General features: G+C 49.8%; 52 protein-coding genes (1 of these 52 running past the window's edge). 16 read left to right on the top strand and 36 right to left on the bottom strand.

The features are described 5' to 3' along the window. Positions 1 to 413: 413 nt before the first annotated feature. The 7 genes from RB298_RS15150 to RB298_RS15180 form a co-directional block, all read right to left on the bottom strand. Complete coding sequence (locus tag RB298_RS15150; protein ID WP_486047488.1) at positions 414 to 2,003, bottom strand: response regulator transcription factor; 1,590 nt, start codon at positions 2,001 to 2,003, stop codon at positions 414 to 416. Next, positions 2,000 to 3,724, bottom strand: coding sequence for a cache domain-containing sensor histidine kinase (locus RB298_RS15155; RefSeq protein ID WP_486047489.1), 1,725 nt, complete (start codon positions 3,722 to 3,724; stop codon positions 2,000 to 2,002). The genes RB298_RS15150 and RB298_RS15155 overlap by 4 nt, the downstream gene beginning before the upstream one ends. Positions 3,725 to 3,791: 67 nt before the next feature. After that, the gene (locus RB298_RS15160; protein WP_486047490.1) at positions 3,792 to 5,960 is read right to left on the bottom strand and encodes an alginate lyase family protein; all 2,169 of its coding nucleotides are present in this window, start codon (positions 5,958 to 5,960) and stop codon (positions 3,792 to 3,794) included. After that, positions 5,950 to 7,071 (bottom strand): glycoside hydrolase family 88 protein, encoded by a 1,122-nt coding sequence (locus tag RB298_RS15165; protein WP_486047491.1) that lies wholly within the window; start codon positions 7,069 to 7,071, stop codon positions 5,950 to 5,952. The genes RB298_RS15160 and RB298_RS15165 overlap by 11 nt, the downstream gene beginning before the upstream one ends. Positions 7,072 to 7,293: 222 nt before the next feature. Continuing rightward, positions 7,294 to 7,803 carry a ClbS/DfsB family four-helix bundle protein gene (locus RB298_RS15170; protein ID WP_486047492.1) on the bottom strand — a complete coding sequence of 170 codons (510 nt, stop codon included), beginning with the start codon at positions 7,801 to 7,803 and terminating at the stop codon, positions 7,294 to 7,296. Positions 7,804 to 7,935: 132 nt separating this feature from the next. Next, entirely contained in the window at positions 7,936 to 9,846 is a 1,911-nt protein-coding gene (thrS, locus tag RB298_RS15175) for a threonine--tRNA ligase (protein WP_486047493.1), read from the bottom strand. 450 nt (positions 9,847 to 10,296) lie between these two features. Beyond that, positions 10,297 to 10,443: a hypothetical protein gene (locus tag RB298_RS15180; protein WP_375119600.1), complete on the bottom strand. Its 147-nt coding sequence runs from the start codon at positions 10,441 to 10,443 to the stop codon at positions 10,297 to 10,299. Positions 10,444 to 10,751: 308 nt separating this feature from the next. Between RB298_RS15180 and RB298_RS15185 the strand changes: the two genes are divergently transcribed. Then, the gene (locus tag RB298_RS15185; protein WP_096775512.1) at positions 10,752 to 11,444 is read left to right on the top strand and encodes a DUF421 domain-containing protein; all 693 of its coding nucleotides are present in this window, start codon (positions 10,752 to 10,754) and stop codon (positions 11,442 to 11,444) included. 128 nt (positions 11,445 to 11,572) lie between these two features. On the opposite strand, the gene RB298_RS15190 is transcribed toward RB298_RS15185, so the two are convergent. Further along, entirely contained in the window at positions 11,573 to 12,745 is a 1,173-nt protein-coding gene (locus RB298_RS15190; RefSeq protein WP_486047494.1) for a GNAT family N-acetyltransferase, read from the bottom strand. Positions 12,746 to 13,054: 309 nt separating this feature from the next. On the opposite strand from RB298_RS15190, the gene RB298_RS15195 reads away from it, so the two are divergent. After that, entirely contained in the window at positions 13,055 to 13,594 is a 540-nt protein-coding gene (locus RB298_RS15195) for an NADPH-dependent FMN reductase (RefSeq protein ID WP_009593544.1), read from the top strand. A 97-nt stretch (positions 13,595 to 13,691) separates the two neighbouring features. Here the strand turns inward: RB298_RS15195 and RB298_RS15200 are convergent, their stop codons facing one another. Next, positions 13,692 to 14,381 carry an ArsR/SmtB family transcription factor gene (locus tag RB298_RS15200; protein ID WP_096775510.1) on the bottom strand — a complete coding sequence of 230 codons (690 nt, stop codon included), beginning with the start codon at positions 14,379 to 14,381 and terminating at the stop codon, positions 13,692 to 13,694. Between the two features lie 97 nt (positions 14,382 to 14,478). On the opposite strand from RB298_RS15200, the gene RB298_RS15205 reads away from it, so the two are divergent. Next, positions 14,479 to 15,099 (top strand): flavin reductase family protein, encoded by a 621-nt coding sequence (locus RB298_RS15205; protein WP_096775509.1) that lies wholly within the window; start codon positions 14,479 to 14,481, stop codon positions 15,097 to 15,099. A 203-nt stretch (positions 15,100 to 15,302) separates the two neighbouring features. On the opposite strand, the gene RB298_RS15210 is transcribed toward RB298_RS15205, so the two are convergent. From RB298_RS15210 to RB298_RS15220, 3 genes are all read right to left on the bottom strand, one after another. Continuing rightward, positions 15,303 to 16,502, bottom strand: a complete 1,200-nt coding sequence (locus tag RB298_RS15210) for a DUF4179 domain-containing protein (protein ID WP_096775508.1) — start codon at positions 16,500 to 16,502, stop codon at positions 15,303 to 15,305. Then, entirely contained in the window at positions 16,468 to 17,061 is a 594-nt protein-coding gene (locus RB298_RS15215) for an RNA polymerase sigma factor (protein WP_486047495.1), read from the bottom strand. Before RB298_RS15215 ends, RB298_RS15210 begins: the two co-directional genes overlap by 35 nt. A 158-nt stretch (positions 17,062 to 17,219) precedes the next feature. Beyond that, the gene (locus tag RB298_RS15220) at positions 17,220 to 18,089 is read right to left on the bottom strand and encodes a LysR family transcriptional regulator (protein WP_486047496.1); all 870 of its coding nucleotides are present in this window, start codon (positions 18,087 to 18,089) and stop codon (positions 17,220 to 17,222) included. 127 nt (positions 18,090 to 18,216) lie between these two features. Here RB298_RS15220 and RB298_RS15225 point away from each other — a divergent pair, with 127 nt between their 5' ends. Further along, positions 18,217 to 19,131, top strand: a complete 915-nt coding sequence (locus RB298_RS15225) for a DMT family transporter (RefSeq protein ID WP_486047497.1) — start codon at positions 18,217 to 18,219, stop codon at positions 19,129 to 19,131. Between the two features lie 275 nt (positions 19,132 to 19,406). Beyond that, positions 19,407 to 20,231, top strand: coding sequence for a TerC family protein (locus tag RB298_RS15230; RefSeq protein WP_096775504.1), 825 nt, complete (start codon positions 19,407 to 19,409; stop codon positions 20,229 to 20,231). 120 nt (positions 20,232 to 20,351) lie between these two features. Here RB298_RS15230 and RB298_RS15235 read toward each other — a convergent pair whose 3' ends face one another. Further along, complete coding sequence (locus RB298_RS15235) at positions 20,352 to 22,088, bottom strand: ABC transporter ATP-binding protein (protein ID WP_486047498.1); 1,737 nt, start codon at positions 22,086 to 22,088, stop codon at positions 20,352 to 20,354. A gap of 237 nt (positions 22,089 to 22,325) precedes the next feature. Continuing rightward, positions 22,326 to 23,237 (bottom strand): NAD(P)/FAD-dependent oxidoreductase, encoded by a 912-nt coding sequence (locus RB298_RS15240; RefSeq protein WP_096775503.1) that lies wholly within the window; start codon positions 23,235 to 23,237, stop codon positions 22,326 to 22,328. A gap of 277 nt (positions 23,238 to 23,514) precedes the next feature. On the opposite strand from RB298_RS15240, the gene RB298_RS15245 reads away from it, so the two are divergent. Together RB298_RS15245 and RB298_RS15250 are read left to right on the top strand one after the other, a co-directional pair. Further along, positions 23,515 to 24,255, top strand: coding sequence for a glycosyltransferase family 2 protein (locus tag RB298_RS15245; RefSeq protein WP_375119596.1), 741 nt, complete (start codon positions 23,515 to 23,517; stop codon positions 24,253 to 24,255). After that, positions 24,252 to 24,971, top strand: coding sequence for a glycosyltransferase family 2 protein (locus tag RB298_RS15250; protein WP_213578133.1), 720 nt, complete (start codon positions 24,252 to 24,254; stop codon positions 24,969 to 24,971). Before RB298_RS15245 ends, RB298_RS15250 begins: the two co-directional genes overlap by 4 nt. Positions 24,972 to 25,097: 126 nt before the next feature. On the opposite strand, the gene RB298_RS15255 is transcribed toward RB298_RS15250, so the two are convergent. Further along, a complete protein-coding gene (locus tag RB298_RS15255) occupies positions 25,098 to 25,604 on the bottom strand; it encodes an AraC family transcriptional regulator (RefSeq protein WP_096775500.1) in 507 nt (168 codons plus the stop codon). A gap of 258 nt (positions 25,605 to 25,862) precedes the next feature. On the opposite strand from RB298_RS15255, the gene cypC reads away from it, so the two are divergent. Both cypC and RB298_RS15265 read left to right on the top strand, forming a co-directional pair. Continuing rightward, a complete protein-coding gene (cypC, locus tag RB298_RS15260; protein ID WP_277748720.1) occupies positions 25,863 to 27,122 on the top strand; it encodes a CYP152 family fatty-acid peroxygenase CypC in 1,260 nt (419 codons plus the stop codon). A 234-nt stretch (positions 27,123 to 27,356) separates the two neighbouring features. After that, positions 27,357 to 28,274 (top strand): aldo/keto reductase, encoded by a 918-nt coding sequence (locus RB298_RS15265; RefSeq protein ID WP_404565017.1) that lies wholly within the window; start codon positions 27,357 to 27,359, stop codon positions 28,272 to 28,274. 127 nt (positions 28,275 to 28,401) lie between these two features. Here RB298_RS15265 and RB298_RS15270 read toward each other — a convergent pair whose 3' ends face one another. From RB298_RS15270 to nirB, 5 genes are all read right to left on the bottom strand, one after another. Further along, on the bottom strand, positions 28,402 to 30,051 hold the full coding sequence (locus RB298_RS15270; RefSeq protein WP_486047499.1) for an FAD-binding dehydrogenase: 1,650 nt from the start codon (positions 30,049 to 30,051) through the stop codon (positions 28,402 to 28,404). A gap of 306 nt (positions 30,052 to 30,357) precedes the next feature. Beyond that, positions 30,358 to 31,113 carry a uroporphyrinogen-III C-methyltransferase gene (gene cobA, locus RB298_RS15275; RefSeq protein ID WP_277748718.1) on the bottom strand — a complete coding sequence of 252 codons (756 nt, stop codon included), beginning with the start codon at positions 31,111 to 31,113 and terminating at the stop codon, positions 30,358 to 30,360. Between the two features lie 8 nt (positions 31,114 to 31,121). Continuing rightward, complete coding sequence (locus RB298_RS15280) at positions 31,122 to 31,589, bottom strand: formate/nitrite transporter family protein (protein ID WP_486047500.1); 468 nt, start codon at positions 31,587 to 31,589, stop codon at positions 31,122 to 31,124. 83 nt (positions 31,590 to 31,672) lie between these two features. After that, positions 31,673 to 31,993: a nitrite reductase small subunit NirD gene (nirD, locus tag RB298_RS15285; RefSeq protein ID WP_096775494.1), complete on the bottom strand. Its 321-nt coding sequence runs from the start codon at positions 31,991 to 31,993 to the stop codon at positions 31,673 to 31,675. A 13-nt stretch (positions 31,994 to 32,006) separates the two neighbouring features. Then, the gene (gene nirB / locus RB298_RS15290) at positions 32,007 to 34,439 is read right to left on the bottom strand and encodes a nitrite reductase large subunit NirB (RefSeq protein ID WP_486047501.1); all 2,433 of its coding nucleotides are present in this window, start codon (positions 34,437 to 34,439) and stop codon (positions 32,007 to 32,009) included. A 351-nt stretch (positions 34,440 to 34,790) separates the two neighbouring features. Between nirB and RB298_RS15295 the strand changes: the two genes are divergently transcribed. Together RB298_RS15295 and RB298_RS15300 are read left to right on the top strand one after the other, a co-directional pair. Then, positions 34,791 to 35,414, top strand: a complete 624-nt coding sequence (locus tag RB298_RS15295) for an ANTAR domain-containing response regulator (RefSeq protein ID WP_015734881.1) — start codon at positions 34,791 to 34,793, stop codon at positions 35,412 to 35,414. Beyond that, a complete protein-coding gene (locus RB298_RS15300; protein ID WP_096775492.1) occupies positions 35,411 to 36,469 on the top strand; it encodes an anthranilate phosphoribosyltransferase in 1,059 nt (352 codons plus the stop codon). Before RB298_RS15295 ends, RB298_RS15300 begins: the two co-directional genes overlap by 4 nt. 50 nt (positions 36,470 to 36,519) lie before the next feature. Here RB298_RS15300 and RB298_RS15305 read toward each other — a convergent pair whose 3' ends face one another. From RB298_RS15305 to RB298_RS15335, 7 genes are all read right to left on the bottom strand, one after another. After that, positions 36,520 to 36,636: a hypothetical protein gene (locus RB298_RS15305; protein ID WP_009593567.1), complete on the bottom strand. Its 117-nt coding sequence runs from the start codon at positions 36,634 to 36,636 to the stop codon at positions 36,520 to 36,522. Positions 36,637 to 36,758: 122 nt separating this feature from the next. Beyond that, entirely contained in the window at positions 36,759 to 37,541 is a 783-nt protein-coding gene (locus RB298_RS15310) for a hypothetical protein (protein WP_486047502.1), read from the bottom strand. Positions 37,542 to 37,649: 108 nt separating this feature from the next. After that, the gene (locus tag RB298_RS15315; RefSeq protein WP_255250594.1) at positions 37,650 to 38,612 is read right to left on the bottom strand and encodes a hypothetical protein; all 963 of its coding nucleotides are present in this window, start codon (positions 38,610 to 38,612) and stop codon (positions 37,650 to 37,652) included. Further along, positions 38,573 to 39,133 carry an RNA polymerase sigma factor gene (locus RB298_RS15320; RefSeq protein WP_486047503.1) on the bottom strand — a complete coding sequence of 187 codons (561 nt, stop codon included), beginning with the start codon at positions 39,131 to 39,133 and terminating at the stop codon, positions 38,573 to 38,575. The genes RB298_RS15315 and RB298_RS15320 overlap by 40 nt, the downstream gene beginning before the upstream one ends. A gap of 194 nt (positions 39,134 to 39,327) precedes the next feature. After that, positions 39,328 to 39,864, bottom strand: coding sequence for a GNAT family N-acetyltransferase (locus RB298_RS15325; protein ID WP_486047504.1), 537 nt, complete (start codon positions 39,862 to 39,864; stop codon positions 39,328 to 39,330). 15 nt (positions 39,865 to 39,879) lie between these two features. Then, the gene (locus RB298_RS15330; RefSeq protein WP_096775488.1) at positions 39,880 to 40,863 is read right to left on the bottom strand and encodes a phosphotransferase; all 984 of its coding nucleotides are present in this window, start codon (positions 40,861 to 40,863) and stop codon (positions 39,880 to 39,882) included. A gap of 217 nt (positions 40,864 to 41,080) precedes the next feature. Beyond that, a complete protein-coding gene (locus tag RB298_RS15335) occupies positions 41,081 to 41,935 on the bottom strand; it encodes a manganese catalase family protein (protein WP_096775487.1) in 855 nt (284 codons plus the stop codon). Positions 41,936 to 42,130: 195 nt separating this feature from the next. Here RB298_RS15335 and RB298_RS15340 point away from each other — a divergent pair, with 195 nt between their 5' ends. After that, positions 42,131 to 42,637 carry a DUF3231 family protein gene (locus tag RB298_RS15340; RefSeq protein WP_375119586.1) on the top strand — a complete coding sequence of 169 codons (507 nt, stop codon included), beginning with the start codon at positions 42,131 to 42,133 and terminating at the stop codon, positions 42,635 to 42,637. 94 nt (positions 42,638 to 42,731) lie between these two features. Here the strand turns inward: RB298_RS15340 and RB298_RS15345 are convergent, their stop codons facing one another. Further along, positions 42,732 to 43,082 (bottom strand): DUF2512 family protein, encoded by a 351-nt coding sequence (locus tag RB298_RS15345; RefSeq protein WP_486047505.1) that lies wholly within the window; start codon positions 43,080 to 43,082, stop codon positions 42,732 to 42,734. Positions 43,083 to 43,293: 211 nt separating this feature from the next. After that, positions 43,294 to 44,271, bottom strand: a complete 978-nt coding sequence (locus RB298_RS15350; RefSeq protein ID WP_486047506.1) for a DMT family transporter — start codon at positions 44,269 to 44,271, stop codon at positions 43,294 to 43,296. Positions 44,272 to 44,399: 128 nt separating this feature from the next. On the opposite strand from RB298_RS15350, the gene pdxR reads away from it, so the two are divergent. Beyond that, positions 44,400 to 45,794 (top strand): MocR-like pyridoxine biosynthesis transcription factor PdxR, encoded by a 1,395-nt coding sequence (pdxR, locus tag RB298_RS15355; protein ID WP_486047507.1) that lies wholly within the window; start codon positions 44,400 to 44,402, stop codon positions 45,792 to 45,794. Between the two features lie 39 nt (positions 45,795 to 45,833). Here the strand turns inward: pdxR and RB298_RS15360 are convergent, their stop codons facing one another. Then, positions 45,834 to 46,514: an FMN-dependent NADH-azoreductase gene (locus RB298_RS15360; protein WP_096775482.1), complete on the bottom strand. Its 681-nt coding sequence runs from the start codon at positions 46,512 to 46,514 to the stop codon at positions 45,834 to 45,836. A 149-nt stretch (positions 46,515 to 46,663) separates the two neighbouring features. Between RB298_RS15360 and RB298_RS15365 the strand changes: the two genes are divergently transcribed. The 3 genes from RB298_RS15365 to RB298_RS15375 are packed head-to-tail and all read left to right on the top strand — an operon-like array spanning position 46,664 to position 50,169. Continuing rightward, entirely contained in the window at positions 46,664 to 47,998 is a 1,335-nt protein-coding gene (locus RB298_RS15365; protein WP_255250591.1) for a spore germination protein, read from the top strand. Beyond that, a complete protein-coding gene (locus tag RB298_RS15370; RefSeq protein WP_486047508.1) occupies positions 47,991 to 49,085 on the top strand; it encodes a GerAB/ArcD/ProY family transporter in 1,095 nt (364 codons plus the stop codon). The genes RB298_RS15365 and RB298_RS15370 overlap by 8 nt, the downstream gene beginning before the upstream one ends. Position 49,086: 1 nt before the next feature. After that, positions 49,087 to 50,169, top strand: coding sequence for a Ger(x)C family spore germination protein (locus RB298_RS15375; protein ID WP_096775479.1), 1,083 nt, complete (start codon positions 49,087 to 49,089; stop codon positions 50,167 to 50,169). 139 nt (positions 50,170 to 50,308) lie between these two features. Here RB298_RS15375 and hisC read toward each other — a convergent pair whose 3' ends face one another. From hisC to RB298_RS15405, 6 genes are all read right to left on the bottom strand, one after another. Further along, positions 50,309 to 51,436 (bottom strand): histidinol-phosphate transaminase, encoded by a 1,128-nt coding sequence (gene hisC, locus RB298_RS15380; protein ID WP_486047509.1) that lies wholly within the window; start codon positions 51,434 to 51,436, stop codon positions 50,309 to 50,311. Between the two features lie 50 nt (positions 51,437 to 51,486). After that, positions 51,487 to 51,792, bottom strand: a complete 306-nt coding sequence (locus tag RB298_RS15385) for a Dabb family protein (protein WP_096775477.1) — start codon at positions 51,790 to 51,792, stop codon at positions 51,487 to 51,489. A 143-nt stretch (positions 51,793 to 51,935) separates the two neighbouring features. Further along, positions 51,936 to 53,540, bottom strand: coding sequence for an alkaline phosphatase family protein (locus tag RB298_RS15390; protein WP_096775476.1), 1,605 nt, complete (start codon positions 53,538 to 53,540; stop codon positions 51,936 to 51,938). A 131-nt stretch (positions 53,541 to 53,671) separates the two neighbouring features. Next, the gene (locus tag RB298_RS15395; protein WP_096775475.1) at positions 53,672 to 54,883 is read right to left on the bottom strand and encodes a Bcr/CflA family efflux MFS transporter; all 1,212 of its coding nucleotides are present in this window, start codon (positions 54,881 to 54,883) and stop codon (positions 53,672 to 53,674) included. 130 nt (positions 54,884 to 55,013) lie between these two features. Next, positions 55,014 to 56,234 (bottom strand): MFS transporter, encoded by a 1,221-nt coding sequence (locus tag RB298_RS15400; RefSeq protein WP_452519238.1) that lies wholly within the window; start codon positions 56,232 to 56,234, stop codon positions 55,014 to 55,016. 119 nt (positions 56,235 to 56,353) lie between these two features. Next, positions 56,354 to 57,671, bottom strand: partial view of a WG repeat-containing protein gene (locus RB298_RS15405; protein WP_486047510.1) — the 3' portion only. Its footprint extends 1,190 nt past the window's final position; 1,318 of the gene's 2,508 nt are visible here — the last part of the coding sequence; its start codon lies off the right edge, out of view; it ends in the stop codon at positions 56,354 to 56,356.

The raw sequence follows: 57,671 nt of genomic DNA on the forward strand, positions 1-57,671 counted from the left end.
TGACCAGCCATGTGCAAGATTTTGACCTAAAAAATCCCCACAAAGTGGAGCCTATGCTTCGATGCTTATTCCAAATACTTTGTGGGGACCCCAGTACAGAAAGCCCCACAAAGTGGAGCCTATGCTTCGTTGCTTATTCCAAGTACTTTGCGGGGACCTCAAAACAAAATGCCCCACAAAGTGGAGCCTATGCTTCGTTGCTTATTCCAAATACTTTGCGGGGACCTCAAAACAAAATGCCCCACAAAGTGAAGCCAGAGCTTCGATGCTATTCCAAGTACTTTGCGGGACCCCAAAACAAAATGCCCCACAAAGTGGAGCCTATGCTTCGTTGCGCTTTGCTGAAAACTTTAAAAAGCCGCCCTTGCCGGGCGGCATGCTTCTGTATAAGTAATGGAATGCTATCGGTCCTCTTATTTACGCGCGGTGTACTTCGCTTTGTATTCGCTCGGCGTGGTTCCCACGTATTTTTTAAACACTTTTGAAAAATACGTCCTGTCCGAATAACCTAAACCCATGGCCAACGTCTCCAGATTTTGTCCGGACATTCTGAGCATTTTGGTGGCCATCTTCATTTTGTACTGATGCACGTAATCCGTGAAGGTCAGTCCCGTCATCCGTTTGAAATATCGCGAAAAATAGCTCGGATTCAAAAACAGATAGCGTGCCATGTCGATCGACGTGATGTTATCGTCAAGATGCTGATCGATATACTGCTGGATCACCTGCAGCTTCGGCTCATGAGCGTGGTTTCCCGCCCCCGATTGCCGGGTTCCCGTCATTTGGGTCAGCTTTCTCTCCACCAGTTCCATCATATCCTCCAAGGTGCGGACTGCAGCAAGATAGGCGAATAGATCCTCATCGAATTTGAGACTGGACATCATCAATTCGATGCCGCGAAGCATGGAAGACAAATCCCTGGCAAAGTCTCCTGGATCAATGGACAGTTCTTTTGCTGTACCGGCGATCTTCTGAAGCGTGCAACGTATACCGTCTAGATCCTGCTTGATGAGATTTCGTTCCAGCTCGGATGCGTAGCCGTCAAGAAACCCTTGCGGCGCGGATTGGAACCACCTTGATCGGATTTGAGAAACCTCGGTTATCGTATAATCGGTATTTTCGTAAAATTCGCACCTGCCGTGCACAATTTCCTGATAGATGGAGCCGATCGAGATTAATTCCATTTTGTCCGTGACCGCGATAACGTTCGGTTGAATTTTGAGAAAGTGGACGCATTGATATCGCAGCTGCCGCAAATAATTGTGCAGATGCAAACTGGCATTCTGTGCGAGATTCACCCTGAAGTTATGCAGAATCACAATGTTCCCCTGTTCCATGAACGGCGTAATGCCTTCAAACGATTCCGACAATTCCATCGCGATATTATAGACTGCGTATAAAATCAGCGGCAGCTCCGTTTTTCTGAAACGCTGGTCAAAGCTGGAGAGCCGAATGCTGACCAGTGCCAGCATAAACCACGGATACGTCCAGGAGATGCCGATCTGTCCCGCATAAGCCAAAGTGGACTCGGAAGGCGAGCCGTTGATTACCCTTTGCAGCAAATCCTGCCGAAAGAGCTGGCTGTTGTAACTCGCCGCCTCGCGATGAATCAGACCGGCCCGCGTTTTTAATAAGTGCATGGATTTGCCAAGGCTCTCTTCCAGCTGCTCGGCCGTCAGCTGATCTTTGATCAAATAGTCGTCTGCTTGCAGTTTTACGGCTTGCTGGGCATAATGAAAATCTTCATGACAGGTCAGGAAGATAATCCGAACCTCCGGCTTCATGCGAATAAAATGTTCTGCCAGCTCCATGCCGTTTTTTTGCGGCAGCCCGATATCCGTAATGACGATATCCGGCCTCACTTCCTCAAACATAAGCAGCGCTTTCGCGCTGGAATACGTACTGCCGGCAATCTGCAGATTGTTTGCTTCCCAGTCAATCATCTGCTGCAATACCTTGAGCATGGGAACGTCATCGTCGATAAGCATTACTCTATACATCATTCTTCCTCTCCCTCCGGCAAAAACCCATGATGATGACTTAAGGGCAAGTACAGCGTAACTGACATTCCGCCATGCGGAAGGTTGGCGAGCGTCAAACTCGCTTCCGGTCCGAAGGTCAATCGGAGTCTTTGGACCACGTTCATCAGACCGACTCTCTCGTAGGCTCCGTCCTGCTCTTCGCTTGGTTTCCCCAGCCTGCGGTTAAGGCATTGGAGCAGCTCTTCATCGGCCCCTGTACCGTTGTTTGTAATCTCAATCTTGATCCCGTCCAGGCTGCTTCGGGAATGGATCTCAATGCGTGGAGTCTGATGGTCGACAAGTCCGTGGACGATGGCATTCTCAACGATAGGCTGCAAAATGAGTTTCGGCAAAATAAGCCCCTCGGTTTCCGGTTCCAGGTCGACCTCTAAACGAAGCGGGATTTCGTTGCGGATTTTCATAATGTCGACATAATGGCCCAGCAGCTTGCATTCCTCGCGTAAAGTGGCCGGCTCATTAACCTTGAGATAAGCCCGGAGCAAACTCATCAGGGAATCGATAATGCCGCTGTGAAGCGTATCCTTCGTCAAGATCAGGCTGCATTTGATCGAATTCAGCGTGTTGATCAAAAAATGGGGGCGGATTTGCATAAACAAGGCTTCGAGCTCCATCACCCGCTTCTGTTCCTGCTCCTGTTCGATATCGTGAATCAACCGCTGCAATTGATCGAGCATCGTATTCAGCGTCTGCCCCAATTCGGCGATATCATCTTTGCCCTTGACCTCCAGTCTGACATCCAGGTTTCCCATCCCGAACTGGCGTACCACGCGCTGCAGCTTGTGAATCGGACTGTGGAGCCTCTTGGCCATCAGGATGGACATCCCGGAGAACACCAGAAACAGCAGAAGAACACCGGCAAGACCGGTATAAAAAGTCCGGGAGATCTGCCCCGACCACTCTTTCTCCGAGGCCTCGTAAGCCAGCTTCCAGTTCGATTTCAATATGGTTCTGTCCGTTCGGACGCTGCCCTTGGTTTCCGTATGATGCGGAATCAGCCCGGTATGGCCTGCGATGTATTCGCCGTTAGCGTCAAAGAGCGCCACCTTGCCAAAGTCGATCGTACCCAGCAGCTTGTTGAAGTACGTATCGGAAATGGCGCTGAGCAATACGGACACTTGCCTCTTCTCGCGGCTGTCATAGATGACCCTGGCTATATAATAGCTTTTTCCGTTTCCTGCCGAGTCGCCGCCGGCCATCCCAAGCCATTGCAGGGTTTCAGGTTTACTGAGATCGACGCGCTCCATCAGCTTGTCAAGGCTTCCGTTGATTACGGTCAAATCCTCCGTGCCGGAAGAGATGACGAAGTGCTGACGGTTGACCAGGTACATGCGGACGTTATTATTCAGCGGCTTCGAATTTATCAGGGAGAACACGTCCTGTATTTGTCTGAAATGCACATAATCCTGATAAGTAGCCAGCCGTTTGGTGTCTGCAAACGACTTCAGGATATTGCGAACGTTCGTATCGTTCACGATAAAATGGGAGGCAAACGTGACATCGTCAATCGTCTTGCTCAGCTCGTCGGTCATGACGTTCAGGACATTCTCGTTGCTGAGCTGCAGCTTCTCTACCATCGTATTTCGGATCAGAACAAATGAAATGATAGAAACCGCGATCAGCGGAATAAAGATCAGCAAAAGGAAAGACAGCTGAATGCGTTTGTAGAAGGTGAATTTGAACATTTTCTCTGCGCCTCTCTTATGCTCTAGTCCTCTTTATTCTATCAGTCCTTTGTGCCGGCGGCATTCATTAAATGATGACAGTTGCTTGCTTATTTCTGCCTTGAAGGGTCATCAGAACAACCTCCCCGAAGATCTGCATGCCCTCCACCACATAAGAGTCATAATGACCGGACGGCGCACGGTGACTAACAACGAGAATAAACTCTTCATCCATACCCGGCAGCTGAATCCCGCATGCTTCCGCTTGCCCGTCATGAACCCGTTCGCCCGTATGGCGATAAACAGGCACTTTACGGACTCGCGGCAAGGCCGTATCGCCTGCACGATGAGGATACAGCACCTGCATGATGCTGATGCATCCTTTCCCGGTTCGGGAGTAAGCCGCATTCGCATTCGGTTCCAGCAGGTTATATTCGCGGGAAATCATGCCTTCGCCGACTTCCCCACGCAGGCCGTCTGCAGCTACGGGGATAATGGAAAGATTCGCCTCCCCAAGGGTGGTTGTGCGGCAAATCAAAGACTCCCCTTCCATCCGGACTTCTCCTGGCGGGTGCGGAAAATGAAAATGCTGAGTAAAGGTATGCTGCTCAAGGCAAGCCAAGCTGTCGATCAGCAGCCAAAAATAAGGCTTGATAAAGATGATCCTTCTGCGCGGATACAACGGATCACTCCCATAGAGATAGCCGTCATGCGCCCCCTCGACATAATCGAACTCCGGCTTGCTGATCCATCTGCAGCCCAGTGGCCCGGCAATCCGGTTGAAAGACCAGGTATCCTTGACCCCGGTAAACCCGATCCCGTCGACGACCGTAGTATTATGGGCTGAACTCTCCTTTAAAGCTTTTCTCAGCGGTGTATGGTCGCTATAGTTATACCTTCCGAGATCGGTGAGCAGATCCCGGCCGTACGCATGGAGATCCATGTGCAGCATATCGGCGTGACCATGGCCTCCCCCGAGCGGGCCGCAGTGAAAATAAAGGTACAGCGCATCCTCGCCCCAGCCCGTTCGCATCGTATAATGGCCGGAATGGGGAAAAGCTCGGCTTAGGGATGGCGGCTCCGCGGGCACCATCGCTTCGTAATCCCGGATGCCCGACATGCCGAACAGCCAGGCATGATCGTAATCCGGCAGAGCATATCCGCCAAAGCGCAAAACGGGATCCTCAAATAACCACGCGGCGTAGGTCAGAATGGAACGGATATCGCTGTCGTCGCTGTCTCCCAGCATCGGCTGCTTGTGGTTCGGCTTTGCCCAGTACAGGGAGGCTTCGGCCATCTCGCGTACCTTATGCCGGAATAGGCCGTCAAGCTCCAACCCGTTGAGATTGGCGAGGTGAACGCAGTCCAGATAACAAGCCAGCACCTCATGATGGTACGTTGGCGACTGCTCCCAATGAATGCCGTCTACCATGATCTGAAGCCGGGCCGTCTCATTCAGTCTCTCTTCCCCTAGTTCCCGCCATCGTGCCGAACTCTTAAACTCAGGGAAGTACAGTGCGATATGGTATAAACCGCACGTTTCCAGAACGCCCCAGTTGCTGATATGCTTCCAGCTGGTGAAGGAAGCAGCCAGATACTCCCCGTGCTCGTGAAGCGAAATCAGGGCTTTGCCGAGCAGCAACGGAGTCAGGGATGGACTGCCGATCATGTATCGAAGTGACTTGATCCAGTTCGCGCTGCGCAGACCGGCTTCGATTGGTCGCCATGTCAGCGTATCCGTCGTTGGCTCATTGGGGACAGGATTCCGATCGATCCAGTCTTCGAGCTGGCGGCAAAACGCTTCCGCATACTTCTCGTCGCCCGTCATTGCATACGCTTGTCCCAGCGCCACCCAATAGCGGTGGCGATTCAGCATGTAAGCCCACTCCGCGTCTTGATCGGGAATATGGGACCAATTCACGCTTCCCTCAAATGTAACGGGAATTTGGCTCCGTTCCATATCCCATGGAAAACGGAACAGGAACGTCTGCTGTACCACTTCTTCCGCCGTCTTCATCACGGTTTCCAGTCCATCTGCGCAATATTGCTTCACGTAATCGGTGATATACTGCTTATCCTCGCCGCTCATCCACCATCCGGGTGTCCTCCGGCAGGTGAAGTATTGATGCAGTTTACACAGTAAATCGTGCCGATGACCTTGATCGTCTGCATCCTGCATCGAACCCATAGCGGGATCCTTCAGGTTCAAAATCTCCAAAACAGCATTCGCCGAAGCTTCCATGGCATCAGCGTTCATACCAGTACCCCTTGCTGCCCGTCTCCAGCCGAATTAAAGCTTCCAGATAAAAATAATCTCCCCAGATCATGAAATCATCCGGGGACAAGCCGCCGCGCACATGATAAGAGCCATGCTGCAGCAGACCCTCCGCTTCTTGGCCGATCGTCGAATAGTGGCGGACCAGCGAGGTCATGGAATCCTTCAATCCTTGTTCAAATCCGGCTCTTTCGGGATCCCCCTCCTCCAAATGTCCAATCAGTTCCAGCAAGCCTGCTGCCACGATGGCGGAAGCCGAGCTGTCGCGGTAAGTCTCGGCGGTTACGGGAGCGTTAAAGTCCCAAAGGGCGACATGATCCTCCGGTAAATGCTTTAGGAAATACCTGGCCATTCGTTTGGAAGTATCCAGGTAGGCGTGATCTCCGGTGTATCGATAAGCCAGCGCGAAGCCATATACCCCCCATGCTTGGCCCCGCGTCCAGGTCGAACCGTTCGTATAGCCTTGATGCGTGGCACCGCCGATCGGCTCCCCCGTATGGGGATCGAAGAAAAAGGTATGGTATGAGCTGTCGTCTCCCCGTACGAGATAGCGCCTTGTCTTCTCCGCCTGCATGATTGCAATTTCCTCGTATTGGGAATTTCCGGTTTGCTGTCCCGCCCAGAACAGCAGCGGCAGATTCATCAAACAATCGATAATGATGCGGCCGCTTTCCTGTTCGTCTCCTTCCGGACCCCAGGCTTGAATATATCCTCCGCTTGGACGCCAGCGTTTCAGCAGCAGATCCGCAGCCTGAAGCGTCAACTGGCGGGCAGTCTCGTCCTTCTCGACGATCCATTCCGCTTTCGAGGACAAGGAATACAGGAACCCGATATCGTGATGATCAAGCACCTTCTTTTCTGCAAAGCGGCGACGAAAATCTTCCACTGTTCGTTTTGCTCCCAATCTAAAGGCCTCGTCGCCTGTGTATTCATAACACAGCCAGAGCAGGCCGCTCCAGAAGCCGTTCGTCCAGTCGTCATTGTCATTCAGCAAATAAGCTCCGTCCCTGCTGACGTGGGGAAATCTTGCCCCGAAGGCATCCATGTTCTTCCGGATTTTCTCTACGGCATCTTGAATCGCATTGCTCCACATAACACCTTGCTCCCTTCAAATCGATCCTGATTACGATTCATGATAAGGAGAGTCGCCCGGTTCTAGTAGAGCCGATTTTTGCCTTGATGTGCATTATTTTGACTTTTGCAGCCTTTAGTCGGTAAAAAAGGAACCAGCCTTCCCATTCAGCTCTAATCCAACCAAAAAAACGATCCGAGGTAAACCTCGGATCGTTCGTTTTGCCCTTGAAGCGGTAAAGCGTTACGCGACGAACTTTTTCCACTTTCTGATCTTGGTTCTGAAGCTTTTGAAAGGGGCGACGGAATTGATGTGCAGCCATTTCCACATCGGCCAGTTGGCGCTGGTTACCGTCCATTTTCGAACGCCCGGACGAAACAACTCTTCCTCGGTCAACCGGTTGATCCATTCGCACCATTCATCCGTCCTCTGCTTCAGCATGCTACGCAATTCTTCCAAAGAATAGCCGTCATACGCTTGGTAGAAACGCTGATACAGCGCCCCCAATTGATTCCATTTATAGTCAGGGGCCGGCGTCGTAACTTCGATGCCGGCTCGTTCATCCCGCTCCCAGCTCATGACGAGAGACAGCCAACCAAGCTGATAGGCGATCATTTCTTGCGGCGTTCTGTCGACTTCGCCAATGCGATGATTCTTTTTATCCTCCGGGACACCATCAAATTCTTGGTCAAACAGCTTATACGTTCGTTGAATTTCAGCGATGAAAGCCTCTTTGCTCGGGTACGTTTGCAACGGTACTCTCTCCTTCATCATTAACATGTACCGCTTAACAGGCACATCCAAATCATACCATGGTTTGGGGTCGCACACGGTGACGAAGATCATCCCGCTCCCTTTGCGGAAAGCCGCAGCCACAACGAAGAATTAAAATTCTTTTGACTCTATCTCGTTCCGAAGCCGTTCAATGACTTGATCCATCGCGATCTCGCCAAGCTCGCCCTCGCCCCGTTTACGAACCGATACGTGATCGGAGTTCATTTCCTTCTCGCCAAGGACAAGCGTGTAAGGCGTTTTCAACAGTCCCGCTTCACGGATTTTATAACCCAGCTTTTCATTTCGGACATCGACGTTCACCCGTATTCCGACATTCTCCAGACGCTTCTTCACCTTCAAGGAATAATCGATATAGTGATCCGACACCGGAATGATCATCACTTGTACGGGAGCAAGCCACATCGGGAAAGCCCCGCCGTAATGCTCCGTAAGGATCCCGATAAAACGCTCGATGGATCCAAACACCGCCCGGTGAATGACAACCGGCCGATGCTTCTGATTATCTTCTCCAATATAGGACAGATCGAACTTTTCAGGGAACTGGAAATCCAGTTGGATGGTGCCGCACTGCCAGCTTCGTTTTAAGGAATCGAGGATATGAAAGTCGATTTTGGGTCCGTAAAACGCTCCATCCCCTTCATTAATCCGGTACGGCAGTCCCAATTGATCCAGTACCTGCTGCAGCGAAGACTCCGCTTGCTCCCATAGTTCCTCGGAGCCCATGGAATCCTCCGGCCTTGTCGATAACTCGATTGTATATTCAAAGCCAAAGACTTGATACACTCGGCTGATAAAATCGATAACCCGTTTGATTTCTTCCTGGATCTGATCGGGCCTTACAAAAATATGCGCATCATCTTGACAAAACGTGCGCACCCGCATCATGCCGTTAAGAGCGCCTGAGAACTCATGGCGGTGAACCTGACCGAATTCGGATATGCGAATGGGCAGCTCTCTGTAGGAGTGCAGCGAGTTTTTGTAGACCAACATATGTCCTGGACAGTTCATCGGCTTCAGCGCATACTCCGTCTCGTCTACTTGCGTAAAATACATATTGTCTTTGTAGTGATCCCAGTGACCGGACATTTCCCACAGGCGCTTGTTCATCATCAGCGGAGTCCGCACTTCATCGTAATCGCGATGGAATTGAAGCCCTCTTGCGAATTGCTCCAGCTCATTGCGAATGATCATCCCGTTCGGCAAAAAGAAGGGCATGCCGGGCGCTTCTTCCGAGAACATAAAGAGGCCAAGCTCTTTTCCCAGCTTCCGATGATCCCGTTTCTTGGCTTCTTCTAGCAGCAATAAATGCTCATCCAGCTGCGACTTCTTGGGAAACGCCGTTCCGTAGATTCGCTGCAGCATTTTATTGTCGGAGTTCCCCCGCCAATAAGCACCCGCCACACTCATTAATTTGAACGCTTTGATTCTGCCCGTGGATGGAAGATGCGGCCCTCTGCATAAGTCAACGAACTCGCCCTGCTCATATACCGAAATAACCTCGTCCTCCGGTAGTTCACGAATAAGCTCCATTTTATACGGATCATCTTGGAATATACGTTCAGCCTCCTTACGCCCCACTTCCTTGCGAAGGATCGGCAGGTCTTCCTGAACGATCTTCTGCATTTCTCGTTCGATGGCAATCAAGTCATCGGCCGTAATGGAATGCCCCAGATCCATATCGTAATAAAAACCATCCTCAATGACCGGTCCCACCCCAAGATGAACAGATTCACTGCCGTATAGCCGTTTCACGGCCTGAGCCATCAGATGGGCCGTACTGTGCCGATATACGTACAATCCGTCCTCGGAATCCAGTGTAATGATGCTTACTTCCGCATCTTCGCGAAGCTCACGATTCAAATCCACAAGTTTGCCATCCACTTTGGCTGCAACCGCATTTTTCTTCAGTCCTGAATGGATGGATTCCGCGATTTGGATCATCGTCGTTTGTGCGGGATACTCCTTCTTGCTTCCGTCCTGCAGCGTTACTACAATTGACATGGTGATCCCTCCATCAAATTTAGATTGAACGCAAAAAAGCACTCGATCCCTAAGGGACGAGTGCGTTCAGCTCGTGGTTCCACCCTAATTTGATCCGATAATGGCAAACGCTCGTACTGCCGCGCGCTTTGTCGGATCCTCATTCAGACATCCGGTAACGGGGATGATTCGGTGTTTTCTAGTTCCATTTCGATTGTCGAACGACCGATCTGGGTTCAAAAACACAGCTACAAAGGGGTAATTCAAGAAACAAGCGCGGAAGAAGCTTTCACCAATCGCTTCTCTCTCTGGACAGGTCGTTTCACGAATCATGTCTTTGATCGTTGCTGATAGTAAAGTACTATAAGTCAGTTTTTTCTAATTGTCAAACCTAATTTCAAAGATAGTTCGATGTTAATTTGGATAACAAATCCTTCCCTCATGTATCCTATGTCAGCATCTTTTCCATGTTTACGATTCCTCGTCCTTCAGGGTCATTTTGACCAAATATCCAATACCCAAACCGACCAGAACACCCGGAAAAGCATGGTCTAGCGTTAAACCGATCCCGGCCCCGATGATGACGCATGCGTAAATAATGATATCTCCCTTTTTCAATTCTCCCATCTCCCTCTTGTCGATATGTATGACATTCTCCGTGATTTTCGTTGACGAATTATATCTTACAAGATGACGCCGCGTCACTTTCAAGCGTCTATTGAGAAGTTGTCAAATTCACGAATGAATCCATAACTGAAAACAAAAAAGCCGCTGTTAACCAGCAGCTCTCATTCATAAAGATCGATTATTGAATATTGTTCATTGCGTCAATGATTACCCTAACCGGTTAAATCTCCCTTGTTTCTGCGCGAAGCGAAAACGTTTAATAACTTACCAATTACACTGCTTCCCAAGGAGGGTTGTCCATGGATATGTTTATCGATTTAGGAGTCAAACTGATCATCAGCTTTTTCGGGCTATGGATCATCACCTTTGTTACTGGGCGCAAAACCATCAGTCAGCTTACACCGCTTGACTTCCTATCCTCCTTAATCCTGAGTGAAATCGTTGGGGCAAGCCTCTATGATGATAAAGTAAAATTGTCCCATTTGTTATTCGCTCTAGCGTTATGGACAACCATGTCTTTCCTCTTCGAGAAGGCAACCACCCACTTTGTCAAGTTCGGCTATTTAACGGAAGGGCGGGCGGTTCTTCTGATCGATAACGGAAAGCTCAACCAAAAGCTGCTCGATAAATACGACATGGAATATAAACAGCTGCTGTCCATGCTCAGACGGCAAAATATTTTCTCATTAACCGAAGTCAAATACGCCATTCTGGAAACGGACGGCTCGCTATCCGTCATGCGCAAACCCGAATACGAGCCGCCGTCGGCCCAGGATCTTGGCATCGAAGCCAAGCCGGATCCCTTCACGGTAACGGTTGTCGACAAGGGAAGACTGCTCGAGGAATCCATGCTGGGCAAGCACATCGAACACAATGAGATTCAATCGAAAGCGCGGGAACAAGGTTTTGAATCCTTGGAAGATATCGCATACGCGGAGTATGGGGATGACGGAAAGCTCTATGTTTTCTCCAAAAAAGAGGTTCAGGATTGAATTTATACCCTTAGATGATCGAAACGCAAAAAAGCCTGGTACCCAGGCTTTTTTGTGTGTTTCGTATATACTAACGACAAAGCGAATTCGACGATATTCTTCCGAAAGCACCAAGCGTTATCCCTTTCTCAAAAGAAATCCATGAGGTAGGTTTGGCCTGCAGGAATCATCGTTTCCAGCTGTGCTGCAGCCTTAGCATCTCCGGTCAGGCGGTGGATGGAATACAGTGCCTGCGGTCTTTTATATCCGGTAAACAAGGCCGACAGTGTCTGAATGTCGGTAGACAGATCCGCCTGCTCCCCTCGATCGGATGGGAGCTCCGACAGTTCCGCTTTCCCCTCTCCATTCACCGACAGCCTCCACAGGCCTGCATTCCAAGGCGCTGCGGAATCCTCCACCTCGATGGTCAGGACAGCTTCCCGCCCCGCTTCAAAAGCATACTGCTCCACGAAGGATTGTAAATCCACGATACGGGCCATGAAGTAAGGAACCGTTTCCCGGGTAACGCGGGGATCCGGCAGCATATAGGGCAGCTGGTCATCCGTCGGCACCATCGTCATGGTCACCTGCTCGATCCTGGAATCATGGTTTGCAAAAAAAGTCCAAAGCGCGCTTCGGGCTTCTTCATTCAGGAAAACAAATTCGTCGCACACCAGTTCTTTGTCTTTTAGCTCATATAACGCATAGCCCGTCGGTTTGCCCTCGGCAGAATAAAACACAACGCTGTGATTGTCTCCCTGCAGGACGAATCTTGTCCACCATGCCTCTTCGCGCACTAGGGTACCGTTATACCGGCTGACATAGGCCTGATACATGCCATCCAGTACAGCAATGTCGTTTACATCTCTTACAACGCGGCCCGGCACCTCCACTTTACGCGGAAATTTGGACACCGGAATGACGTACTTATAATATTCCGCGAACAATTCCCAGCCAAACTTGCGATAAAACGGGATCGAGAACGGATGCAGGAAGGAGAGGGTCTGTCCCTTGCCCTTCATTTCTTGCAATGCATGCTTAAGCAGCGTCGAGACATGTCCCTGTCTGCGGTTCTCCGGCCATGTTGCCACGCCCGCAATGCCGCCCATCGCGAAAGTGTTCCCCTGCAAATAGACCTGCAGCGGAATGATGGTCAGTTTCGCCTGCAGCTCTTCCCCGTCAAAAATCCCCCAGAATCGCTCTGGTTTAAAATGCTTCTGATTGGACTCCCGCTGCTCCGGCGTCAGCGTATATTGAAAGGCATATTCGGATAATTTCGTGCTGATTTCAAATTCATCCGTTCTTAATTGTCTAAGTTCCATTCTTGCTTCACCTCTCCAATCTTCATATGTACGTTAATTGCTGAATGACGCGTGTGATCCCGGCACGAAAAAGTGGGTTCCAAGGCACATGACCAGTATAACATCGCAGCTGTCTATGTGGTACAAAACACCGTTCGATTTCAGGTGAATATCCACCCGTGCATGAATACAAAAAAACTTAGAATATTTTACACAAACTTTTAGTAAGCTGCTTGACAAAGATAACCCACTAAGATTATGATTAGCTCATGCAAAATAACAAGCACACCATGATCACAATATATTCAGAATAATCGGGAGGTAAGAACAGTGTCCAAATTGAATATCGGTATTATTTTAGGCAGTACCCGTCAAGGTCGTTTAAGTCCGCAAGTAGGTGAATGGGTTAAACGTATCGCTGACGAGCGCGGAGATGCAAACTACGAAATCGTAGATATCGCGGATTACAAGCTTCCGCTTTTGGGCGAGGCCGACGCGACTGAACAAGCAACGGCTTGGAATACCAAACTTGCAAGTTTGGACGGCTTTGTATTCATCGTTCAGGAGTACAACCACAGTATTTCCGGCTCATTGAAGAATGCACTCGATTATGCCCGTGAGGCATGGAACAATAAAGCTGCAGGCATCGTGAGTTACGGTTCTGTTGGCGGCGCACGCGCTGCCGAGCATCTGCGCGGAATCCTGGGCGAGCTGTCCGTGGCGGACGTTCGCGTACATCCTGCCCTCTCGTTATTCACTGATTTCGAGAACGGCTCTGTGTTCAAACCGGCAGATCTGCATCTTGTCAACCTGAATGGCATGCTCGACCAAGTGCTCGCTTGGAGCGGTGCTTTGAAGACGCTGCGCTAATCTCTAATAAAAAGGACTGCATGCCGCTTCATCTTCCGATGAGGCGGCGGCAGTCCTTTTTTCTGGCATCCACTGCTTCATGCCGAAAAACCTGCGCCTATTCGATATCAATATGAAACGTTTCGTTTAGCCCTTTCCTGCCCTCGGGCGTGATTTTAATGGCCCTGGTTTTTGGCATCCTTTGTACCCATCCTAATTCAAATAGTCTTTCCAACAGCGCATGGCCCAGCGCCCCGGCAAGGTGATGACGTCTTTCACTCCAGTCCAGGCATCGGTGCGTGAAGGAGCGGCGTTTTCTCTTCACGCGTTCCAGATCGATTTGAAACGCCCTGAAGAAGCCTTCTCCTTTTTCGGTAACCGTAAATTGATGATCCACTTCGGATAAAATCCCTGCACTGAGAAGCGAATCCGTCAATAGAATTCCCAAACTCCCCGCAAGATGATCGTAGCAAGTCCTTGCATGGCGAATGGCTTCGTGCTCCAAAGCTTGGTTGAATGATCTTATTTCAACGGGAGGCGTTATCGATAGAAGGCTCTCCATGATCCGGGCAACCTCCTGGTTCTCTATTCCGTAATAACGATGCCTTCCCTGTTTTTCGACGGCCACCAGATTCGCCGCAACCATTTTGGATAAATGAAAGCTAGCCGTTTGCGGTTTGATATTTGCCATGTACGCCAGCTCTCCTGCCGGGTGGTAACGACCATCCAATAAGACGGTCATGATGGCCGCTCTCGATGCATCGCTTACGAGTGAGGCTACCTGTGCTATGTTCGGACTCGCATTCATCTCCATCCCTCCTGATGTAATCCATATTTCGATGAGCATCGAACCTTTTCTATTCTACAATGATTTGGGATAGAACCGTTAATGGGAGGAACATTTTATGAAAAAAACCGCTCAAATGATCGACACTGAACTAATTAAACCGAAAATCCTGTATTATGGAACCCCGGTTATTTTGCTCAACACCCTGAATGAAGATGACACCGTCAATATCAGTCCCATCTCCTCATCATGGGCGCTGGGAGAACATATCATTCTTGGCATCGGACTCGGGGGGAAGGCGATTGAGAACCTGGAACGGCATCCTGAATGCGTCATCAATATTCCGGACCCTTCCTTATGGGAGAATGTTGAGCAGTTAGCCCCTCATACAGGAAAATATCCGGTTCCTGAGGATAAGGCAAAGAACGGTTTTACATATGAAAAAGATAAATATGCAGTATGCAGGTTAACGCCTGCGGATTCTGTTGCCGTAAAGCCTACTCGCATCATGGAGTGCCCCATTCAAATCGAGGCCACCGTGAAAAACATCCGGATTCCTGACTATTCTTCCATGTTTGCTATTGTCGAAACACAGGCGATCCATATACACGCCCATAGCAATATCATTTGGAATGACCATCACATTAATCCCGACCAATGGAGCCCGCTAATCTATAATTTCCGGCATTATTACGGCCTTGGCAACCCGTTAGGCAAAACATTTCGGGCCGAAACTTAAGCCAGAATGATGAATGAAAGAGAGGCCATCCCAAAAGTAGATTTAGGTGCTTGACGTACGGCTCTCAAAAACAGAAAATTGTCAAATAAAGCCATGGCGGTGCTCAGGAAGGTATTCCCGACACACCGCTATGGCTTATGTTTTGATCAAGGGGGCCTCCCGCAAGATCTAAGATCTTTTGGCCCCTATTCTTGCACTCGTTGTTATGGCTGAACCGGAATGGTCAGTTCCAGATCCGTCAGATATGTTTTATCTCCGAAGCTGTCCTTCCCTTGACCGACAACGCTCCAATCCTTCTTGTTTACGGTCAGGGTAAACGGTTTAATCGTGATGGATTTCGGAGTTCCGTTTACAGGACTGTACAATTGATCGATATGATATTCGGTCTCCGGCTTGCTGTTAAAGTAATCAAACTTCCGCGGAGTCAGCACATTCCCTTGATCATCCACCAGCTCATAATAGACCATGCTCGCGATGTAATCGCCTGTTTGCTCTGCAGAAGCCGGCACCTCGCCTTTACTGTCCAGAACCAAGCGGGTCGATACCGGTGAAATATCCAATTGCTTGACGGTATAACTGAATGGTCCATCCGATTTCGTAGCCTGGTCCGGCTTCACGACAACCGATTTATTAGTGACATTCACAGGGACCCTGAATTCGTAGGTTTCGTTCACTTGAGTTACGTTGGCCTGAATGGTCAGCTCGAATTGATCGGGTAATTTCAGACCTTTGGTAAGCTCAACGATATAGGCATTGTCCTGTTGCGGATAATCTCCAAAGCTCCCTTCGCCCATCGCCACTTCTTGTCCGTCTACTAGGATTCGCGGTCTTTCGATATAGCCTTTTTCCTGATCTTCCTTAGCTACTGTCCTCGACTTAACATACTCGCTATCGGGATTACCGATGAATTTAGCGTCTTTGCTAAAATACGGAGAAGCTGTACTCGGTAAATCCACGCCCTCGCGCTCCAGGATAAAGGACAACCGGGTTCCGTCATATAGAACGTCAGCTACCTTCAACGTCACGCCATCGTGAGTTACACTCAAGTTAGGTTCGGATAGAATCCCTTGCTCTATAGCAGCTTTCACAGCATCTTCGCTGGTTCCTTCAAATAACACGCCGAGCACTGGGATTTGCTTCAGGGTTGCTGCCATGACCGGCGATACAAATCCTGACCCGATTACGCTTCCTCCCAGCACAGCAGCTGCGGAGGCAACGAGTATTGTTCTTTTTAAAACGTTCGGTTTTCTTTTGGAAGATGTTCTTGTCCTTGTCATTTCACGTTCTCCAATCCTGTTCATAATTTGATAGCTCATGCTATTCTTCGGTAAAGACGATTCTCGAATCATATCTTCTAGTACGTTCATTTCAGCGAATTCCGTTTGTTTTGGCGATTGTCCCACGTGCTACCTCTCCTTTTTGGCTTATTCGGTCCATCAGTTTACGTCGTAATCGTTCATACTTCTTTCGTATCGTTGCCGACTTGAGTCCCATAATGTCGCTGATTTCCTCGAAGGTATACTGTTCAACGGCCTTCAGCAGCAATATGTGTCGTTCTTCTGCCGTCAAGTAGGCTAACAGCTCGTACACAACCGGCTCGTGCTGAGATATTTGCATAACCGGCTGTTGTTCCTTGTAATGCTCAATCAGGTTAAGAAAACGGCTCTGCTTCTTTTTGATATTGATCAAATGATGATAGGCCATTTTATACAACCAGGCGGAGAAAGACACCTGTCTCTTGTACTGATGAAGATGTTCATAGGCACGAATAAATATTTCTTGCACCGCATCTTCGGTTTCCGCATGATTCTTCAGAATATAGTAGCAGTAGGTGTACATCTGCCGTTCAAACTGGACGATGATCGCTTGGTATGCATGTTTGTCTCCTGCTTTGACTTGTTCTACAATCGCTTCAATGGCTTCTCTCTTTCCTTCCGCTTCCCCGGGGATGGTTGGCTGCAAGCGAGCTCACCTCCTTCTGTGTTTACCTATATAACAATTCCAACAAGCGATTTTGTGACACGAATTGTTTTATGTAGTGAAATAACATGAACGAAGATCTTGCCTTGTAATAGAGCCTGGATGCTGGGTATGAGCTTCATATCGCGCCCGTTTGGCGGCTACAGCTTCGGGTAACTTTTAACGTAATTCAAGAATCGTTTCGTTGCCGGAGATATTTCCCGCAAGGAGCTTACCGCAATGCCAAGCGATCTGAAACTCTTCTCCTTCAATTCGATCAGCCGTATATTCCGCCGCTGCCCTCGCAGCACAAGTTCGGGAAGAATGCTGATGCCCAGGCCCTTCTCCACCATGGCCATAATGGCATAATCGTCTCCAAGCGTATATTTGATATCCGGCTTGGTCGGGGCTTTCTCCAGCACCCGGTTCACATCGTAATCGGAGCCTTTGCTTGGCATAATAAACGGTTCATTCTCAATTTGGGCTAAGTCAATGGAGTCCTCGGAGCTAAGCGGATGTTCCATTGGCAGCAGTACGAGCATCGGGTCTTGATGCAGAGGAATCGCATCGAATGTATCCCACGTCGGAAGTGACAGAAAGCCGCAATCAATTTTGCCCTCCGCGATCCAATCCTCAATTTCCCGATAATCTCCTTCGACCAAACGAATCTCGATATGGGGATAATCCCGCCGGAAATCCTGGATAATCCCAGGCAGCCAGTGAACGCCGACGCTGGTAAAGGTGCCGATGTGAATGGTTCCCAGCTCGATTCCATGAATGGAAGCCACCTGCTGCTCCAAATGCTCGTTCCATTTCAATATTTCCCGCATCGTCTTCACGATCTCCTCGCCATTGGTCGTCAACTTCGCGCCTGAACGGTTTCGAATCAGCAGCGAGAAGCCGAACTCATCTTCCAGGCTGTTGATCATATGGCTGACGCCGGACTGCGTAAATCCCATCACTTCGGCGGCTTTGGTCAAGCTTCCGAGCTCGACGACCTTTACCAGAACTTTGAATTTATTAATACTCACAGGGAATCCTCCGGTTTATTTTATACATGAATTTTACTCATGTTTATTATTAAGAACATTCGTTTTACTTGTCTATTGTACGTGAGTATACTGATTCTGTTCAATCACTTGAAGGAGGAAGAAGAACTTGAAACCGCTGAAGGCCGATCTTATGATTTTGTTTATCACCATGTGTTGGGGCTCGTCCTATCTTTTTATGAAAATGGGACTGGATTCGCTCGGAGCGTTCAATTTGATAGCCCTACGATTTGGATTGGCCTTTATGCTTGCAGGAGCGATTTTTTTCCCGCGCTTGCGCCGGGTTAACCTGAAGACGATCCGTTACGCCATGCTCCTGGGCTTTATTTTGTTTATCATGTTCACGGCCTTGACCTTTGGCCTGAAAACAACGACAGCATCCAATGCCGGGTTTCTGATCAGCTTAACGGTGGTGTTTGTCCCATTGATACATACGTTCCTCTTTAAGAAAAAAATAGAGAAGAAACTGATGGTCAGTATTTTGCTTGCCTTAACGGGCATCGCGCTGCTGACCATCCAGCTCCCTTTTGCATTTAAAATCGGGGACCTGTTCTGCATAGCGGCGGCATTATGTTATGCGCTTCATATCAATATCGTCAGCACGGCTGCGCAGAAGGTCGACGCGTTAAGCCTCGGCATCCTGCAGCTGGGATTTACCGGATTGTATGCGTTCCTCTCGTCACTTCTCTTGGAAACACCGGCGTGGCCAAGCTCCACCGACTCATGGACGGCTGTCCTGATCCTCAGCGTCGTATGCAGCGGATTGGGGTTCATCTTCCAGACGATCGCCCAGAAGTATACAACCGCCACCCGAACGGGTCTCGTATTTTCGCTGGAACCTGTATTCGCCGCGCTGTTCGGATACTGGTTTGCCAACGAGGTCATGGATTCCAACCAGTATGCAGGAGCTGCGCTTGTCCTTCTTAGCGTTGTTCTATCCAGCGTTGATGTGAACTTCAGGAAACGGTCGGCCATGAAAAACAGACCCGTTGCGTTGGAGTCCTATTCTGCTGAATTCAAGTAAAAAAGCTTGACTTATCTCTAAAAAATTTATATCTTTATATCACGGCTTAACTGAGGGCGATATCAGTTATGCAGGAACGTGATTAAAGGGGAGTAGCTGTCACAGCAAAGTCGTCATTACGGGAAATGTCCCCGGCTTTGTTGGCAACGATTCGTTGTTTGCGAGACCTTTACCACACACTCTGTGGTGAAGGTCTCTTTTTGATTTCAAAAGGCCTTCACCTGCCGGTGGAGGTCTTTTTTGTGCCTTCAATAATACAACAAGGAGGAAATGGCATGGAGCTTTTATTGGAGTATGGATGGGTGCTGTTAGTGCTCATCGCACTGGAAGGATTGCTGGCGGCGGATAATGCGCTGGTCCTGGCCATCATGGTCAAACATTTACCGGAGAACCAGCGCAAAAAGGCTTTATTCTACGGGCTGCTCGGAGCCTTTGTGTTCCGGATCGGATCGCTGTTCTTAATCTCGTTCCTGGTGGATGTATGGCAGGTACAAGCCATCGGCGCACTCTATCTTCTCTACATTTCGATCAATCACACGTTGAAACACTTTATTAAAGGCAAGAAACCGACGGAAGACGCAAAACCGAAACCGGACAAGCCCAAGAAGCAATCCGGCTTCTGGATGACCGTCTTCAAGGTCGAAGTGGCGGACATCGCGTTTGCCGTAGACTCGATCCTCGCAGCCGTTGCGTTGGCTGTCGCATTGCCGCCAAGCGGATTGGCGAACATCGGCGGCCTGGACGGAGGTCAATTCATCGTCATCTTCCTGGGCGGATTCATTGGTTTGATCATCATGCGCTTTGCGGCATCCTACTTCGTGAAATTGCTGCAGCAGCGTCCCGGACTGGAAGTGGCGGCATTTCTGATTGTTGGTTGGGTAGGCGTCAAGCTTGCGGTGATTACCCTTGCACACCCTGATGTAGCCCTAATCGACCATCACTTCCCTGAGAGCTCGATCTGGAAGGCTTCCTTCTATATCGTTCTCGTGCTGATTGCCGTGATCGGATGGTTTGGCTCTTCGAAAGAGAAAGTGCAGGATGAAGACAATGCCATCAAGGAAGTGGAAGAACAACAGCCGGGCAAAACGCTGCAAGGCTAAATCCTCTTCCGCGTGCAATGTATACCAGGCACGAGGCAACTTCATAACATGATTCATCAAACAGGACAAGGCGATTTGCTGACGGTGCTTCAACCGTTCACAAATCGCCTTTCTTCTTGCTTAGATTGTCAATTGCATATGATATAAATTCGCGTAAGCGCCTTGACGGGCAAGCAATTCTTCATGCGTGCCCTGTTCTTGGATCCCGTCTTCGGACAATACAACGATTCGCTGGGCATTCCGTACCGTTGTCAACCGATGAGCGATGACAAGCGTTGTTCGATTATCGCTTAACCGTTCCAGCGAATCTTGGACCGCTCTCTCGCTTTCATTGTCCAGGGAGCTGGTCGCTTCGTCAAATATGAGAATCGGCGGGTTCTTCAGGAACACACGCGCAATGCTGAGCCGCTGCTTCTGTCCTCCGGAGAGCTTGACGCCGCGCTGGCCGATATCCGTTTCATAACCGTCCGGCAGTGCCATGATGAAATCATGGGCATTCGCTCTTTTGGCTGCTGCGATGATCTCATCCTCGCTGGCCTCCATGTTGCCATACCGGATGTTATCGAAGACGGAGCCGGCAAACAAATATACATCCTGCTGCACGATCCCGATATTTTTTCTTAAAGAGTGCTGCGTAATCTCCCGGATATCGCGCCCATCCAGCAGTATGCGTCCTTCACTAACTTCATAAAAACGCGGAATCAGCGAACACAGCGTGGTCTTGCCTACGCCTGAGGGACCAACCAGAGCAACATACTCGCCAGGCTTGATGCTCAGCGATACCTGGTTCAGCACGTATCCATAGCGGTCCTTGTATCTGAAGCTGACATTCTGAAACTCGATGTTCCCCTGAACCTGCGTGATCGTCTCGGCAAAATCGGCATCCTCGATATCGGGCTCTACCTCCAGGATCTCCATGAACCTGTCAAATCCCGTAATGCCTTCCTGGTACAGTCTGGCGAAGTTAACCATGCGCTGGATCGGTTCGATCAGAATGCCGATGCATAAGAAAAAGGTCAGCAAATCCGCCAGTTCCAGCGAGGCTTCCACGATTGCGGCTCCGCCGAACACAATAACGGTAATCGTAATAAGCTGGGTAAAACCGACCAGCCCTTCGTGAAAGTACGTTTCGCTCTTATACCCTTCCCTTCTGCTGTCAACGAACCGCTTGTTGGCATAGGCGAATTTCCCCTTCTCTATATGCTCGTTCGTAAAAGACTTCACCACGCGGATACCCGAAAGAGAATCCTCTACCTGTGCATTGATATCCTCGATCCGGTCCTTGCTTACCCGCAACGCCGCGTTCATCTTCTTATTATAGTAAAAAGCAAACGCGGCCATGACCGGGAGAAAGAGAAATACGATCAGGGTAAGCTTCACGTCGATATACATTAAGATGATGAATGCTCCCAGGAACTTCAGAACGGAAATGACGATATCTTCGGGACCATGGTGATACAATTCGGTCAGCGACAGAATGTCATTGGTGGTCCGTGTCATTAGCTGCCCGGTTTTGTGCTCATCGTAGAATCCAAAGGACAGCTTCTGAAAATGGTCAAACAGCTCCCGTCTCATGTCACTTTCCATATAAGCCCCCATCATATGTCCTTTGTATGAAATGAACATATCGCACAGAGTATGGATGATGACCATGGCCAGCATGACGGCACCCACCGCATAGATTTGAATCAGCGGGCTTTGAGAATTCCCTTCCAGCACGTTGATGGTGATGTATCGTATACAGAGCGGAAGCGTCAGCGTAATGGCCGAGACAACAAAAGCACATGCCAAATCTGCAAATAATAACCCCAGGTACGGTTTATAATAGGATAAAAATTTCTTGGTCCGAGAATTCAAATCGCTCTCCTCCATTATGCCGGAGGGTTAATTATTCATATCCCTCCAAACTTGATTCATGATAAACGCCATTGTTGTTCTCATCGTAAACACCCTTCCCTGTACTTGATAATTTCATCATAGCCGATAATTGACCCCAATCCGGAGTGTAAGAATGATTTAGAATTAAAAAATCCCCTAGGAACGAAAAAGCAGGCTTGGATGCTAACCAAAGCCTGCCTCTCGTATACTCACAAATTAACGATTCCATCGTTCGTTAAGCAGCTCGCCGTTGATGGCGGCCGCTGCCATGGCTCCCATCGAAGCGGCCGCAATGGCCTGATACATCTCGGTGGCTGCATCACCGGCGCTGTAGACGCCCGGCACGCTCGTTTTGCCGAAGGCATCAATGACCACACTTCCACCTTCGTTGATATTACAGCCTACAGCCGCCGGCAATTCAGAACCAGGGACCAGCTTCGGCGCGAAAAAGATGCCCGTGCACGGAATGACCGCTCCATCCTCCAATACGACTTGCCGTACCATCCCCTCGTTCGATTCAATGCGATGAATCGGGGAGTTGAATAGAGGGACGTCATGATCCTTTAATTCCTGCCGTTGTTCATCCGTCAGTTCATCCGGTCCGTTTGTACAGATGGTGTACCGATCGCTCCACCCTGCAATCACTTTGGCAAAATGCAGCGCCCCCGCACCCTTGGCAATGACGACGAGCGGTTGATCCCTCAATTCCCATCCATCGCAGTATGGGCAGACGAAGGCACTCTTTCCGTATACGTCGGCTAATCCGTTAACATCCAGCGGGCTGTCCTTCTTCCCAACGGCGAACAGCAGCTTTTTACTCCGGTATATCGTTCCCTCTCCCGTGGTAATCCGGAAATCACCGTCGACTCCCTCTACGGCGGCAGCTGTATTCTCTACGAAGCGGACGGAGGGATAGGCGGTAATCTGTTCTCTTGCTATGCGGCGAAACTCCGATGGGCTTGTGCCGTCTCTCGTAAGAAAACCGTGGGTTTCCCGCGTAACCCTGTTTCGCGGCTTTCCTTCGTCAATCAACACCACGTCTTTCCTCGCTCTTCCCAATACCAGCGCAGCATTCAATCCTGCCGGACCTCCGCCGATAATAACGACATCATGCAATTGCTCCGTCATGCACACCATCACCCTTCTGGATCTTTAATGTCCATATTATGAACGCAAGGCGACATGACTCCTTGTCTATTTCTCTTTGCCCAAGGAAAAATGCCAAGGACAAATCATATTATGGACTTATGACATCCATTATAGATAAACAAGATCTGTAATGCAATGCCCTCCTGCTATAAAAATTTTAAAAGTTGGTCGAGTCGTAATGCCGTTACCTCTATTTATACTTTACATACTCTATTGTGATATAGAAATTATCCTCATAGATAAGGAGAGTGATGGAATGGCAGCAAGCTTCAACAATTCATCCAAAACGCAAGGCGTATCCATTATTACCTGTACGAATCGCCCTAATTATATTAAAAACTTGTTCCATAATTTCGCTAGACAATCCCATGCCAAGAAAGAGCTCATTATCGTTGTCAACGATAGTACAATCGCCCTCTCCCCTTACCAGCAAATAGCCAACAAGCATCGAAACATACAAATCTACCGCATGCCGGAGCATGTCACTTTGGGTGCGTGCCTAAATTACGCCGTAAGCAAAACGAAATACGGCATCGTTGCCAAATTCGATGATGACGACTATTACGCCCCCCACTATTTGTCGGACAGCCTGAAGTCGTTAAGAAGATCGAACGCCGATATTATAGGGAAACGTGCACATTATATGTATTTACAAGGCTCCAAAACTCTAATTCTACGCTTTCCTAACGATGAAAATCGAACCGTAACCATGCTGCCGGGGGCTACGCTCATATTTAAGAAGCACGTCTTTAACAAAGTACGCTTTCCGAATCAAAGCGTCGGTGAAGACGATCTTTTTTGCACAAGAAGTAAAAGCAAGGGCTTCAAAGTCTATTCCGGCAACAAGTATCATTTTACGGCAGTGCGGCGGAAAAATTCATCCGGTCATACATGGATCATTAGCGATCAGGAACTCATGGCCAAGCACCCTAAAGTTCCGAATGTACGAGATTTCAAAAAATTCGTACAGCGGACGACCGGAGGCGGTCGAGCATGACGCACCGGTCATCATCCCCATCACAGCCTGCCGTATCGATCATCACCTGCACCAAAAGACCGGAATGCCTGCACAATCTGTTGGAGAATTACGCCAGACAGAATTACAGGAACAAAGAGTTAATCGTCATCTTAAATCATGGCAGTCTCAAGCTGCCGGAATATCAAATGGCTGCCAAGTCATATCGCAACGTCAGAATATATAGCAAACCGGAACGATTATCACTCGGCAGCTGCCTTAATTATGGAGTAAAGGTCTCCAAACACGGCCTCATTGCTAAATTTGACGATGATGACTATTACGCACCTGATTATTTGAACGAAAGCGTCCGTCTCATGATCAAGACTCGCGCTGATATTGTAGGAAAGAGAGCGCACTTCATGCAGCTTGCCGGACAAAAAGCTCTTCTGCACCGTTACCCTAACATGGCCAATCAATGGGTTCGCCTTGTTCAAGGGGCGACCATGCTGGTTAAACGGCATGTATTCGATCAAGTAGCGTTCCCGAATCAAAATCGCAGCGAGTGCGTCCAATTTTGTGCTGATTGTATAGCTCGTAACTATAGAATATATTCGGGAAGTCCGTATCATTTCTTAGCGAATCGAAGACGCAACTCCACCAATCACACCTGGATCGTCAGTGACAAGAATCTATTGACTCAACATGTTAAAAAGCTGAACGTAGACAATGCAAAGAAATTCGTGAGCAGAGGCTAAGCGCTGCATGAATCTAAAATGTGGCGAGCTCGAGTATGGCGTGTAGTTTGTTTAACTGAATCAGAAGAACGGTTAAGAGCCACTCCATTGGAGCGGCTCTCATTCATGCCTAGCGAATCGAACGTCTCATTTCAAATAAACGCCATAATCCAAGATGACATTCCCCTGCTCGTCCGGCATCATGAAACGGACTGGATGATAACGTTCAAAGAACCACGGGTTCTCGCCCAAGCTCCAGCCTTGTTCGGCGATTTTCGCCATGCATCGTTTATGAGGCTCCATACCGAACAGCTCCCCGTTATCCTTGCCATATAACCAACATATACCCGCAGCGCCTTCTTCCAGATCCGCATGGTCAAATCCTTCCGGCGCTTCGATATGCTTCGGGAAAAGCATACCGATCCAATATTCAAACTGAATCCCGTTCATTCGCATAAGACCATAAGAAGCACCCTCCGATTCCGGCAAACAACCAAGCTGCCCGATCTTTTCGAACCAGCCATTGGCGAACCATTCTTCCCACTGGTCCGCGAAGCTTCCTGCCGCATTTCGATGCTCGTCCGTATACCGTTTGCCGATCAAGCGCGCGGACGGGATCTGTTCTTTGTACACACTGGTAATTTCTGCTGCCATTTTCTTAACCTCCTGGGTTCATCTTTTTGAAATATTACTTAATCAAATTCTCGTCAATGCAAGGGAATCCTGCAAGGGAGCAGCCCGGTTTCAACTTTTGGCTTGGATTATGATAGTTGAGAACAGCGGTGTGAAATTGTTCAAATCGGAAGAGAACGGGTATGTAAGTTGTATTGTGTTGGAAGCATGTTTTCATTACGAAACCAGAAATTTTTAATATTGGATTTTGAAATGTTGATTATCCGGGAGGCGATCATTATGGAAGAGATCAAACCGATTCCGAAGGAAGAGGGACTTGATCATAGCTTGAATGTGCTGCGAGAAGGCTATTTGTTCATCACGAACCGAACCATCGGCTTTCAATCCGACATCTTCGAAACCCGTCTATTGGGGGAACGTGCCATCTGCATGCGCGGAGAAGAAGCGGCCAGGCTGTTCTATGACCGGGATAAGTTTGTGCGAAGCGGCGCAGCCCCGAAGCGCGTGCTGAAAACCCTGTTCGGCGAAGACGGGGTGCAGACGCTGGATGGCGAAGAACACCATCATCGCAAAGCCATGTTTATGTCCTTGATGTCCAGGGAAGCTCTTCATGACATGAGAGCAATCACCCGCAAACATTGGGAGCTTGCCGTAAGCCGGTGGGAATCCAAGGATAGCGTCAAGATTTATGAGGAGGCCCAGGAAATTCTCTGCCGTGTTGCTTGTGAGTGGGCGGCCGTGCCGCTTCCCGAAGCTGAAGCAGAGGAGAAAACGGGCTGGCTTGCTGCCATGATCGAGGCTACAGCGGCTTTTGGCATCAAGCATATGAAGGGAAGAAACGCCCGAACGAAGGCGGAAAAATGGATTCAGGAGCTCGTTGTCGACGTACGCAGCGGAAAAGCGGATCCGCCGCAGGGCAGCACGCTGCACACGATGTCTTGGCATCGCGATCTTCGCGGCGAACTTCTGGATAAAGAAACCGCAGCGGTAGAAATCATTAACATTCTCCGCCCGATCGTGGCCGTTGCCATTTACGTAAGCTTTACCGCCTTAGCTGTCATTCAGCAGGAGCATGAGCGCGAGAAATTGATGACGTCCGACGAGAAACGGCTCACGCATTTTGTCCAGGAGGTCCGGAGATTCTACCCGTTCTTCCCCTTTGCCCCAGCGCGTGCACGAAAGGACTTTACCTGGAACGGATATGCATTCGATAAAGGCGTGCTGACGATCCTTGATTTATACGGAACGAACCATCATCCCGGCCTATGGGATCAGCCGGAGCTGTTCAAGCCGGATCGCTTCGAACATTGGAACGGAAGCCCCTTTAACTTCATCCCTCAAGGCGGCGGAGATCATCATTCGGGACACCGCTGTGCCGGGGAATGGATTACGCTTGAGATCATGAAGGAGAGTCTGGACTTTCTGGCTAACCGGATGAGTTATGAAGTGCCCGTGCAGGACGTAAGCTTCAGCTTTCATGAGATGCCGTCTCTTCCTCACAGCCGGATCGTCATTCGAAAAGTAAAGGCCCTACATTAGGATGCGATGAATCCAAGGGCGCTTCCGAAATCGCATGTGGGATCCATAACCCACATGGCTGCATGGGAGAGAAAATTAAAGCTTGTACATTGCGCCGTCTGCATGTCACAATACACTAGAGACTGTCAGCATGAACCTATTCATCTAGTCGTTCGCTAACACGTTCTCGGCTGCCCCTGCATTATAGCGCGGCGGCCGTACAATCAACCTATTTTGAATGGGAGGACCGCAATCATGAAAACGATGAAACTAGGAAGCAGTTCACTGGAAGTACCTGTTGTAGCCGTTGGTTGCATGCGCATAAATTCGCTGGAAAAAGCCGAAGCCGAACGTTTCGTGCAATCCGCACTGGAGGAAGGAGCCAACTTCTTCGACCATGCCGACATATATGGCGGCGGAGCTTGCGAGGAGATTTTTGCAGATGCGATACATATGAATGCGGAAGTCCGCGAGAAGATCATTCTTCAATCCAAATGCGGTATCCGTCAGGGCATGTTCGATTTCTCCAAAGAGCATATCTTGAATTCCGTCGACGGCATTCTCAAAAGACTTCGTACCGAATATCTCGACGTTCTCCTGCTCCACCGTCCGGATGCTTTGGTTGAGCCTGAAGAGGTGGCTGAAGCATTCGATCAGCTCGAGAGCTCGGGGAAAGTGCGTCATTTCGGCGTATCCAACCAGAATCCGATGCAGATCCAGCTGTTGAAAAAAGCGGTGAAGCAGCCGCTCGTGGCCAACCAGCTGCAGCTTAGCATCACCAATACCACCATGATACAAAGCGGAATCAACGTGAATATGGAGAACGACGCCGCGGTTAACCGCGATGGCAGCGTTCTGGATTTCTGCAGACTGAACGACATTACGATTCAGCCTTGGTCGCCTTTCCAATACGGGTTCTTCGAAGGCGTATTCCTTGGAAGCGACAAGTTCCCTGAGCTTAACCAGAAGATTGATGAAATCGCTGAAAAATATAACGTTACCAATACGACGATTGCCATTGCTTGGCTTCTTCGCCACCCTGCACAAATGCAGCCCATCATCGGAACGATGAATATCAACCGTTTGAAGGACTGCATCAAAGCAGGCGATGTCACGTTGACTCGCGAGGAATGGTACGCCATTTACCGCGCGGCCGGCAACATCCTTCCTTAAGCCATAACTGAGAACGGCCTCCCATCGACTTCGATGGGAGGCCGTTTCATTATTATGGCTGGGGAGAAGATGACAACGATAAGGGTCCTTTTGCACAATTTTCCAAGGATGGACGACCTCCTGAACCTTACAGTTGTGCAATGCTCCGCCCCGCCTGCCTTCCCGTAAACAGGCAGCCGCCCAAAAACGTTCCCTCCAATGCACGGTAACCATGAACGCCCCCACCACCAAAGCCGGCCGCTTCTCCGACCGCGTAGAGCCCGGGAACCGGTTCGCCGAATGCACTCAGCACCCTCCCCGAGAGATCCGTTTGAAGCCCGCCCAGTGTTTTTCGGCTAAGAATATGCAGGCGTACCGCAATCAATGGACCATGGGCCGGATCAAGAAATTTATGCGGCTTGGCTACGCGCACCAAACGATCGCCTATATAATTCCTTGCTCCCCGGAGCGCCGTGATCTGCAGATCCTTGGTAAAAGCCTGGTCCATCTCGCGGTCTCTTGCGGCAAGCTGACGCTTCAAATCGTCCAGCTTGACCAGATCGCTGCCTGCAAGCTTATTCATGCCGTCCACAAGCTCGGGCAGTGAATCGGCGACAACAAAATCCTCGCCGTGATCCAGAAATGCCTGCACAGGGCCAGGAATGCCCGAGCCAACTCTTCCCAGCACTTTACGGATGCTCTTTCCGGTCAAATCCGGGTTTTGTTCCGAGCCGGACAGGGCAAATTCCTTCTCAATGACCTTTCTGGTCAGAAGAAACCAGGAATAGTCAAAGCCCGTATCCTGAATGGCTTTCAGGGTTCCCAGCGTATCGAAGCCCGGGAAATTCGGAGCAGGAAGCCGTTGCCCCTTGGCATCAAGCCATACTGACGATGGACCCGGCAGTATCCGGATGCCGTGCTTGGACCATACCGGGTCCCAGTTCTTAATCCCTTCCGTGTAGTGCCACATCCGGTCTCGATTGACGACCCGCCCGCCGGCTTGCTCCGTTATTCCCAGCATCCGTCCGTCCACATGCGCGGGAACGCCGGAGAGCATCGCTCGTGGAGGCTTGCCTAACCGGGACGGCCAATGCTGCCTGATCAGCTCATGGTTGGCGCCGATGCCTCCGCTGGAGACAACCACAGCCTCCGCATAATATTCATAGTCGCCAACGACCTCGCGGGAGCTTTCTTCGCCCCGGCCGGCCGAACTCGGTGCAAGTACCGAGCCCCTTACTCCGATGACGGCATTCTCGCGCGTAATCAGCTCATCGACTTGGTGACGCGGACGATAATCAACTACGCCGGAACGGATGGCGTCTCTGACCCTGGACTCAAATGGCTGTACGACACCTGGCCCTGTTCCCCACACAATATGAAAACGCGGAACGGAATTGCCGTGGCCCTCGGCGAGATATCCGCCGCGTTCCGCCCAGCCAACGACTGGGAAGAACCGAATTCCTAACGAATGCAGCCATGCCCGCTTTTCGCCGGCGGCAAAGTCGACATAAGCCTCGGCCCATTTCCGCCCCCACAGATCCTCGTCCTCCTCCCGATCGAAACCAGCGGCTCCCATCCAATCCTGCCATGCCAGTTCACGGGAATCCCGGATCCCCAGTCTTCTCTGCTCGGGCGAATCGACAAGGAATAAACCGCCAAAAGACCACCATGCCTGCCCGCCAATAGAGCTTTCCGGTTCCTGGTCAAGCAGCAGCACCCGCTTGCCGGCCTCGGCCATTTCGGCGGTAGCCACGAGACCCGATAAGCCGGCTCCTACCACGATGACGTCATATTTCATGCGTCTCCCCCGTTCTTTCCCTTTTCTAAAACAAGTAATGTCAACTTCACTCCAGCTTGATCGTTACAGATGGCGTTAACATGATATTCTTTGCGGTGTAAGCGTTTTCCTCTCGCGACGGCATAAAATCGGCTATTCTCGAATGCCGGGTCCGTATTATTGTATGCCTACCCATCCCCGCTAACATGTTCCACAGCAAAATAAAGTGAACCCCAAATCAAGAAGGGTTCACTCCATGGTTAAAAGTATCTTCGTATCGTTCTAGCGTAATTGTAGGCTGCGCATCTCCTCATGTCTGCACAAGGGTTAACCGGTCTTCTCCTGCGCCTCCGCCGCCAGTTTCAGGAGCTGCTCTCGGACCCGCACCACTTCTCCAATGATCAGCAGGGCCGGATTTTTCACGTTCATCCGATGAGAAATCCTGTAGATGGTTCCGAGCGTACCCGTGAAGATTCTCTCTTCTGCCCAGGTTCCCTGCTCGACGATGGCAGCGGGAGTCCACGGCTGCTTGCCATGAGCGATCATCTCTTTACAGATGCCGTCCATTCTGCTGACACCCATGTACACCACGAGCGTATCCACGCTGTGCGCCAGCAAGTCCCACCTCACGCTCTGCTCATTACCATGGCAGCTCGTTCCGCTGACAAAAGCAACCGAGGTACTGGCTCCCCGGTGAGTCAGAGGAATTCCTGCGGACGAGGAAGCACCCACAGCCGAGGTAACGCCTGGCACGAATTCGAAGGGAATGCCGCGTGCAGCCAATTCGCAAGCTTCCTCTCCCCCTCGACCGAAGATCAGCGGGTCGCCTCCCTTGAGTCTGACGACATGATGACCATCAAGGGCAAAGGCCACCATGTTCTCGTTGATCTTTTCCTGCGGAAGAGAATGGCGTCCGGGTGCCTTGCCGCAGTATACAAGCAAAGCATCCTTCTTCGCGTAACTCAACAGCTCATCGTTCACCAACCGATCGTACATGATGACGTCCGCTTCCTGGATACGCCGGAGGGCTTTCAGCGTAATCAGCTCCGGGTCTCCCGGACCTGCGCCGACGATATACACCATGCCCGGCCTCATCGTCTGATCTCGACGGAAACTGCCGTCGCCTCCATTATTCCGCGGCCTGAATAGCCGGTCGCCATCCGCGCAACCCCGCGTCTCTTGCCGAATCCATATTGGGCAAAGTACAGCATCGCCCCGGTAAATACCGATCCGCCGATAAAGCTACCTATAAGCACGGGGATTTGATTCCAGAGCCACGCCTTCTTCTGCAGAACGGCTAACGGTAAGAGCGCAAAGCTTCCGGTGACCAGCTCTAAGCCCAGCACTACAATGATGACGAAGCCAACCGGAAATAGGAGCGCGCCCGCCATCGGGATATTCGTTTGGGTCGAAGCCGTAAATGCTAGCGTGGTGGCGCATGCCAGGATAGCGCCGGACAGTATGCCGCGAATAAGCATCTGCGAAGTCTTCAACCGCGCCTTCGCGGCCCCAGCCTCGATCATGTCATGCATCACCTGATCCGGTTTCACGTAATCCATGTCGGTCTACTCCTTCTAATGAAATCAATCCTTAACATTTATGACAGCCTCAAACATGACAGCGGAATATGACTGACAATGCGTTAAGCTGTACGATCCAGCAAGTAAATCGCGCCGCTTGCCGGATCCACTTCTATCTGATAAGTGTTTACATGACCCGTGTCCGGCTCTTGAGCCTGTCCGCTGCACAGATCGATTTTCCAATCATGCAGTGGACAGTGCACTTGCTTCCCGCACACCATACCTTCCGAAAGCTTGCCTCCTTTATGCGGGCACTTGTTTTCGACGGCCAGAATATTCCCGTCCGACAAGCGGAACAGCGCAATTTCCGTTCCCCCGATTTCAATGGTTCTTGATCCCTTAGGATCGATTTCGTTCACGTATCCTACATGCAGTTTCGCCATATTGGTTCTCCCCCTATTTCGTCACAGCTTCGGCGTCAGGCAAAGGCACGAAATTTTTACGAAGCCCGCTGTCTGACGTAATCTCCTTCCACGGATCCTTTTGCTTGCTTAAAGCCAGCTTTATTCTGGAAACAAGAGCGGCGCGGTCCTCTTTCTTCTCCAATGCTTTTTTCACATGGTCCAGGCCCACTCGCTCGATCCAAACCGACGTCCGTTCATTCCATTGTGCGTTTTCGCGGTAATATTGGATAAAGGCTCCGGCCCATTCGACTACCTCGTCTTCGGTCTTTACGACGCATAACAATTCCGTGGCCCGGACATGAACGCCTCCATTGCCGCCGACGTGCAGTTCCCAGCCGCCATCAATTGCCACAACGCCAAAATCCTTAATGGTGGCTTCCGCGCAGTTCCGAGGACATCCGGAAACCGCCAGTTTCACTTTGGCCGGGGTGCTCAGCCGCTCAAATTCTTTCTCCAAACGCACGCCCATACCTATGGAGTCCTGCGTGCCGAATCGGCAAAACGTGGACCCTACGCAAGTTTTAACCGTACGGAGGGCTTTACCGTAGGCATAACCGGAAGGCATATCCAGCTCCTCCCACATCCTCGGCAGATCCTCCTTCTTGACGCCGAGCAGATCGATCCGCTGTCCGCCCGTAATCTTGACCATCGGCACATCGAATTTTTCTGCAATCTCGGCGATTTTCTTTAGCTCCGAAGGCGACGTCACCCCACCGTATATCCGAGGCACCACGGAATACGTGCCGTCCTTCTGAATGTTGGCATGGTACCGCTCGTTCGTGAAACGGGATTCCTTCTCGTCCACGTAGGATTCCGGAAACAGCATGCCGAGATAGTAGTTCAGCGATGGACGGCACTTGGAGCACCCCTCCGGATTGTCCCATCCCAGCACATTCATCACTTCTTTCACGGTACCCAGTCCAAGACGGGTGATCTCGGTGATAATTTCATCTCTCCCCAGCGAAGTACATCCGCATATCCCTTCTTTTACCGGCTCCCCGGCAGCATCCCCGGCGTATAATTGAACGAGTCCCTCGACAAGAGGTTTGCAGCCGCCGCAGGATCCCGAAGCTTTGGTACAAGCTTTAACGGATGCGACGGTATTGCAGTTCTTCGTAAGAATGGCATCTTTGATCGCTTCTTTCGATACGCCGTTACAGCCGCAAATGATCTCATCATCCGCCAGCTGAGCCAGCCGCTGCTCCGGTGATACAACGCCTGCATTAGGCGCGAAGCCTAACAGAAGCTCTTTCTCTCTGCCCCTGATGGATTCCCCGCTCTTCATGAGCGAAAACAGCTTCGGTCCATCCCCCGTATCGCCGAACATAACAGCCCCGATGAGCCGGTCTTCGCGGACGACGATTTTTTTGTATACCCCTTCGACCTCGTCTTGATATCGCATGGATCTGGTTCCTTCCGGGTCTGCAAAATGACCTGCGGAGAATACATCCACGCCGGATACCTTTAATTTCGTTGACGTGACGGAACCGGCATATCCACTCGTCTCCACACCTGCCAGATGCTTGGCGAGTACCGCTCCTTGTTCGTACAGCGGGGCTACAAGACCATAAGCGATGCCCCGATGCTCCGCGCATTCGCCCACCGCATAGACGTCGGGGACGTTCGTCTCCATATAGTCGTTAACGACGATCCCGCGATTAACCTCGATCCCGGAGGACTGTGCCAAAGAGACGTTTGGCTTGATCCCGACGGCCATCACGATCAGATCGGTCTCGACGCTGCTCCCGTCCGTAAAATGGAGCGCCCTCACCCGCTTCCGACCCGAGATCGATTCCGAATTTTTATTCAGAAAAAACGTCATTCCTTGTGTTTCGAGTTCACGCTGCAGCATTTTGGCTGCCGTCTCGTCCAATTGCCGTTCCATTAAATAGGGATTCAGGTGAACCACGGATACATCCATGCCCAGATGCAGAAGACCTCGAGCGGCCTCCAGGCCCAAGAGGCCTCCCCCGATGACCACCGCTTTCTTATATTGCTGCGACGTCTTCACCATCGTTTCGCAATCCTGGATGTCCCTAAAGGCGATCACGCCTTCCTTGTCGGCACCCGGCAAAGGCAGCATAAACGGATTGGAGCCGGTCGCAATAATCAAAGCATCATATGGAGCGACAGCTCCTTGTTCGGAGAATACTTTGCGATGCAGCGTGTCGATCCGGTTCACCGTATGTCCTGCATGCAATTGGATCCGGTTCTCCTTGTACCAATCCCAGTCATTAATCATGATTTCCTTCAGATCGGTTCCGCCTGCGAGGACGGATGACAGCATGATCCGATTGTAGTTCGGATGAGGCTCCGCTCCGAATATCGTAATCTCATACGCTTCGGGCGCAAGCTTGATTAAATGCTCGATAGCCCGTACTCCTGCCATGCCATTCCCGATCATCACTAACTTCTTTTTTGTCATGGTTCGCTCTCCCTCCGTCTAACACCTTCGATATACTCATCCATCAACAAATCTTAAAAAACCAAAATAGCCTGCATTCGATCCAGTAGAGTTGGCACACTCTTACCGGGAACGAAAACAGGCTTCTTTGCCGCTAATGGGATACAACGTTGTATCCGGGAAGTATAAAGTTCTTGAGGGAAATATACACTACGCATTTGAGTTCTGTCAACATATTTGACACGAAATTAAGAAAATTAATTAATTATCGACATCCGCTTGTGATTTATGTTATATAAATTAACATAGTTTCTGTTTTGTGCTAAAGCTTAACCTCTGACAGGATTTCATTTATGAAGGGAGCGTCAATCCATGCGTTCATTGCTGGTTATCCACCATCCGGTCCCTGCTTCAGAGCGAAGTGACACAGCTGCCAAGGCGCTTCTTCCGGAATTTATCCTTCGTTCATACGGCTATAAGATCCACCTTGCTCGCAATGAGAAGCAAGCGTTGGCCGGAATCATGGAGGCTGACGGAACGGTTCTCCATCTTCCGGTCTCCTCGATCAAGCCATGGTGCAGTACCCTTGAACAACAAAAGCGCGTGCCGGTTCTGTGGTGGTGCAGCGATCATGCCGCTTCGCAATCTCTCGAAGCATGTGAAGATGATGTTACAATTGATGGACTTTTATTTCCCTCCATGAAGGAGCACGAGCTGCATTGGACGCTTCATTTTAGTTCAAAGCATTTTTACGAACGTCAACAGTGGCATGACGAAAAAACGCAGCTCCTAGCCCGCATTGAAGAACGAAAATGGATTGATATGGCCAAAGGCATTTTATGCGAAATGAAACAAATTTCGGAATCCGAAGCTTACGATGTCCTGCGCAAACAGGCGATGAATGAAAGAAAAAGAATGGTGGACGTCGCCACCTCGATCGTTAAGCTGTATCAATTGCTGCAAGAGACCGGTTCAGGAGGTGCCAAAAAATCATGATCCACTTATTGAAAGAAGTCGGCCGCGGCAAACGCGGCGCTCGGGACCTGACTTACGAGGAAGCGCTTCAGGCTGCAGCATCGATACTAGGTGCACAGGCTACTCCTGCGCAGATCGGCGCTTTTTTCATCGCTGAACGCATCAAGATGGAAAGCGTGGAAGAATTGGAAGCCTTCGTGAAGGTCAGTCGTGAATATGCGGACCGTTCGTTTCTACATGCGGGTATCGACTGCGCAGGTCCTTATGACGGCAGAAAGTCATCTTTTTTCTCGACGCTAGCCACTGCTTTTGTCCTCGCGGCTGCCGATCTCCCTGTTACGCTGCACGGGACTGCATCCCTCCCTCCAAAGTGGGGGATTACCTTGTCCGATATACTCGCGGCGAATGGAATAACCGGACCGGCATTGGCAAAAGACTCATGCATCCGGGCGGCCAAACGGACGGGCGTATTATATGTAGATGCGGAAGAATGGTGCCCTCCGCTTAAGCACCTTCGCCCGATTCGCGAGGAACTGGGGATGCGGACCGTACTCAACACGGCGGAAAAGTTTGTCGATTATTCCCATTCCCCTTATTTAACCTTCGGTGTATACCATAATACGGTTTTTGACCGGTTAAGCCGACTGATCATGAAACTCGATTACCGTAAAGCGATCATTATTCAAGGCAGTGAAGGCTCCGATGAATTATTCATTCACCGGCCAACGCGGACATACCGGATCGAGAACGGCAAGGCCAGCCTGCAGATCATCGATCCCGAGGCGTACGGGCTAGATGTGCCGGTTCCGGACATCGGCTGGACTCCTTCCGAACAAGCTGACGCTACGGCGGAGGTTCTGCTGGGCAAAGGGGACCTCGCATTTATCTACCAGGTGCTGCTGAATGGTGCGGTACGTTTACAGTTGGCGGACAAAGTCAGCTCCGTCGAAGAAGGAATATATACCTGCAAAGCATTGCTGGACTCAGGGAAACCGTGGGAGTTATATAGCAAATGGTTGTCCTTGCTCATAGAATCCGATGTGGTCTCGCCAATGGGAAGGCATGCCTCGCAATGAACGGAAGAAACCCGCACCGAGTAAACGGTGCGGGTTTTTGTCATAACCTATTAAACTCCAAATCCGAATCCGAAAGCAGACAAGATGATGACCAAGAGAATAAAGAGAACCAGCACCGCTCCAACCGATCCGTATCCTCCGCCATTGTAACCGGCAACTTCACCCATGGTTCTAACCTCCTTTATTTTCGGAACACAATATCCTATGCTTGTTATATGAAAGAGTTTAGACTTTAGAGCAAAAAATAAAAACATGGGTTATTGCATCGACCGGATCTAATGCAGAGCTTCTATTTTTGAGCAAGCATATTTTGGGCATAGCGAAGAATATCAGACTTGACGTCTTCCGCCCAAATGCTGTAACGAATCTGTTGCTCCTCATCCACCCAATCCAGGTGATCCCTTCCCTTCGAGTCGGCGGTGTAGACACATTCGACACCGTTAATGACGATGGTTTCCTTGGATTCGTTCGGTTTCTCCTGCGGTACGGGCGTTCCGCCTATCGGCTGTTCGGGAACGAGATCACTCGCTACGACTTGAAGCTTTACTTTGCCTTTTTCATAGTTCAGAATCGCGGCGGATGCTTCATTTACCTTCATGATCTCGGAATACACGAACTTCTCGCCGTTTCCAGCCTTCCCCTTCAATTCCTTGTCCAGCTTCTTGTACAAGCTCGACGTTCTTTCAGGACTCTTTAAGTATACAACCGCGTTCTTGAAAGTGTACCCTTTCGGCAAGGCTGCAGGCTTGGTCAGGGACGGTGCACTCATTGCCTTCGACTTCGCCAAATAATCCGTATACTTAGTGAAAGCAAAGCCTTTGGATGCGAAGTAGATTTGATCTGTCCGGTTAAATTCCTGATCGGCAGCATAGTAGGCAATCATCTGACCTGGCTTAAGCCTGTCGACCAAGTCCGTGATTTGATCGTCATATGAAACGATTCCCTTCTCCGGTTTGGCAGATATCGTCTTCGATATCGATACGCTTTCGGTACTGGCTGCGTATGCGTTGACGGATCCGACCATCATCGTGGCTGCGAGAAATAATGCGACTTTCATCTTGTTTTTTATCATGTTACCATTCGTGCTCCTTTCGGCGGCAAAGCCTTTTGAGTTTTATTAACATCTCATATAACACCTTGCCGTCATCAAAAGGGACATCCTGTAAAAAATCGGATGCCTTTACGGAATAAGCCCTGCCGCAATCTTCGCAAACTCATCCTTGGACAACGGATCCTTTGGGTCATCCGTAATTATATACAGCACCTCTTCATTGTCGCTTAGCCAAGTCAAGCTGCGCGAAGGGCTGGATGGACTGGCTGACAGAATCATTTCTTTCCCTTTCACCTTTATTTTTACGGCTTGGTTTGTGGGCACCCCGGCCTTGGAGCCCTTCTCTCGGGCAAAAGCTACCATCTTGATCCGATTTTCGCCTTTACGATATTCCATTCCTGTAGATGCAATCTTGAACCAAGGAACAATCTTATAGAACAGTCCCTGTTCTTCATCCGACTTCTCTGCCTGCTCTTTGAGTTCGTTCAGAAGAGTTTCATACTCCGGTGTGCCCCATACGGGATTGTTCCTAATCTGAATCTGTCCATAATCATAACGATACCCTTTCGGTACATAATCAGGCTCTTGAAGCACGGGAGCGCCTTTTTCCTCGATTTCTTCTGCGAGTTCCTGATAATTTGAATGCTTAGTCAACATATAAAAATAATTCAGAGGTTGTTCTTTGACGAGTGGCGTCATGTGCAGGTCCTTGATATAAAATACCGCCTGTTCTCCCGGCTTTAACCTCTTTCTCAGCTCTTCTTCCGTCTCTTTCACACGTTTGGCGTTATATTCCGATTCGGAATATTTCCATGGCTTTATGGTAGACAGAATGACTTCGCCTTCCTTGTTCTTGATCTGTATCAAATAATGACTGGCGTAAACACTAAGCGACGAAAGAATCAAAATCGCAGTAAGCATTGCAATCATTAAGGTTTTCTTCCGATTGCCGTCATTTCTTCCGTGTTTCTTCCGGTGAATTCGTCGCACTTTTTGCATGATAGCGGGAGTCACGTCTACTTCTTCATCCACGGAGTGCATTTCCATGCTTCTCAGAATTCGATCTTGCTCCGGCTGTCCCGAATCTCGCATAACCCCGTCCCCTCCTTCTCCTGGATCAGTTGGATGACTTTCTGTTTCATTCGAGCATATTTTTTCTTCACCGCGCTTAGATTCTTATCCAGAATCTGCGCAATCTCCGTAAATGGTTTATCTTCAAAGACCCGCAACACAAGCAGATTTCGCTCCTCTGCCGAGAGCTTGGTCATGGCATATTCCAACGGTTCGCTAAACCACTTGCGCTCCAGCGTCTCTTCCACGCTATCAGCATAACCCGCCGGTTTGATCAGTCGGCTTACTCGCATGCGAACCCGTCGCTTACGAAGAATATTGAGACAATGATGATATCCAATCTTGTATAACCATGATGAGAATGAAACTTTGGCTTCATAGGTATAAAGCTTGGTAAACGCTTTGATGAAGATATCCTGGACGGCATCCTGCGCATCCTGCTTGCAGCCGAGCATTCGGCAGCAATATAGGTAAATCTGTTTTTTGTACGTTTCGACGATAGGCTCGAAACAATCCACCTCTCCGGCCTTAACACGTCTCACGTACTCCTCGATCGAATCCAATTCGAAGACGCACCTCCGTGTAAATCTTATTTACGTCTGTATAACCCCTCATCTTCCAAAAAAGGGACACCCGAAAACATAAATAAAAAAACAACTCATACCTCAAGTATGAATTGTTTTTCCGCCATGTCGATCACTTCTTTTGTTTAGAAGACATATATGTGTGTCGGACTTTACACCCGCGATGATACAAACTGAAAGATCAGCATCTCTTTGTCGTCCCTCGTTGCAACAAATTCCTGCATGGGAGAGGGCGAAACATAATTGTGCATCGTCTTTCTCCAGAATGCCTGAGCCCGCTTATTGCGATCGGTGGCATTCGTCTGGACTTCCCAGCTGCCGGCATGCTTCCTGAACACTTGCGATGCAGCATTCTCAGCAACATGTTTACCCCGGAAGGGTTTCATAACAAAAAACTCATTCATGTAAAATTCACTGCCAAAAGTGTATGGCGGGGTTGCGACGAGGGCGAACCCTGCCGGAGTACCTTCCACTCGAATCAGATAGGGAAACAAAACCGAGGGCTTCTCCCACCATATATCAAAAACTCGATTCTGGTCATATAAGGTTCTAGTATCGTCATCCTCAAAGACGCCGTATCGATTCGGCTTCCACTCCCATATCTCCGATAAATCATGCAAATATAGCGGATATAGATTGTTAATCATAAATTTGGCGGAAGCGTCGGTTAACTCCACGGTAACTTTCATATAATTTCCTCCATCCTAGACATATTCCAAACGCTTGAAATACTGCATTCTGCTATCTATAAAACCTTCATCAAAGTCGGCAATGCCCACAAATTCCGAATCGCGAAAACATAGACCAAAGAGCCAAAGCTGCCGAACGGCAACAAATACAGGGACGGCAGCAAGATCATTTTCGCTGAGAGATCTGACGCTACAATACCCTCTCAGAAAAGCGTCCCATAATCTTTCCGCTTCCTCCGGGTCATGTCTGCTATGTATTTCTCTGGCGAGCCTAAACTCCGCAATATCGTAAGCTCTCCAGCCGTAACCGCATAAATCAAAATCATAATGGGTCAGCTTTCCGTCCTCTGTCCATGCAGCATTCGTATTGCCGTGCAAATCTCCGTGGCACACGCCCCAATCTAAACCTTGAACCTTGAGGTCCGAAATTCGTTTCTTTAGTTCCGTTGCCATTTCACTAAGGTAGTTACAATCGGTTAACCGATGCTTCATATAGGATCTGATGATGGAGAAAGGCTGATCTATAAGAAACACCATATCCAGCCGTTCCCTTGCAAACCGACTTTCAAATTGATCCGCCGCCTTATGCAAATGGCCAATGGATTCACCGAACCGGTAACTGTCCGCTGCGGCGTGAATCGGCATCTCGTGTCCTTCCGCATATTGAAATAGAACCCCGTACCGGGTTCCCTCCATGACGTTAAATCCGCTAAGGTACGCGCCGTCTTTTCCCGGAATGGGCTCTGACACGCTGATCCCGTTCGCACTGAGAAACCGCAGCAATTCCAATTCAAACTCGATGTCAGGCCGGCTTCTTCGATCAGCCCTATAGATACGGAAGATATACTTATCAACATCTGTTTCTATTGCGTACGTATCGTTCATCCCCCGCAAGAAATACTGAATTTTCACAACGGAACCGATCTCATAATTGTGTTGGATATGTAACCCTACCGCTTGTTTGGACAGAAGCGAGTAAGTGACAGGAAATAAACTCAATCCAAATCCCTCCTTGCACTCAAGGGTATCATCCTAAACAAACTCTTATATATAGGCCGTATGATTATAATTAATTTTTATATAAACAGTGGCACGTCATAATAACAAATGACAATTAGATCTCATGATTTCTGACGCAACAGAAGCACGCAAAAAGAAGCAGCCCGATGACTGCCTCTTTTTATTCAATAACCTGCATATCCGAACGGATGCAGACTTAATGATTTAAATCGTATAAACCAGGTGCGTGCTCGTTGGCCAGCTCCGGCAATACAGGTAACGGGAAACCCTCCGGCGGTTGAACCACTTGTAATTCTCCGCCGTTTCTGCTAGGTGTTTGACCGCTGAAAATTTCGCCGATGCGTGTGTCATCCAGCCTGAAATTGAACTGAGCGTTATGGAAACCCATATCAACGTATTTCTGACATTCCGGGTATTTATGGATGTCATAATTCGGAACGGGAAATATTTTGCCCCATTCCACGCCAAGCGTCTCCAACGCTTTTGCAAAAGCATTTTGATGTGCATTATCCCGTACGATGAGGAAAGCCAGCGTTTCGCGGAAGGCCTTGTTCGTGCTCATCTCATAAATTCGTGTTTTTTGAAGCACTCCCGTAGATTCAAGTACAATATTATCGAGCAAATTACCAACCAGATTGCCGTGATCGTACACGTAATTTCCCATCCACGGGTTTCCGGCGGCGTCCACAGGCAAAGAACTTTGGGCTCCCATAATAAAATGATGCGGATTCGCATGTTGGATCGCTTCGTTCAGCGGGGCCGCGTCCATCCCGGAGTTTCCCGCTCCTTCTGCTCCAGCACCGGTAAGCAGCTGGTTGATTGTATGTTGGACCAATTCGACATGGCTGATTTCTTCCAAAAAAACACCGCGGATCAAGTCGCGGTACTGCGTTGCCTTTCCTCGAAAATTGCTGCTCTGAAAGAAAAACTGCATCATCGTCCGCATTTCGCCGAACCGGCCGCCTAACGTTTCTTGCAGGACTTTGGCAGCTGCGGGATCTGGTTTATCCGGAACGATCAGGTTGATTAGATCCTCTTTATAAAAATACATATGCATATCCTCCGCTTCTTCTAAATTGTCATGTATCAAGTTTGCCTAGGCCTCTCTTTTTCCATGCGTCTGCACCCGATACAATGATTTCCTGCAAATTCTCCTAGAACTTCAATCTGATTTTTTGAAAGAATGAAACAATGACCTCCTGTACATAATGACTCTGTTTGGATAAATATTAAAGGAGCGATTGGGATGGGTATATTAAGCGGCAACCCTAAGGATGAACCCATGCATTACGGGGAGATTTTTAGCGTTTGGGAAACCTCCATGCTGGCAAAGGGCATGGTTTCCTGCTACGAGGCTTATTTGAATCACGCGGGAGATAAAGACCTAAAAAAAATACTTCATGATCTGCTGGATCAGGCGAAACTCGAGATTAAAGAATGCGACGAGCTGCTAACCGACAACGGAATCCCGCCTGCACCGGGGCTTCCCGAAAGACCCCCTGTCAAACTTGAGGATATTCCGGCTGGCGCAAGATTCACGGATCCGGAAATCGCGGCCAAAATCGCAGCGGATACCTCGCTCGGACTGGTATCATGCAGTCAAATCATGGGACAATCGATCCGTGAGGATATCGGTGCGTTATTCGCTAAATATCATCTCGCCAAGACGGCCCAAGGTGTGCGAATCCTTCAGATGAATAAAGAAAAAGGCTGGCTTATTCCGCCGCCGCTTCAAATCAAGAGACCCGAATAAACATGGCGTTAAACACCAAAACACTCTGAGCTTTATCAGCTCAGAGTGTTTGCTGTTTCTAACTTCTTATTGCCAATTGACTGGCGCCCGACTACTAAGCCTGCTGCTTCTTGACAGGCTGATGATCACGCAGGAGCCAGATGTGAAAGAAATATTCAAAGATCCCGGCTAACACCACTATGAGTAGAATCACCGGGAATTCCAACGTCCAGTTCGCCAATTCACTAATAAGCCACAGCAGGACGAGTACAAGTCCTGCGTCCGCGATGGTTGCAACCATATTATTGGTTCTTGGCAAAATTAATAGGTCACCCACGAGATAAGACGCAACGCCTATTCCCAGCGCGGCAATCGCGGCTGATGCAAACGTGGCATTGGATAGCCCGACGATGATGGCCGTAATCATCGCGCCATGGACAAATAGCTTAACCAGTACCTTGTCCATCCTGATCACTCCTGTCATTGATTTATGTTTTTTCGCTTGTATAATCTATAACCCAATTTTATCCTTTCAAACTTCTCCTTTGATGAATACAACCCCCAGCAAGCGGTCTCTCAGTCAATCAGACAGTTGGCACCTGAATCTCTTGAAACGCTGAGCCTTGCCGATCCACAAGCCAAAGAAGCAGCGATCAACGCTGCTTCTTTTTGTTAACCTATTCCCTCACTCCAGCGAGGCTTCCATGTTCCGACTGAAGCTGTTTGGCCGACGGAGGGCTTATGGCCTGCTGGCGGCCAATGAGGAACATACCGAGAACGACCAGAATGCCTCCGCCCCACTGCTCCCATCCTGCGGGTTCTTTTAGTACCATGACAGATAACAATAGAGCCGTGAAAGGCATCATGCCGGAAAAAGCGGCAGCTGTTGAAACATGGCAGCGCTTGATGCCGGCATACCACATGATGAACGCCACGGCCGTCACGATCGGACCATACCATATCAGTGCCAGCCATTCTCGTAACCCGATGGTTGCCAAAGAATTGACAGGATCCTCGGAACCTGCGGGAATCAAGCATAATAGGAAGGCGATCGCCGAGACGAGCGTCGTTTGGACTACAGGATGCATGGCATGGTTTGGGGAAGCCGTTTGCTTCACCGAACCGATACGGGATAGCAGGTTAAAGCCGGATTCGCTTAGAGCCGCGCAGAGCACCAGCAAGTTCCCATATATGTGCTGCACCTTGAAAGAAAGGCCGGGCGTGAGCATTCCTTGTAATACGAGGATGCCTCCTACCGTGCTGAGAATGCCTGCCAGCTTGCTGCCGCTAACCGATTCCTTCAGGAGCATGAATGCCAACATCACGGTAAAAGCGGGCGTAGTCCCCGTGAGTATTCCGGCTTCTGCCGTGCTAGTATGAAGAAGGCCATGCAGTAGAAGCATCCGGAACAGAAACATACCCAAGAGCGCCTGAAAAAACAGATACCCCCATTCGCCCCATGACAGCCTGCCAACCGTTCTCCTCAAATCCTTCATGCAAAAAGGAAGCAAGCATAACAGAGCCAGCAATAAGCTGGCCGCCGTTATCGTAAACGTACCTAACTTTCCGTTCAACAGCCACGCCGTGATGACAGAGGTTCCTGCCAGCGTGAAAGCCCCCATTAAATAAAGCATCCCTTTCCATCGTTCCAACATGATCACATCCCCTAAAAATCTCCAATCGATGGCCGCTAATCTATGCTACAATCATAGGAAATTAACTGGTATGATAAAAGAGCCAGTTGATCACAAATATAAGCATACCAGTCGGAGGCCGAGCCAGCATGTGGGGAATCAAATTAGATCGGAACAGCGAAGTTTCGCTCAAACGCCAAATTTATTTGGCCATAAGGGATAGGATCGTTCAAGGAAACCTGCAGTCAGGAGAAGCCGTCCCCTCTTCCCGTCAATTGGCCAGGGATCTGAACGTATCTCGTGCCACGGTCAACGAAGCTCTGGACATGCTGAACGTCGAGGGCTATGTGGTCAGCAGGCAAGGAGCGCCGACGCGCGTAGCCTCAGGCATCGTGCTGGATCCTCCGACTGACGCCGCACCGCGGACGCAGAAAGAAGGTCCTCCTGACTTTGCAGCGGATTTTCGCACGGGCCAGCCAGAACTGAGGTTATTCCCGCGGTACGCATGGCAGCAGATTTCATCGAAAACCCTTGGCGGCATGAGCTCCGCCCTGCTGGGTTATACGGGTCCCCAGGGCCTGTCGGCGCTGCGCAATGAAATCGCTTTATGGCTATTTCGCAGCAAAGGACTCAGCGTGGATGCCCAGGATATATACATAACGGCAGGCGCGACGCATGCGCTCAGCATCCTTGCCGATTTGCTCTTTCGGGACCGTCAGGAGATATGGTTTGAAGATCCTTGCAATATCGAGATGCTGCAGACGTTTATCAATAAAGGGTATCGCATACGTCCAGTTCCCGTGGACGAATGCGGCATGCAAACAGATCTGCTGGGAGGCAAATCAAGTGGTCCCGTGTATGTCACCCCCTCCCACCAATTTCCACTTGGCGGTATCCTGCCGGCCGATCGGCGCGCTGCCCTTATTCGTTACGCCAGAAAGAACGACAGCTATATCATTGAGGACGATTATGACAGCGAGTTCAGATATTACGGGGATTCCGTCTCGCCTTTATATGCCATGGATCCCGATAGGGTGGTCTATGTCGGCACATTCAGCAAGGTTCTATTCCCTGCGCTTCGCATCGGTTACGCGGTGGTTCCCCGTCGGCTTCAACAAAGCTGGGGCCGGTTACGTACCCATACCGATGTGCAAAATCCCCCTTTTGAACAGGCTGCTTTGGCCGAATTTTTACATACCCGGAAATTTGACAGGCATATCGGGAAAATGCGTAAGATCTACGGCGAACGCAGGCAGGTCCTCTTGTCTTCATTACATGAACACTTTGGAGATGAGTGGCGTTCTTGGGGAGATGCAACCGGTTTGCATCTTGCCGTAGAGTTTCCCGGGGCTGTCTTTGACGAGGCTTTCAGGCAGAGGATCAGGCAAGATCGAATACGCATCACGCCGCTGGATTATCACAGCATTCAAAAAGGTCTCCACGCCAACAAGCTGCTGTTTGGCTACGGCCATCTTGAGCCTGGTGAGATCCGTGACGGAATGATGCTCCTGCATGCTTATTTAAAGGATCACGGATACATATAAAACAGGCTGCCATCAGGCAGCCTTGTTCATGATACATTCCTATTCCGCTAATCCACTTCGTATAGGCTCTATATCTGAAGTCTCCGCCATAGCCAAGTTCTTCGCAGCCGTTTCGGCTTCCTGAAAAGCCTTCTCCAGAATTTGACTTCGATCCAGAATGGCATTCCCTTGTGCCCGGATGATCTGATAATCCATGATCCCCATGAAATTAAACATGGATTTAAGGTACTTATGTGAATATTCCACCTCGGTATACCAGTCATTATTCGTGTAGATGGCGTCACTTGCCTGAATGACCAGCAAACGGCGGCCATCCGTTAGCAAACCTTCCGAACCGTTCTCCGTGTATCGAAACGTCTCACGCGCGATGAGGATGTTGTCGATATAATCCTTAAGCTTGGACGGTACGTTGAAATTGTGCAATGGCATGGCAATGACATACTTCCGCGCATCCTTAAACTGCCTCAGGATGACGGACATCCGGTCCGTGATCTGCTGCTCCTCTTCGTTAAGCGGCCCCCCTCTTCCCTGTTTGCTCCATGCCTCAAGAACCCTGTAGTCAATCGCAGGTATATGATCGCGGTATAAATCTACCTGTTCGATTATCCCTGCTGGATTCCATTTCGTGTACGCCTCTACAAAATGCTGAAGCACCTGTAAACTGACAGAGGCCGCTGCTTCCACCTTCGGATGAGCATTAATAATGAGCATTTTTTCCATTCAATTTCTCTCCTTTTCGTCTATTCCAACATATAGACAAATAAGGCAATGCGATTGTGACATCAGCCGGCGTACTTTTCTTGCATAAAGCAGAGGCTGCAATGGAAATGATATCTAACATTAAGTATGGCGGAGGAGCGGATGCAGATATGAACCTCAATGAAAGCCTGGCTGAATATTTCAAAGCGAATGCCGATTATTTCAATGTTGAAGTTCGATTGCTGCAATATCATGTCCAGGTGATCGGTTTGGATTCATTAGTGGATATTCCCCAGAGCATCGCATCGCTTCAAACCCAAACCTCGAATCTAACCGAAACCGCCCTGCCGCCCGCTGATCTGCTTAAAATCGTGGGCGAGCTTGTTGAACCCAAATTGGAAGTGGTTGTTCCCGACATCATGAAGGGCCACCTGATCATTCTGGAACCTGCGTCCGGATCCTGCAGCGCCGTTCTTCCGATATCGAAAGCTGTCACCCGCTCCGTCGCATCTCCCGAAACCGAGAACACATTATACGGCTCCAGCAGCGCCTTTCTGGAAGATATCAATACGAACATCGGCATTCTTCGAAAACATTGCACCGGATCTTCCTTGCAAGTGGAAACGTACACCGTCGGGAAGAGCCATCCCAAATCTTTATTATTAATTTATCAGAAAAATAAGATCAAACCCCGGTTATTACAATCCATTCAAGCAAAAATCAAATCAGGTCTGGATCAGGATGTTCATCATATCCAGCAGCTCGAAAAGATGCTTGGCGTCAACGCGTGGTCGCTCGTAACCAACTTCAACATGACGGAACTTCCGCAGAATGCAGCACACTCCCTGGAGCAGGGCAAGGCCGTGTTAATGCTTGACCGTTATCCGTTCGCGATCATTATCCCCAGCCTTGTCATGGATATGTTCTGCATGAAGGACGATCATAATTACCCCCTCCCCTTCATGTACCTGATCCGAACCTTGAGAGTCGTCGGCGTCCTGATCGCGACGATTATTCCCGGACTCTATGTTGCCCTGGTATCCGTCAATCCCGAGGTTCTTCGGCTTCAACTGGCCCTCTCGATTGCTAACAGCCGACAGGAGGTCCCTTATCCCGCCTTTGTCGAGACGCTGCTGCTCCTTATCGTTCTCGAGCTCATCCTGGAAGCGAGTGTCCGTCTGCCTAAAAGCGTGGGTCCTACCATTACGATGGTAGGCGGTATCATACTTGGCCAAGCTGCCGTATCCGCCAAACTCGTCAGCAACCTGTTGATTATTGTGCTGGCGGGTACAACCATAGCTTCTTCTACGGTGGTAGGTTTCCAAAACTCCGTATCCGTGCGAGTGTTCAAGTATCTGCTGATCATACTGTCCGCCATCTACGGCATGCTGGGATTGCTTGCTGGAATCGTTGTCATCTGTGCGTATATGGGCCATCAAAAAAGTATGGGGATTCCTTACTTGTCGTTACCTACATTGAATCAGAAGGATGAGCGAAATGGATAAGAACGGTTATCAAGCAACCATCCTGTACGTGGTTTGTCATATGGGGCTTATTTTTTTTCTCTATCCTTCCGACATGTTTTCCGGCATGGACATGGGCCACTGGATCGGAATCTCCATCAGCTATGCGCTGCATGCAGTTGCCCTTTATATGTACATTAAAGGTCTGAAATGGGCCTCCCAGCCGAATGTCGTGGAGATGTTCCGCAGCACCGGCAAATACCTTGCGTGGATCCTATTGCTTCCTGCTTTCTTTTACTTCGGCATCGCTATCATCGTAGCACTTAGGGCCTATTCCGAGATGTTAACTCTGGTCTTCTTATCGAACACGCCGCTGTGGGCGGTCCAGCTGTTATTGATTGCCATTGCTTTACTCATGGCGTGGCAAGGAATGTCCAGCATGGCGCGAACCAGTGTCCTCTTGGTTGTCTTGTTCACGTTCCCCATTTTGTTTGTTCTCTGCTTTGGCTTTCAGAATGTGGATTGGTATTACCTGCTGCCGCTCATTGACCCGGAGCAAACCTTACGTTTCATAGCGAAGCCTAATTTTCTGGTCAGTTTATTCGTTTACGCAGGCGGCTCCTTTTTCCTGGGACTGCTGCCTCCATCCATACATATCAGTCTCAAGAAAATGATGCTGGGCTGCCTTCTGCTGCTGCCCATGTTCTTCTTATCGGTCTATTTGCCGCTTCTGACCTTTGGGCAAGCCACCGCCGAGCTATACCAATTTCCTATGCTGATGACCATAGACACCGTGAATATCACCTGGCTGTTGTTTGATCGGATCACGATTTTCTTCTTGTTAAGTCTGATGGCATTTGCACTGCTGTACTTGGGAGTTACCTTATGGGTTCTTGCGACGCTAGCCCAGAGGGCCGTCCCGAACGTCCCCAACGTCTATCTGTTGATTGCGCTGACCGCCGGTTTGTTTGTTATATCCTTAGCTATCCCCAACTGGAATTACCTCAAAAATCTGCAGGTGTGGATTATTCCTCTGCGGTTGTATATTTTCCTGGTGCTTCCCCTGATCACGTTTCTTATCGGATGGCGGCACAAACACAAAGCAAGTCGTGCAACGGAGGTAACCTGAAATGGACAATCCGGTCAACATCCGCCATCCCTTGAAGTGCTTTCTCATGCTCGCTGCCCTGCTCCCCTTGCTTTCGGGCTGCTGGGATAACAAAGATATTAACCATCGCTCGCTACCGGTGATCATGGGCATTTCGTTAACGGAAGAGAATCAATATAAGGTGTTTCTGGACATTCCGGTCACGAATGAAACCAGCACCGTCAATATCGTTTCGGATACGGGCAACACCATCAATGAAATCATTGATCATATGAGCATGAACATGGAGACTCAGGTGGATCTGCTGCATTTGAAAATCGTCATCGTGGATAAGAACTTTGCCAGCAAGGGCATGGAAGACATTATTTCCGCGTTTAATCGGTCAAGGGACATCTCATCCAAAACGCTTTTAGCGATCTGCGATGAAGAGCTTGATCAATTCTTTTCAAAGATGCAGGCGAAATCGGAGCACAGCGGCAGCATCGTATATGATTTTTTTGAAAAAAACGCCGGATGGAACCCCCAGTTAGCGGACACGCGCGTATGGCAAATGTTTCGAAGCATTCATTCTTATACGCATGACGTGATCGTCCCGATCATTCGCTCAGGCAGATCCACCAGTATCGAATGCGTAGGCTCAGCCATCATCAAGAATGGCAGGATGACAGGCCGAATCGGGCCCGACGAAACCCTTGTTGCCAATGCCTTTTACGGAAAAAGCGCATTCGGGAAGGTCGAGGTTATGAACAGCGCCACCGTTCAAATCATTAGCAACAGGCTGACCCATCGCAGCTGGATGAAGGATGGAAGACCTTACCTTCGAAGCCATCTCAGGCTGAAAGTCACCATCCTGGACTCCAGGGGACACCCGACGGAAGAGCAGATCAACGGGAAGCTGGAAGAACTGCTCACCACCAGGCTGAATCAGATGTTTAAGCAAACGCAAAAAGAACAAGCGGATATACTGGCCTTGGGACAACATTTCAGAAACCACCTGACCCGGGAACAACTGCAGGATTGGAGAACGACATATTATCCCGATCTGGATTTCAAGCTGAGCGTTTCGACCGTCATTGAGAATCGTGGCAATCTTAAGAGCCTGTAGGTCCCGAAAAACGATCAGAACTCAAAACAAAAAGAGCCGCGCCTGCGGCCCTTTTTGTTTTGGATGAGCTGGATGCTGCAAGATTTTTGACGTGATCCTTGCCTCCCGGGTAATGCCTTTGTATTCCTTCTTCAACGGTTTATGTTGAATGGAACAGGATCTCGCGTAAAGCGTCCAGCAAACCTTGATTTTCTTCCGCGGTTCCTACCGAAATCCGAATATGACGCGGAAGCCCCCACCCTTTGGCTGACCGGACGATGATCCCCCGTTCCAGCAGCTGATGGTATATGATATCTGCATGTTCGCCAAGCTCTGCCAGAATGAAATTGCTCATGCTCTCGACATAAGGAATCGATAATCGGCTCAGTCCCTCATAGATTTGGAGCCTCCCTTGTTCATTCATCCGGCGGGATGCATCGACATGCTCTTCATCTCCGAGCGCGGCCGCTGCCGCTGCCTGTGCCAATGCATTCACGTTAAAGGGCTCCTTAACCTGCAGCAGCGTGCGGATGATCCCTTCGGAAGCAGTGCCGTACCCGACTCGAATGCCCGCTAGCCCGTAAATTTTAGAGAAGGTGTTGAGGGTGATGACCGGATAACCCGACTTGATGAAATCGATGCCGTCCGAATAATCGGAGGCCGTGGCATAATGGCGGTATGCGGTATCAATGACCACCAGCACGCGATCCGGAAGGCTGTCGAGCAGCTTTCTCATTTCGGACTCTGGCATGTAGGTGCCTGTAGGATTATTCGGGGTGCACAGGTAAACGATTTTGGTACGTTCCGTAATGACGGCCAGCATATCTTCAGCAGAGAAAGCATATGGCTCGCGCAGCGGCACCTTAATGACCGTGCCCGACATGAGAAATGCACCAAATTCGTATTCGCTAAATGTCGGATCGGGCACCACAATCTCGTCGCCAGGCTCCAGATACGCCCGTGAAATCAGCATGATCAACTCATCTCCGCCGTTCGTCACGATGAATTGATTCGCTGCCAATCCTAGGTGCCGGCCAAGCGCTTGCGCAAGAACCGACGAGCGTTCATCGGGATAACGGTGCAGGTCAGGCAGCTGATTCTGAATGGCTTGCAATGCTTTTGGCGAAGGACCGAGCGAATTTTCATTGGAAGCCAGCTTAATGACGCGATCCAGTCCGTATTCTTGCTGCACTTCCCAGATGGGTTTACCCGCCGTGTAAGGCTTCAGACGTCCTAGCGCCGGCCGCGGCGTTATTTGAGGCTCCGACCCTTCCCCTGCTCTAGTCAATGTTTTCTCCCCCTAACATGATTTATGGTGCCATTGCTTATGGGCCACTTCTATATCTCGCTGTAATCGATCTCCAGAAACTGCTCGACTTCCTTCTCCCAGCGATTCTCGACAAAATCAACATGCTGAGGATGCACATTGTAGGCTTCATAATCGGCTTCGCTCGCAAACTTCATGGAGAAGCCGTAATCGTATGTATTTTTGGGACTGATTTGCTTGAATACCTTAAACTCCTGAACCGTCGGAATCGTGCTGAGGGCAGCTCGTCCGTCCTCCAGGAAACGATGCTCCTCCTCCGAGCCTTTCTCGTGCTTAAGCGAAAAAATAACGGAATGAATCAAGCGGTTTGATGACATATTAGTCCAACTCCTTCTCTTTTTCTGGGCAAGAATTACATCATATTATAACGGCAAAGGCCAAAAAAATCGCTACTAAAAAGGCACCCTTTTCCAAAAAAATTGGAACAGGGTGCCTAGCACAGGCAGATTCATCGGCAGCACTATTTTGCCTTTTGATTGTGATTCGCCAGCAAATCAAGCAAATAGGCTTTCAAGTCAACCATACGTAAATGCGGAGGCTTTTCGTTTGTTCCGACAATGATCAGCGGAACAAGCGATTCCATGTGGCGAATCGATCCGTGGCCCCCGCCCCCCTCATGGGTCGGAGAGCTTCGATCCGCCAATTCGTATCCCGGTTTAGCTGTGACCACCAAGAATTGTCCTTTATGGGAGTTCAGCGCCCCTGACAATCTTGCCAGCACATCCGGATATTGCCCGTAGTCCAAAGTGCGAGTCTGGGCATTCAATTGAAGGTCCAGCACTTCGGCATCCAACTTCACGGTCCACGCTTGTTTATAACGGTCGATCAGGCTGCCCTTCTCTTTATACTGGAGCTCCTTATACGTGGATCCCTGCATGGCGTGAATCCATTCGTCTTCTTTCCATGCAACAAAATCGATGCGGTCATCCTTGCTTATGATTTCGGCCAAGCTTCGCAACGTACGATCCGGCTTGAACTTATATACGTAAGCCATCGTTTCATTCACCGCCAGCGCAATCTCGGTTTCATCCTTGAGATCCTCACCCGGCTTTAATATGCGGATGCCCTTCAGCATAGCAGGCAAATCAATCTCCGAACGCTGCTCACGTGGAAGAAGCTGCGTCATGCCGCTATCCCCGGCGATGACGAATATAGCCTCTTCGAACGCTTTTTCCGGCGATCCGAACGACTTCAGTAAGGATTGAAGCTGCTGATCCACCTTTTTGACGCCTTCGAGCTCCGACGGCCCCTTTTTATGAAGCTTCTGGTCCAAGTCCGGCAAATATACATACAAAAAATCCGGCAGCTTATCAGCTTGGATCAGATAGTTTACGGCCCCTATCGCGAACTTATTGTTCATCCCCATCCGTTCGGTGAGATCGTCAGGCAATTTCTCGTTACCGTCGAAGGGATTGGACAGAGCTCCCAAGGTTAAAAAATCCGGGCCTTTAACTTTTATATTTTTCTGCAGCGACGTCGGCCCCTGTATCCAATCCGGGATCGTCAGCGTATGCTCGGTCGTTCCGCGATATACCAAGCCGTTGATCGACCCCGATTTCAAGCCCCTGCGGGCTAAATCTTCGTGGATCGTACGCGAATCCGCATGTAAATGCTTCCCGTTCAGATGGATTAACGCATCGGTCAGGACCGGATTGATCCCCTGCCTTAAGATTTCCATCGGTCCGGTGCCGTAATTGATCAATTTTTTATCGTCGGTCGAGTACCATAACAGACCCGGAACGCCATGTACGTTCGGATAGGCTCCCGTTAACATCGTGCTGTCGATCGTAACGGACATCGTAGGAAAAGAGCTGACCAGATCCTTGTAGTATTGCCCATGTTCAATCAAGGTTTGAAAAGTGGGCAGCTGCTTTTGGGATATGCCCTTATCGATGGCCTGAGCCATTAGGGAGTCGATCATCAAAAATATGACTTTCTTATGCGTCGCTCCTTGTTCGGATTTTACCCGCAGCAAATCCTGCTCGGCAGGTTGTTTGTGCTGGCATCCCATTACCGTGATCAATACAAGAGACAGCATTCCGAATAAGATGTTTTGTATACGCATTTCCATTCACCACCTTCGTACATTTTGTCACAGAGATGGGAATGTCATGCAAGGGATATTTTGCATATTCGCAGCATGTTCAAACTTAAAAAAAGAGAGGACGCTTATCGCCCTCTCTCCCATGGTCTGTATCAATAATCCGCTGCCGTCCCCTGCGTTTTCGTCAGTTTGAAGAACGATCCTGCACCTAGCACGGAGGTGGCGAAGAGGATGGCACCCATCGGCACGGCGGTGGATTCGTTAATCCCGACCAGCGGTGACACCATCGAACCCAGCATTAAGGGAAGCAAACCGATGACTGCGCTCGCGCTTCCAGCCCGATGACCCTGGTTCTCCATGGCTAGCGTAAATGTACTGGTAGCTACCATGCCGATCGTGATCATATACGTAAAGATCAAGATGACAATGACCGCAAGAGGTCCTTTGAGCATCGTCATGATCAGCAGCAGCAAGGTTGCACTTACCGAGACCATAACCCCGATCCGAAGCAGGCTCCGCTCATGTATGATGCCGCCAAAACGGCCAATGATGAAACTGCCTGTTATAATGGCGATTCCATTGATTCCGAACAGAATGCTAAAGACTTGCGGCGACACTCCGTAAATGCCTTGATATACAAAGGGAGTACCGGAAACGTAAGCGAAGCTTCCCCCGTGAATGAAGCCTACCGTCAACGCGTAACCGATAAAGGAACGATCCTTGAACAGGCTTCCCATCGTACGTACCGAATGGGCCAAGGAGCTTGGCGTTCTTCTCTCGCGCGGCAACGTTTCCTGTAGCCGTATGGCCACGATCAATACGATGACTGCCCCGAACAAACTTAAAAAATAAAAGATGGAATGCCAGCTCGCTCCCGGCATTAGCAATATGGCCCCGCCGGACATCGGCGCAACCATGGGAGCAACCGCGTTGATGACGGATAATAAGGCAAAAAACTTCGTAAGCTCGCGGCCGCTGAACACATCCCTTACAACGGCGCGCGAGATGACCAGACCTGCCGCTGCGGTAAAGCCCTGCAAGAATCTGGCGATGACAAGCGCCGTAATATGGGGTGCCAAAGCGCAGAACAAGGAGGAAAGGGCAAACAAGACCAGCGAAATGATGAGCGGCTTTCTTCTTCCTTGCGCATCGCTGATAGGTCCCACAATGATCTGGCCGACCGCAAGGCCGATCAGGCAGGATGTCAAGCTTAACTGGACGAGCGATGCACGCGCGCCTAAGTCATCGGCGATTTCGGGAAAGCTGGGCAAATACATGTCGATATTAAACGGTCCTAATATGCCGAGCAAGCTAAGGAGCAAGGCTAATCCGAGGCGTTCTTTTCCTGTCGGGTTATGAAGCATAATGTGTCAAACACCTCTACTCTATGATTTTGTATTACATATCCTGTCATTGACTTGTCCATAAAATAGTAAAACTGCAAGGCTGAACTCCCTATGTATCCCAGCCGACAAAAGAAAAGCCCGGTTCGAATCAAACCGTGCTCTTCCCGCTTTTATAGAGGATCCGATTAACCTTTTCGGAGCTCAGCATCATGATCAGGGCAAACAACAGGATGACGACGGGAAACAACCCGATGGATATCTGGGCTGCAACGATCCCAAAGAGCGGGGGCAGTATCGTTGTGCCTGTGTAGGCAACAGCCATTTGATACCCCATGATTTTGGATGATTGGGCTCTGCCGAAGCGCGCCGGCGTTTCATGCAGCATGCAAGGAAATATGGGCGCTAGGCCGAGTCCGATGACAATTAAACCGATGAGGGACAGATAGGGATGCAGCGGCAGCAATAACAGGACGGCCCCTGCAATAGCCGTCACCTGCCCGGCCCGTATGAGAGTGAGATTGTTGATCTTCAGCGTCACGAATCCGGTTATGAAGCGGCCGACCGTAATGCCTCCGTAATACATGGATACCCAGACTGCCGCTGTTTCCAAAGGGAGCCCCCTGGTCCCTACCAGAAAGCTTGCTCCCCATAAACCGACGGTCACTTCAACACCGCAATAGAACAAAAATGCCAGCAAGGTAACCTTTACCCCTTTGATCTGCAGCGGATTGCCGCGTTTCTGGACCATGGCTTCCCCTCTGCTCGCGGAGTCGGTTCCCGTGTGTACGTCCTGCATGCCTTGAGGCTGATGTCGGCTCGCCACGATCTTCCATAGCGGTAACGTAAGCAGCAGGATGAAGACCAGCGCGAATTGCAGGATCGATACGGTATAATATCCGTCTCTCCATGCATTGCCGGTCCCCATGGAATAGGACATGATGATCGGTCCTAACGTTGCGCCGACGCCCCAGAAGCAGTGCAGCCAGCTCATATGATGGGCCTTATAGTGGTTTGCCACGTAATTGTTCAACCCTGCATCAACTGCTCCTGCGCCTAGACCAAGGGGAATCGCCAACAGAATGAGCCAGAACAACGATGGCGCAAACGAAAACCCGAGCAGCGCGCTGGCCGTCAGCAAGCAGCTGATAAGCGTAACGATCCCCGTCCCGAAGCGTTCGATCACGCTTCCGCTGACCAGGCTGGACACGATCGTGCCTCCGGTTACCATCATCGACAGTAAACCCGCGGATTCAAAGGCCGCCCCGATATCCGGCTGCATGGCCGGCCAGGCGACACCAAGCAGCGAATCCGGAAGCCCTAAACTAATGAAGGCAAGATAAATAATAAGAAGAAAAAATGTTACCACCATGAAGGTCCTTTCAACGTTGTTATCAATTTGGCAATATTCATCTATTCTAAACCTTGTTCGGTCTTATGAAAAGGCCAGGCACGGCTTTTGTCCTCGAAAGCGGCGCGCTGAATGAAATGTCAGGAATGGAACGCCTTCCAGAATTCACCTTCGGTATTGATGATATCCCGGATCTGTGCGAACGGAATGGTGAATGTCGGAAAACCCGCGGCGTAAGGAGCAATCTCGTAAGGCGCAAACACCAGATGAATCGCATGATCCGTCACATAGAAGGACTGGTCGGGAGCGATTCCCGTATAACTGTCCGGAAACACGTACGAATACTGAGGATCCTCCTTGATCTGCTTGCCGACAATCCGGCTGAGCTCCTGCACATAATCGCTGCCTGGCTTAAACAAATCCTTCAGCGAATACATGCTGCCGTTCCCCAGGTTAATCAAGGCAAAGGTTCGTGTCGGCATGCCATGCGCGGCACCGAAGGGATAATGATAACCGTTCAGCTCGAGTACAAGCAGCTGGTCCTTGTAGAATATGACGTCAAAATCGCCTGTATAAGCATATTCCAGCTGCTGGTCGGCCGGGATGGACTTTACTTGAGACATATCTTTAAGCTTGTTATTAACCGCTTGCTCGGCAGTCCGATCCCTCATTCCCTCGATCTGAGGATAATAAACTAAGTAATCCGGATTGGGTTTATACTTCTCCTCTGCGACCTGATAAGGAGGCTGTAACGGAATTACCGTATTCTGCTTCCAGATGACGCGGCCCGATCGATCCAGATACGACAGCCTCTGATCGACCATGGCCTTTATCAAGCCGCCTGGTTCCAGCGTAAATGAACCGCTGCCGTTAACGCGGGGATATCCCGGTGCCGGTCGGCCTGATCGATCGATGAAATACGTCTGCATCGCATCATATACCGAGGCCAAACCGTGCGTGAATTCAAGAACGTCACGATATACATAATCGGACAGCCTCTTTCCTTCCCAATCGGCAATGGCATAGATAGATCCAATATACGGCTGTTCCGGATCGATCGCACGCCCGAGTGCAAACCGGTCTTCCTTCAAATCCCGGATGTCGTTATATTCCGGCTGGATCACCCATGTTCCCTGTTTATTAATGACGCCATACTTCGATCGGTAATCTTCAGCCGTGTTAACGATAGCTCTGCCGTGATGGAAAGGAAATGCCGAAGAAAAAGCCGGCGGGATGACAACGTTTCCCTGTTCATCGATATAACCGTACTTGCCGGCGCTTTCCCTCTGGAAGGCCAGCATGCCCTCACCTAGCGGTCCAACGTAAGCGAACGGATAGGTGGCCAATTGGCGTCCCTGGGGATCGATGAGGGCATACAGATTTTCTTTTATTTTCACAACGGCTTTGCCGCCTGCAAAATCATTCGCTTCCTCATACTGCGCAGGGATCGCCTCCTGA

Source organism: Priestia sp. BR_2 (assembly GCF_041954005.1).
Taxonomy (GTDB): Bacteria; Bacillota; Bacilli; order Paenibacillales; family Paenibacillaceae; genus Paenibacillus_AQ; species Paenibacillus_AQ lautus_A.

Bases quoted from the DNA above. Each gene is read 5' to 3' on its own strand.
- RB298_RS15265 (WP_404565017.1), top strand. From the start codon at position 27,357: ATGAAAACGATGAAACTAGGAAGCAGTTCACTGGAAGTACCTGTTGTA.
- pdxR (WP_486047507.1), top strand. From the start codon at position 44,400: ATGTGGGGAATCAAATTAGATCGGAACAGCGAAGTTTCGCTCAAACGC.
- RB298_RS15190 (WP_486047494.1), bottom strand. From the start codon at position 12,745: ATGGAACTTAGACAATTAAGAACGGATGAATTTGAAATCAGCACGAAA.
- RB298_RS15280 (WP_486047500.1), bottom strand. From the start codon at position 31,589: ATGGATTACGTGAAACCGGATCAGGTGATGCATGACATGATCGAGGCT.
- RB298_RS15395 (WP_096775475.1), bottom strand. From the start codon at position 54,883: ATGCTTCATAACCCGACAGGAAAAGAACGCCTCGGATTAGCCTTGCTC.
- RB298_RS15240 (WP_096775503.1), bottom strand. From the start codon at position 23,237: ATGACGGAGCAATTGCATGATGTCGTTATTATCGGCGGAGGTCCGGCA.
- RB298_RS15245 (WP_375119596.1), top strand. From the start codon at position 23,515: ATGGCAGCAAGCTTCAACAATTCATCCAAAACGCAAGGCGTATCCATT.
- RB298_RS15155 (WP_486047489.1), bottom strand. From the start codon at position 3,724: ATGTTCAAATTCACCTTCTACAAACGCATTCAGCTGTCTTTCCTTTTG.
- RB298_RS15315 (WP_255250594.1), bottom strand. From the start codon at position 38,612: ATGCGAGATTCGGGACAGCCGGAGCAAGATCGAATTCTGAGAAGCATG.
- RB298_RS15200 (WP_096775510.1), bottom strand. From the start codon at position 14,381: ATGAATGCGAGTCCGAACATAGCACAGGTAGCCTCACTCGTAAGCGAT.
- RB298_RS15160 (WP_486047490.1), bottom strand. From the start codon at position 5,960: ATGAACGCTGATGCCATGGAAGCTTCGGCGAATGCTGTTTTGGAGATT.
- RB298_RS15310 (WP_486047502.1), bottom strand. From the start codon at position 37,541: ATGATAAAAAACAAGATGAAAGTCGCATTATTTCTCGCAGCCACGATG.
- RB298_RS15385 (WP_096775477.1), bottom strand. From the start codon at position 51,792: ATGTCATCAAACCGCTTGATTCATTCCGTTATTTTTTCGCTTAAGCAC.
- RB298_RS15185 (WP_096775512.1), top strand. From the start codon at position 10,752: ATGGATATGTTTATCGATTTAGGAGTCAAACTGATCATCAGCTTTTTC.
- RB298_RS15365 (WP_255250591.1), top strand. From the start codon at position 46,664: ATGAACCTCAATGAAAGCCTGGCTGAATATTTCAAAGCGAATGCCGAT.
- cypC (WP_277748720.1), top strand. From the start codon at position 25,863: ATGGAAGAGATCAAACCGATTCCGAAGGAAGAGGGACTTGATCATAGC.
- cobA (WP_277748718.1), bottom strand. From the start codon at position 31,113: ATGGTGTATATCGTCGGCGCAGGTCCGGGAGACCCGGAGCTGATTACG.
- RB298_RS15305 (WP_009593567.1), bottom strand. From the start codon at position 36,636: ATGGGTGAAGTTGCCGGTTACAATGGCGGAGGATACGGATCGGTTGGA.
- RB298_RS15350 (WP_486047506.1), bottom strand. From the start codon at position 44,271: ATGTTGGAACGATGGAAAGGGATGCTTTATTTAATGGGGGCTTTCACG.
- RB298_RS15230 (WP_096775504.1), top strand. From the start codon at position 19,407: ATGGAGCTTTTATTGGAGTATGGATGGGTGCTGTTAGTGCTCATCGCA.
- RB298_RS15150 (WP_486047488.1), bottom strand. From the start codon at position 2,003: ATGATGTATAGAGTAATGCTTATCGACGATGACGTTCCCATGCTCAAG.
- RB298_RS15370 (WP_486047508.1), top strand. From the start codon at position 47,991: ATGGATAAGAACGGTTATCAAGCAACCATCCTGTACGTGGTTTGTCAT.
- RB298_RS15255 (WP_096775500.1), bottom strand. From the start codon at position 25,604: ATGGCAGCAGAAATTACCAGTGTGTACAAAGAACAGATCCCGTCCGCG.
- RB298_RS15360 (WP_096775482.1), bottom strand. From the start codon at position 46,514: ATGGAAAAAATGCTCATTATTAATGCTCATCCGAAGGTGGAAGCAGCG.
- RB298_RS15345 (WP_486047505.1), bottom strand. From the start codon at position 43,082: ATGGACAAGGTACTGGTTAAGCTATTTGTCCATGGCGCGATGATTACG.
- RB298_RS15250 (WP_213578133.1), top strand. From the start codon at position 24,252: ATGACGCACCGGTCATCATCCCCATCACAGCCTGCCGTATCGATCATC.
- RB298_RS15205 (WP_096775509.1), top strand. From the start codon at position 14,479: ATGAAAAAAACCGCTCAAATGATCGACACTGAACTAATTAAACCGAAA.
- RB298_RS15270 (WP_486047499.1), bottom strand. From the start codon at position 30,051: ATGAAATATGACGTCATCGTGGTAGGAGCCGGCTTATCGGGTCTCGTG.
- thrS (WP_486047493.1), bottom strand. From the start codon at position 9,846: ATGTCAATTGTAGTAACGCTGCAGGACGGAAGCAAGAAGGAGTATCCC.
- RB298_RS15375 (WP_096775479.1), top strand. From the start codon at position 49,087: ATGGACAATCCGGTCAACATCCGCCATCCCTTGAAGTGCTTTCTCATG.
- RB298_RS15335 (WP_096775487.1), bottom strand. From the start codon at position 41,935: ATGTATTTTTATAAAGAGGATCTAATCAACCTGATCGTTCCGGATAAA.
- RB298_RS15295 (WP_015734881.1), top strand. From the start codon at position 34,791: ATGCGTTCATTGCTGGTTATCCACCATCCGGTCCCTGCTTCAGAGCGA.
- nirD (WP_096775494.1), bottom strand. From the start codon at position 31,993: ATGGCGAAACTGCATGTAGGATACGTGAACGAAATCGATCCTAAGGGA.
- RB298_RS15325 (WP_486047504.1), bottom strand. From the start codon at position 39,864: ATGAAAGTTACCGTGGAGTTAACCGACGCTTCCGCCAAATTTATGATT.
- RB298_RS15300 (WP_096775492.1), top strand. From the start codon at position 35,411: ATGATCCACTTATTGAAAGAAGTCGGCCGCGGCAAACGCGGCGCTCGG.
- RB298_RS15400 (WP_452519238.1), bottom strand. From the start codon at position 56,234: ATGGTGGTAACATTTTTTCTTCTTATTATTTATCTTGCCTTCATTAGT.
- RB298_RS15165 (WP_486047491.1), bottom strand. From the start codon at position 7,071: ATGTGGAGCAATGCGATTCAAGATGCCGTAGAGAAAATCCGGAAGAAC.
- RB298_RS15390 (WP_096775476.1), bottom strand. From the start codon at position 53,540: ATGCGTATACAAAACATCTTATTCGGAATGCTGTCTCTTGTATTGATC.
- RB298_RS15340 (WP_375119586.1), top strand. From the start codon at position 42,131: ATGGGTATATTAAGCGGCAACCCTAAGGATGAACCCATGCATTACGGG.
- nirB (WP_486047501.1), bottom strand. From the start codon at position 34,439: ATGACAAAAAAGAAGTTAGTGATGATCGGGAATGGCATGGCAGGAGTA.